This is a genomic window from Moorena sp. SIO3I6 (assembly GCF_010672095.1).
In genome coordinates, this window is record NZ_JAAHHU010000037.1 from 1 (window position 1) to 55,978 (window position 55,978).

At 44.1% G+C, this 55,978-nt stretch carries 51 protein-coding genes and 2 pseudogenes; 30 read left to right on the top strand and 23 right to left on the bottom strand.

Annotation, left to right across the window (positions count from 1 at the left end):
- A pseudogene (locus F6K49_RS13440) lies at nucleotides 1-440 on the top strand (hypothetical protein); the annotation flags it as partial.
- A gap of 17 nt (nucleotides 441-457) precedes the next feature.
- On the opposite strand, the gene F6K49_RS13445 reads toward F6K49_RS13440, so the two are convergent.
- The 3 genes from F6K49_RS13445 to fabG form a co-directional block, all read right to left on the bottom strand.
- Complete coding sequence (locus tag F6K49_RS13445; RefSeq protein WP_293025093.1) at nucleotides 458-1,072, bottom strand: hypothetical protein; 615 nt, start codon at nucleotides 1,070-1,072, stop codon at nucleotides 458-460.
- A gap of 240 nt (nucleotides 1,073-1,312) precedes the next feature.
- Nucleotides 1,313-2,974, bottom strand: a complete 1,662-nt coding sequence (groL, locus tag F6K49_RS13450; protein WP_293025095.1) for a chaperonin GroEL — start codon at nucleotides 2,972-2,974, stop codon at nucleotides 1,313-1,315.
- Nucleotides 2,975-3,094: 120 nt separating this feature from the next.
- Nucleotides 3,095-3,859 (bottom strand): 3-oxoacyl-[acyl-carrier-protein] reductase, encoded by a 765-nt coding sequence (gene fabG, locus F6K49_RS13455; protein ID WP_293025097.1) that lies wholly within the window; start codon nucleotides 3,857-3,859, stop codon nucleotides 3,095-3,097.
- A gap of 163 nt (nucleotides 3,860-4,022) precedes the next feature.
- Between fabG and trxA the strand changes: the two genes are divergently transcribed.
- On the top strand, nucleotides 4,023-4,340 hold the full coding sequence (gene trxA, locus F6K49_RS13460; protein ID WP_293097275.1) for a thioredoxin: 318 nt from the start codon (nucleotides 4,023-4,025) through the stop codon (nucleotides 4,338-4,340).
- A gap of 122 nt (nucleotides 4,341-4,462) precedes the next feature.
- Here trxA and psb29 read toward each other — a convergent pair whose 3' ends face one another.
- From psb29 to hemF, 4 genes are all read right to left on the bottom strand, one after another.
- Complete coding sequence (gene psb29, locus F6K49_RS13465; RefSeq protein ID WP_293041737.1) at nucleotides 4,463-5,269, bottom strand: photosystem II biogenesis protein Psp29; 807 nt, start codon at nucleotides 5,267-5,269, stop codon at nucleotides 4,463-4,465.
- 120 nt (nucleotides 5,270-5,389) lie between these two features.
- Nucleotides 5,390-5,758 (bottom strand): STAS domain-containing protein, encoded by a 369-nt coding sequence (locus F6K49_RS13470; RefSeq protein ID WP_070396558.1) that lies wholly within the window; start codon nucleotides 5,756-5,758, stop codon nucleotides 5,390-5,392.
- A 721-nt stretch (nucleotides 5,759-6,479) separates the two neighbouring features.
- The gene (locus tag F6K49_RS13475; protein ID WP_293065879.1) at nucleotides 6,480-6,671 is read right to left on the bottom strand and encodes a hypothetical protein; all 192 of its coding nucleotides are present in this window, start codon (nucleotides 6,669-6,671) and stop codon (nucleotides 6,480-6,482) included.
- 35 nt (nucleotides 6,672-6,706) lie between these two features.
- Nucleotides 6,707-7,738 carry an oxygen-dependent coproporphyrinogen oxidase gene (gene hemF / locus F6K49_RS13480; protein WP_293065876.1) on the bottom strand — a complete coding sequence of 344 codons (1,032 nt, stop codon included), beginning with the start codon at nucleotides 7,736-7,738 and terminating at the stop codon, nucleotides 6,707-6,709.
- A gap of 266 nt (nucleotides 7,739-8,004) precedes the next feature.
- Here hemF and F6K49_RS13485 point away from each other — a divergent pair, with 266 nt between their 5' ends.
- Together F6K49_RS13485 and F6K49_RS13490 are read left to right on the top strand one after the other, a co-directional pair.
- Nucleotides 8,005-8,487 carry an SRPBCC family protein gene (locus F6K49_RS13485; RefSeq protein WP_293025109.1) on the top strand — a complete coding sequence of 161 codons (483 nt, stop codon included), beginning with the start codon at nucleotides 8,005-8,007 and terminating at the stop codon, nucleotides 8,485-8,487.
- Between the two features lie 1,110 nt (nucleotides 8,488-9,597).
- A complete protein-coding gene (locus tag F6K49_RS13490; protein ID WP_293097279.1) occupies nucleotides 9,598-14,970 on the top strand; it encodes an SDR family oxidoreductase in 5,373 nt (1,790 codons plus the stop codon).
- Nucleotides 14,971-14,988: 18 nt separating this feature from the next.
- Here F6K49_RS13490 and F6K49_RS13495 read toward each other — a convergent pair whose 3' ends face one another.
- Nucleotides 14,989-15,144, bottom strand: coding sequence for a hypothetical protein (locus tag F6K49_RS13495; RefSeq protein ID WP_293097282.1), 156 nt, complete (start codon nucleotides 15,142-15,144; stop codon nucleotides 14,989-14,991).
- Nucleotides 15,144-15,287, bottom strand: coding sequence for a hypothetical protein (locus F6K49_RS13500; protein WP_293097286.1), 144 nt, complete (start codon nucleotides 15,285-15,287; stop codon nucleotides 15,144-15,146). Before F6K49_RS13500 ends, F6K49_RS13495 begins: the two co-directional genes overlap by 1 nt.
- A gap of 361 nt (nucleotides 15,288-15,648) precedes the next feature.
- Between F6K49_RS13500 and F6K49_RS13505 the strand changes: the two genes are divergently transcribed.
- The 3 genes from F6K49_RS13505 to F6K49_RS13515 all read left to right on the top strand — a co-directional run bounded on the left by F6K49_RS13505 (nucleotide 15,649) and on the right by F6K49_RS13515 (nucleotide 18,305).
- The gene (locus tag F6K49_RS13505; protein ID WP_293097289.1) at nucleotides 15,649-16,515 is read left to right on the top strand and encodes a ribonuclease HI family protein; all 867 of its coding nucleotides are present in this window, start codon (nucleotides 15,649-15,651) and stop codon (nucleotides 16,513-16,515) included.
- Nucleotides 16,516-17,040: 525 nt separating this feature from the next.
- On the top strand, nucleotides 17,041-17,550 hold the full coding sequence (locus tag F6K49_RS13510; RefSeq protein ID WP_293028373.1) for a late competence development ComFB family protein: 510 nt from the start codon (nucleotides 17,041-17,043) through the stop codon (nucleotides 17,548-17,550).
- Nucleotides 17,551-17,849: 299 nt separating this feature from the next.
- Nucleotides 17,850-18,305 (top strand): SRPBCC family protein, encoded by a 456-nt coding sequence (locus F6K49_RS13515; protein ID WP_293046102.1) that lies wholly within the window; start codon nucleotides 17,850-17,852, stop codon nucleotides 18,303-18,305.
- Here F6K49_RS13515 and F6K49_RS13520 read toward each other — a convergent pair.
- A complete protein-coding gene (locus F6K49_RS13520; protein ID WP_293083238.1) occupies nucleotides 18,257-18,496 on the bottom strand; it encodes a hypothetical protein in 240 nt (79 codons plus the stop codon). The genes F6K49_RS13515 and F6K49_RS13520 overlap by 49 nt on opposite strands.
- Nucleotides 18,497-18,529: 33 nt before the next feature.
- The gene (locus F6K49_RS13525) at nucleotides 18,530-18,835 is read right to left on the bottom strand and encodes a hypothetical protein (RefSeq protein WP_293097294.1); all 306 of its coding nucleotides are present in this window, start codon (nucleotides 18,833-18,835) and stop codon (nucleotides 18,530-18,532) included.
- A gap of 285 nt (nucleotides 18,836-19,120) precedes the next feature.
- On the opposite strand from F6K49_RS13525, the gene F6K49_RS13530 reads away from it, so the two are divergent.
- The 5 genes from F6K49_RS13530 (at nucleotide 19,121) to F6K49_RS13550 (ending at nucleotide 24,473) form a co-directional block, all read left to right on the top strand.
- Nucleotides 19,121-19,243: a hypothetical protein gene (locus F6K49_RS13530; RefSeq protein ID WP_293097298.1), complete on the top strand. Its 123-nt coding sequence runs from the start codon at nucleotides 19,121-19,123 to the stop codon at nucleotides 19,241-19,243.
- Between the two features lie 7 nt (nucleotides 19,244-19,250).
- On the top strand, nucleotides 19,251-20,627 hold the full coding sequence (locus F6K49_RS13535; RefSeq protein WP_293097301.1) for an AAA family ATPase: 1,377 nt from the start codon (nucleotides 19,251-19,253) through the stop codon (nucleotides 20,625-20,627).
- A gap of 146 nt (nucleotides 20,628-20,773) precedes the next feature.
- The gene (locus F6K49_RS13540) at nucleotides 20,774-23,551 is read left to right on the top strand and encodes a hypothetical protein (protein WP_293097304.1); all 2,778 of its coding nucleotides are present in this window, start codon (nucleotides 20,774-20,776) and stop codon (nucleotides 23,549-23,551) included.
- A gap of 216 nt (nucleotides 23,552-23,767) precedes the next feature.
- A complete protein-coding gene (locus F6K49_RS13545; protein WP_364300724.1) occupies nucleotides 23,768-24,124 on the top strand; it encodes a type II toxin-antitoxin system RelE/ParE family toxin in 357 nt (118 codons plus the stop codon).
- A gap of 19 nt (nucleotides 24,125-24,143) precedes the next feature.
- Nucleotides 24,144-24,473 (top strand): helix-turn-helix transcriptional regulator, encoded by a 330-nt coding sequence (locus F6K49_RS13550; protein ID WP_293028523.1) that lies wholly within the window; start codon nucleotides 24,144-24,146, stop codon nucleotides 24,471-24,473.
- A gap of 149 nt (nucleotides 24,474-24,622) precedes the next feature.
- Here the strand turns inward: F6K49_RS13550 and F6K49_RS13555 are convergent, their stop codons facing one another.
- Both F6K49_RS13555 and F6K49_RS13560 read right to left on the bottom strand, forming a co-directional pair.
- Nucleotides 24,623-24,979 carry a XisI protein gene (locus F6K49_RS13555; protein WP_293028519.1) on the bottom strand — a complete coding sequence of 119 codons (357 nt, stop codon included), beginning with the start codon at nucleotides 24,977-24,979 and terminating at the stop codon, nucleotides 24,623-24,625.
- Nucleotides 24,970-25,380 (bottom strand): element excision factor XisH family protein, encoded by a 411-nt coding sequence (locus F6K49_RS13560; RefSeq protein ID WP_293045226.1) that lies wholly within the window; start codon nucleotides 25,378-25,380, stop codon nucleotides 24,970-24,972. The genes F6K49_RS13555 and F6K49_RS13560 overlap by 10 nt, the downstream gene beginning before the upstream one ends.
- A 137-nt stretch (nucleotides 25,381-25,517) precedes the next feature.
- Between F6K49_RS13560 and F6K49_RS13565 the strand changes: the two genes are divergently transcribed.
- Complete coding sequence (locus tag F6K49_RS13565; protein ID WP_293097307.1) at nucleotides 25,518-25,685, top strand: hypothetical protein; 168 nt, start codon at nucleotides 25,518-25,520, stop codon at nucleotides 25,683-25,685.
- Nucleotides 25,686-25,868: 183 nt separating this feature from the next.
- Here F6K49_RS13565 and F6K49_RS13570 read toward each other — a convergent pair whose 3' ends face one another.
- Together F6K49_RS13570 and F6K49_RS13575 are read right to left on the bottom strand one after the other, a co-directional pair.
- Nucleotides 25,869-26,123 carry a hypothetical protein gene (locus F6K49_RS13570; RefSeq protein ID WP_293045230.1) on the bottom strand — a complete coding sequence of 85 codons (255 nt, stop codon included), beginning with the start codon at nucleotides 26,121-26,123 and terminating at the stop codon, nucleotides 25,869-25,871.
- A 305-nt stretch (nucleotides 26,124-26,428) separates the two neighbouring features.
- On the bottom strand, nucleotides 26,429-27,298 hold the full coding sequence (locus F6K49_RS13575; RefSeq protein WP_293097310.1) for a DMT family transporter: 870 nt from the start codon (nucleotides 27,296-27,298) through the stop codon (nucleotides 26,429-26,431).
- Nucleotides 27,299-28,468: 1,170 nt separating this feature from the next.
- Here F6K49_RS13575 and F6K49_RS13580 point away from each other — a divergent pair.
- From F6K49_RS13580 to F6K49_RS53350, 3 genes and pseudogenes are all read left to right on the top strand, one after another.
- Complete coding sequence (locus F6K49_RS13580; RefSeq protein ID WP_293045234.1) at nucleotides 28,469-28,918, top strand: hypothetical protein; 450 nt, start codon at nucleotides 28,469-28,471, stop codon at nucleotides 28,916-28,918.
- A gap of 323 nt (nucleotides 28,919-29,241) precedes the next feature.
- A pseudogene (gene thiO, locus F6K49_RS53345) lies at nucleotides 29,242-30,279 on the top strand (glycine oxidase ThiO); the annotation flags it as partial.
- A gap of 219 nt (nucleotides 30,280-30,498) precedes the next feature.
- Nucleotides 30,499-31,272 (top strand): thiazole synthase, encoded by a 774-nt coding sequence (locus tag F6K49_RS53350; protein ID WP_365940440.1) that lies wholly within the window; start codon nucleotides 30,499-30,501, stop codon nucleotides 31,270-31,272.
- A 31-nt stretch (nucleotides 31,273-31,303) separates the two neighbouring features.
- On the opposite strand, the gene F6K49_RS13590 is transcribed toward F6K49_RS53350, so the two are convergent.
- Nucleotides 31,304-31,426 carry a hypothetical protein gene (locus tag F6K49_RS13590; protein WP_293028490.1) on the bottom strand — a complete coding sequence of 41 codons (123 nt, stop codon included), beginning with the start codon at nucleotides 31,424-31,426 and terminating at the stop codon, nucleotides 31,304-31,306.
- Between the two features lie 130 nt (nucleotides 31,427-31,556).
- Between F6K49_RS13590 and F6K49_RS13595 the strand changes: the two genes are divergently transcribed.
- Nucleotides 31,557-31,736, top strand: a complete 180-nt coding sequence (locus tag F6K49_RS13595) for a ssl1498 family light-harvesting-like protein (RefSeq protein WP_293028487.1) — start codon at nucleotides 31,557-31,559, stop codon at nucleotides 31,734-31,736.
- 57 nt (nucleotides 31,737-31,793) lie between these two features.
- Here the strand turns inward: F6K49_RS13595 and F6K49_RS13600 are convergent, their stop codons facing one another.
- A complete protein-coding gene (locus tag F6K49_RS13600) occupies nucleotides 31,794-32,792 on the bottom strand; it encodes a tetratricopeptide repeat protein (RefSeq protein ID WP_293028485.1) in 999 nt (332 codons plus the stop codon).
- A gap of 204 nt (nucleotides 32,793-32,996) precedes the next feature.
- On the opposite strand from F6K49_RS13600, the gene psbP reads away from it, so the two are divergent.
- Nucleotides 32,997-33,536 carry a photosystem II reaction center PsbP gene (gene psbP / locus F6K49_RS13605; protein ID WP_293028483.1) on the top strand — a complete coding sequence of 180 codons (540 nt, stop codon included), beginning with the start codon at nucleotides 32,997-32,999 and terminating at the stop codon, nucleotides 33,534-33,536.
- 102 nt (nucleotides 33,537-33,638) lie between these two features.
- On the opposite strand, the gene F6K49_RS13610 is transcribed toward psbP, so the two are convergent.
- Entirely contained in the window at nucleotides 33,639-33,806 is a 168-nt protein-coding gene (locus tag F6K49_RS13610) for a hypothetical protein (RefSeq protein WP_293048285.1), read from the bottom strand.
- A 20-nt stretch (nucleotides 33,807-33,826) separates the two neighbouring features.
- Here F6K49_RS13610 and F6K49_RS13615 point away from each other — a divergent pair, with 20 nt between their 5' ends.
- From F6K49_RS13615 to F6K49_RS13630, 4 genes are all read left to right on the top strand, one after another.
- Nucleotides 33,827-34,432 (top strand): nucleoside triphosphate pyrophosphatase, encoded by a 606-nt coding sequence (locus F6K49_RS13615; protein ID WP_293097316.1) that lies wholly within the window; start codon nucleotides 33,827-33,829, stop codon nucleotides 34,430-34,432.
- 20 nt (nucleotides 34,433-34,452) lie between these two features.
- Nucleotides 34,453-35,094 carry a hypothetical protein gene (locus F6K49_RS13620; protein ID WP_293097319.1) on the top strand — a complete coding sequence of 214 codons (642 nt, stop codon included), beginning with the start codon at nucleotides 34,453-34,455 and terminating at the stop codon, nucleotides 35,092-35,094.
- 358 nt (nucleotides 35,095-35,452) lie between these two features.
- Nucleotides 35,453-37,564, top strand: coding sequence for a hypothetical protein (locus F6K49_RS13625; RefSeq protein ID WP_293097322.1), 2,112 nt, complete (start codon nucleotides 35,453-35,455; stop codon nucleotides 37,562-37,564).
- A gap of 151 nt (nucleotides 37,565-37,715) precedes the next feature.
- Nucleotides 37,716-38,606 (top strand): hypothetical protein, encoded by an 891-nt coding sequence (locus tag F6K49_RS13630; RefSeq protein ID WP_293030154.1) that lies wholly within the window; start codon nucleotides 37,716-37,718, stop codon nucleotides 38,604-38,606.
- A gap of 47 nt (nucleotides 38,607-38,653) precedes the next feature.
- On the opposite strand, the gene F6K49_RS13635 is transcribed toward F6K49_RS13630, so the two are convergent.
- On the bottom strand, nucleotides 38,654-39,805 hold the full coding sequence (locus F6K49_RS13635) for an aspartate carbamoyltransferase catalytic subunit (protein ID WP_293030157.1): 1,152 nt from the start codon (nucleotides 39,803-39,805) through the stop codon (nucleotides 38,654-38,656).
- A gap of 364 nt (nucleotides 39,806-40,169) precedes the next feature.
- Nucleotides 40,170-41,390 (bottom strand): transposase, encoded by a 1,221-nt coding sequence (locus F6K49_RS13640; protein WP_293097327.1) that lies wholly within the window; start codon nucleotides 41,388-41,390, stop codon nucleotides 40,170-40,172.
- Between the two features lie 81 nt (nucleotides 41,391-41,471).
- Between F6K49_RS13640 and F6K49_RS13645 the strand changes: the two genes are divergently transcribed.
- A complete protein-coding gene (locus F6K49_RS13645; RefSeq protein ID WP_293097330.1) occupies nucleotides 41,472-41,612 on the top strand; it encodes a CopG family transcriptional regulator in 141 nt (46 codons plus the stop codon).
- Between the two features lie 241 nt (nucleotides 41,613-41,853).
- Here F6K49_RS13645 and F6K49_RS13650 read toward each other — a convergent pair whose 3' ends face one another.
- A complete protein-coding gene (locus F6K49_RS13650) occupies nucleotides 41,854-43,284 on the bottom strand; it encodes a phospholipase D-like domain-containing protein (protein WP_366514176.1) in 1,431 nt (476 codons plus the stop codon).
- A 254-nt stretch (nucleotides 43,285-43,538) separates the two neighbouring features.
- On the opposite strand from F6K49_RS13650, the gene F6K49_RS13655 reads away from it, so the two are divergent.
- The 5 genes from F6K49_RS13655 to F6K49_RS13675 all read left to right on the top strand — a co-directional run bounded on the left by F6K49_RS13655 (nucleotide 43,539) and on the right by F6K49_RS13675 (nucleotide 51,501).
- Nucleotides 43,539-43,919 carry a hypothetical protein gene (locus F6K49_RS13655; protein WP_293023259.1) on the top strand — a complete coding sequence of 127 codons (381 nt, stop codon included), beginning with the start codon at nucleotides 43,539-43,541 and terminating at the stop codon, nucleotides 43,917-43,919.
- Between the two features lie 132 nt (nucleotides 43,920-44,051).
- A complete protein-coding gene (locus F6K49_RS13660) occupies nucleotides 44,052-45,215 on the top strand; it encodes a cysteine desulfurase family protein (protein ID WP_293097333.1) in 1,164 nt (387 codons plus the stop codon).
- A gap of 139 nt (nucleotides 45,216-45,354) precedes the next feature.
- Nucleotides 45,355-46,110: a DUF1995 family protein gene (locus F6K49_RS13665; RefSeq protein WP_293064005.1), complete on the top strand. Its 756-nt coding sequence runs from the start codon at nucleotides 45,355-45,357 to the stop codon at nucleotides 46,108-46,110.
- 177 nt (nucleotides 46,111-46,287) lie between these two features.
- Nucleotides 46,288-49,593 (top strand): hybrid sensor histidine kinase/response regulator, encoded by a 3,306-nt coding sequence (locus tag F6K49_RS13670; RefSeq protein ID WP_293097336.1) that lies wholly within the window; start codon nucleotides 46,288-46,290, stop codon nucleotides 49,591-49,593.
- Nucleotides 49,594-49,692: 99 nt separating this feature from the next.
- On the top strand, nucleotides 49,693-51,501 hold the full coding sequence (locus tag F6K49_RS13675) for a SpoIID/LytB domain-containing protein (protein ID WP_293043541.1): 1,809 nt from the start codon (nucleotides 49,693-49,695) through the stop codon (nucleotides 51,499-51,501).
- Nucleotides 51,502-51,732: 231 nt separating this feature from the next.
- Here the strand turns inward: F6K49_RS13675 and F6K49_RS13680 are convergent, their stop codons facing one another.
- The gene (locus F6K49_RS13680) at nucleotides 51,733-52,026 is read right to left on the bottom strand and encodes a ferredoxin (RefSeq protein ID WP_293023207.1); all 294 of its coding nucleotides are present in this window, start codon (nucleotides 52,024-52,026) and stop codon (nucleotides 51,733-51,735) included.
- Nucleotides 52,027-52,518: 492 nt separating this feature from the next.
- On the opposite strand from F6K49_RS13680, the gene ilvC reads away from it, so the two are divergent.
- Nucleotides 52,519-53,514: a ketol-acid reductoisomerase gene (gene ilvC / locus F6K49_RS13685; protein ID WP_293097348.1), complete on the top strand. Its 996-nt coding sequence runs from the start codon at nucleotides 52,519-52,521 to the stop codon at nucleotides 53,512-53,514.
- A gap of 239 nt (nucleotides 53,515-53,753) precedes the next feature.
- Here ilvC and F6K49_RS13690 read toward each other — a convergent pair whose 3' ends face one another.
- Nucleotides 53,754-55,166, bottom strand: a complete 1,413-nt coding sequence (locus tag F6K49_RS13690) for an amidase family protein (RefSeq protein WP_293097339.1) — start codon at nucleotides 55,164-55,166, stop codon at nucleotides 53,754-53,756.
- 400 nt (nucleotides 55,167-55,566) lie between these two features.
- Here F6K49_RS13690 and F6K49_RS13695 point away from each other — a divergent pair.
- Nucleotides 55,567-55,978: DUF4058 family protein (locus F6K49_RS13695; protein ID WP_293097342.1), on the top strand; the 412-nt coding region annotated here is incomplete at its 3' end.

Here is a 55,978-nt window from a genome sequence, read left to right on the forward strand (position 1 = left end):
CTAAAGCCATATCTTTTTTAATTGGATTAGTGATTTCCCTAGCCTTGAATATCGATACCATCAATATCAGCAATCAATTCTATAAAAACCACAGTGTAAGAGCTGCTGTCAATCAAGTCACTAATAGGATTGTTAATGAAACCGGTGCCTGTTTACAGCAAGAATCAAACAGTAATGACTGTTATGATAGTATCACCTCAGCTGTAGATGACCTAGCTTTCCTTCCCATTGGCTGGGGAGAAACTAATCTTGTAGAGCAGTTTGAAGAACCCAATCATCTTCCCAGAGAGCTGGGTTTGACTTGGGTTTACTTCAAATTCGTTGTAGGGATTATTTTGAGTGCGATCGCGATCTGTATGGGAGCCCCCTTTTGGTTTGAAGTACTAAATAAGTTGGTCAACGTTCGTAATACTGGAGAAAAACCAAAATCCTCTAAATAGACTCCCAACTGCTAGCCCTATTTAGGCTGCAAGGCAAGAACTATAGCCTCGGTCCAGTCTAACTTGATAGGTTTAAACCTACAGGGTAAGTAGCACGAACTGCTTTTTCCAGTATTTGCTTCCTCTATCTTGAAGTATAATTGGAGATTAAATTTACCACCCTTTTTAATCACATTATTCAAGTCTTTCTCCGGAAATAAGGCATCTTTAATCTTTTCATCGCTCAGCTTAAATTCGCAATTTTGACCAGGACGAATTTTACCAACGTCTTGGCTTTTGGGGGCTTCTTCCATATCATCAGAGTTTACCCAAACCATGGGTCTTCCATTATTTTCTAAGTCAGTTATCAGACTCTTGTCCCAGTCTATTTCAATATAAACAGGATTCTCGTTGGTTTTATTTTTAACAGTCAGTTTAAGATCCTTTAACTCATCCAATTTATAGCTAGGATCGAAGCCAAAGTTGACTTCCATGAAATCATTAAGTTCTTTCTTTTCCAGTTGCTGATTGATAGCATCAGAGTCTACCTCAACGGTTATGAGTTTGTCTATTTCCTGGAAAGCTTTGTACAAAACGTAAGTAACACCGATTATATAAATCGTCAGAATTAGCAAGTTTTGGTCGTTATCCATGGATAGTAAACCTCTTAAAAATAGTAGTTGAAGGTTTTATTCGTAACGGGGGATAAGTACAGTTTGGATAATTATTGGTAAATTATACTCCATAAATAAGTTTACCCAAGATTGACTCACGCCATTACTAATGACGAATCAAAAAGCAGCTTGTCCGTTAGGACAAGCTGCTTCAAGGCTTTATGCTAGCAAAGCAAGAGACTAGCTAATGGCACTAGATCATGGCACTAGATCATGGCACTACATCATGCCCATGCCGCCCATGCCACCCATGCCGCCCATGCCGCCCATGCCGCCCATGTCGGGAGCAGGAGCAGCAGATTTAGGTTCAGGTTTCTCTACCACCAGGGCTTCTGTGGTCAAGACCATACCAGCGATAGACGCAGCATTCTGTAGGGATGAGCGTACTACCTTGGCAGGGTCAATAATACCTGCAACAATCAAGTCTTCAAGGGTGTCAGTAGCAGCATTATAGCCAACGTTACCAGTACTCTCCCGTACTTTCTCCACAATTACGGAACCTTCAACACCAGCATTATCCGCCATCTGACACAGGGGAGCTTCTAATGACTTGGCTACAATACCTGCACCAACTTTCTCTTCCTGCTCTAGGCCATTTGCCACTGCAGGAATTTTTTCTATTAAGCGAATCAGGGTTGTACCACCACCAGGAACAATCCCTTCATCTACCGCAGCTTTAGTAGCATTGAGGGCATCTTCAATCCGCAGCTTGCGGTCTTTGAGTTCTGTTTCAGTTGCCGCACCAACCTTAATCACTGCTACACCACCGGCCAGTTTAGCAATCCGTTCTTGCAGTTTCTCCTTATCGTATTCGGAGTCAGTTTCTGCTAGCTGGCGGCGGATTTGCTCAACTCGCTTTTCTACATCTCCCTTAGTTTGACCACCAGCTACAATGGTGGTGCTGTCTTTGTCAATGCTAACTTTGGTAGCATTTCCCAGCATATCTAGGGAAACAGTATCCAGGCTCAAACCAACGTCTTCGGATATCACCTGACCACCGGTCAAAACTGCAATATCCTGTAACATTTGCTTGCGGCGATCGCCAAATCCTGGTGCCTTGACGGCTGCAGCATTCAATACACCCCTAGCCTTATTCACCACCAGAGTTGCCAAGGCTTCTCCTTCTAGATCTTCGGAAATAATCAGCAACGGTTGACCGGCACGAGCTACTTTTTCCAGAATCGGTACCAAATCCTGGATAACACTAATCTTTTTATCGGTAATCAGGATGCAAGGGTTTTCAAATTCCACTGTCATCCGTTCGTTATCGGTCACGAAGTAAGGGGAAATATAACCCCGATCGATCTGCATCCCTTCCACTACCTCTAATTCGGTGGAGAGGGATTTAGATTCTTCAACGGTGATCACACCATCTTTGGTGACCTTTTCCATGGCTTGGGCAATCATGTCACCCACTTCTTGATCGTTACCGGCGGAGACTGTAGCAACTTGAGCGATCCCAGTTCCCTGAACCGGCTGTGCCATTGCCTCAATCTCTTTGACCAGCTCGGCAACAGTTTTCTCAATTCCTCGGCGCACAGCTACAGGATTTGCCCCAGCTGCCACATTCTTAAGACCTTCCCGAATCATGGCTTGAGCCAGAATGGTAGCTGTGGTAGTGCCATCCCCAGCAACGTCTTTAGTCTTGGATGCGACTTCTTGAATTAGTCTAGCGCCAGTATTTTCTAAGGGGTCTTCCAGTTCAATCTCTTTGGCAACGGTAATACCATCATTGACAATCTGGGGTGCCCCATACTGTTTTTCCAGAAGCACATTACGACCTTTTGGACCAAGGGTAATACGTACAGCATCAGCTAGGGCATTGACCCCCCGCTCCAATGAACGTCTGGATTCTTCGTCAAACGAAACGATTTTTGCCATAGGTTGTTTGAACTTGCTTTGTGTCTCCATTAGCAAATTTAGCACTCTTACACGAAGAGTGCTAATTCGTCTGACAATTTTGAACTTTCAAGAACTTGAAACACCGACGTGCCGGGGGGTTCAAGCCATAACCATACCACCATCGACATTAAACACTTGTCCAGTGATATAGGCAGCAGCTGGATCAGCTGCCAAAAACCTTACCATCCCAGCTACTTCTTCTGGCTGACCGTAACGACCTAGAGGGATCTGCTCGATAATGGCTTCTGACTTAAGGTCACTGGTCATATCAGTGTCAATAAAACCGGGAGCTACGGCATTGACTGTAATGCCACGACTAGCAAACTCTTTGGCAACGGTTCTGGTCAAGGCAATCACACCAGCCTTGGCAGCACTATAATTGGCTTGACCAGGGTTTCCCATCTGTCCTGACACGGAAGCAATATTGATAATCCGACCAGACTTTTGCTTGAGCATCAGTTTGCTCACTGCTTTGATACATAAAAATACCCCAGTCAGGTTCAGATCAATTACTGCCTGCCAATCTGAGGGTTTCATCCGCAATAACAAGTTGTCGCGGGTAATCCCAGCATTATTCACTAGCACGTCTATACGACCAAACTTTTCGAGAGTCCCTTTAACTAGGGCATCGACTTGTTCAGCTTGAGACACATCAGCCTGAAGTGCTAAGGCTTCACCCCCAGCATCCATGATAGCCCCTACGACCTGATCAGCTGCAGTACTGGAACTGGCGTAGTTGACTACAACCTTTGCCCCTGACCCAGCTAAGGCCAGGGCCACAGCTCGACCAATTCCTCGCGAGGCACCGGTCACGATGGCTATGCGATCGCTTAATTGTTGCGCAGATGTCTGTAATGTTTCCATAAACCTTGAACTGTTTTCTATCCTGCCTGATTTTGTCCTGTGGGCAGGAACGGTTTCCTCCAAAGTTAACTTTACCGGAATCTTTGGTTAATCCAGCTATCACACAATCCCAAAGATTTTGGACTAGAATCGAGCAGAAGGACTAGGAAAGGTTTTCTTGCTCATGGCCGTTAAAAAGCAGTTCAAAACATTCCAAGAATTATTATCTGGCTCAGATGTGCCGGTGTTGGTAGATTTCTATGCCACTTGGTGTGGGCCATGTCAGATGATGGCTCCTATCCTAGAACAGGTCAAGGCTGAGCTCAAAGATCGTTTGCAAGTTGTAAAAATTGACACGGACAAATACCCCCAGCTAGCCTCCCAGTATGGCATTGAGGCGTTACCAACCTTGGTACTGTTTAAAAACGGTCAGCCTCTACAACGGATAGAGGGGTTCAGACCAGCAGAAGACCTTATTCCACTATTACAAGCTTTGATTTAAGATAATTAGGGGTGAGATTCTCCTTGCCCTTTGACCTTTTTTCCCAGGGTAATGGGATGAGCCCCCCTGATTTATCTGGGATTTATCCGGGGGATATCAGCGTGCTAGACCAAAAAACCTAGCTAGGAAGATGGGGCTTCATCGGAAGAGGCATCGGAAGAGGCATCGGAAGAAGAATCCGAAGAGGAATCCGAAGAGGAATCCGATTCTTCTTGGGCAGATGGGGTCGCATCGCTGCTAGGTGTCGCTGATTTTTCTTTCTCTTTAGCACGCTCCTCCCGCTTTTTACGATCAGCTTGAATGGCATCTTCTATCACTACCCGAGCCTGTGCCATTTTTTCCAGGTTGCTGCGGTACAACTCCAAGTCTTTTTTTAGCTTTTCGGAAGGAAGGTTTAATCCACTGCTAATTTTGTTAAGTACCTCTTCGAGCTGTTTTTGATCCTGAGCTAACTCCGAGTCCGCCTGCTCTAGTAGTGAAAATAAACCAATGGCAAACAATCTGCTGTACTTAAACTGAGAATTTTGTGCGATCGCAGCTATAGTGGTAGCCAAATCCCCAGTCCCATTCTCAGAGGTTGGGGAACTTAACCAGGAGATCAAATCTTGCCCAGACATAGACTCTACGCTGGTTTTGAGCCTTTGGGCATCTTCCTGGTACTGCTGAGCTTCACCTCCGACTGCTTGACACAGAGCATTAAAAATTGATTCTTTATCATGTTCCGGTTGATAGCTCTGCATAAACCGGTCAAAGCATGTCACCACACCTAAGCCATAGATGGGGTCGTAGTTAAAATCGACATTAACCGACAGCAAATGCATCTCTACCATCAACTCTTCCACTACACGTCGGTAAATAGAGTTGATGGGGCGAGTGTGATAGGTGTAAAAATCCCGTTTAGTATCCGAGACTGTGCGAACAGTATTCACAAGGCAGATCAGAATTGAAGCTTTATATTATTTTTATTATCTCCGATGAAGCGCCTAGCACCAAATCAAAGATGATGGTGGGGGTTGCCAGTTTCATCCGCCGATGCCAGATTGGTTGATTCAGGTGGGGATACTACTGGATAAACCATCTAAGGCTTCTTCCTCCGTTTCAAAAATTTCAAACACCGTGTCCATCATAGTGACTTCAAACACGAGCTTGGCGTCTGGATGAACAGAACAAATGCGAAAGCTGCCCTTAATTTTGTCAGCATCTCGCATGCCAGCCACTAAGGATGTCAAACCCGAACTATCAATAAAGTCAACCTGACTCAGATTAACCACTACATGCCTGCGCAGTTGGGAAATACACTCTTGCAATTTCAGACGAAAAGGCCAAGCTGTAGTGATGTCCAGGCGTCCAATCGGTTTCAAAACAATCACATTTGTACCATCTTCAGTAGTATGAGTTTTCTGATCGATATGAACCATCAGCACCTCCTTGTCGCAGCTACCGCTGATTGAAACCTTACCAAATCTAATCATTAAGAGTTTAGAGTGCGTCCCGAACGATTCAGGTGCGACCCGTGGCGAATTTAATTCTTAATGGGTCAAGGGCACCTGTAGGACTAGCGCCACCTTTAGCCCCTGACTGCTTCCCAGCCAACTGAAAAAGCTCCAAAATGTTTTTTAATTAATACGCCCTGACTAATACGCCCTGACTAACAAATTAAGCGGGGAAGACTTTTCTTAAAGCAAGCCCTCTGTGATTGGGATCATAGAGCTACTCACTGCAAGCTAGTTTAGCTTACAGTGATTGGTGAAATGTCAGGGAGCGTATCCAAATTTTTGCACAAATCTGGCCATAAGACCTGAAGATGAAGGTAATGATGGGGATGAATCTTGGATTTCTATTCTATCTTTACCCAGCTATCAGTCGTCAGGTATCAGTTATCAGCTATCAGCTATCAGTCGTCAGGTATCAGTTATCAGCTATCAGCTATCAGTCGTCAGGTATCACTTATCACTTATCAGTTATCAGTTATCACTTATCAGTTATCACTTATCAGTTATCACTTATCAGTTATCAGCTATCAGCTATCAGCTATCAGCTATCAGTCATTGGCCGTAGGCCATGGTACTTGAGGTGCTATCAGCTTGTGAATAAGCGATGCAGCGCCGCCAAAGGGGGTTTCCCCCATGAGCTACTGCATCAAGACAACAGGTAAGCATTGGAATAATGCTGAGTTACTTCAGCTGACGACTGATAGCTGACGGCTGATACCTGACGGCTGATTAGCTGACGGCTGATAGCTGACGGCTGATAGCTGACGGCTGATAGCTGACGGCTGATAGCTGACGGCTGATAGCTGACGGCTGATAGCTGACGACTGATACCTAACATCGACCTAGTATTGCCATAAGTGATATGACAACAGTTTAAGCTGTCCAGTTTGCCCAGTCTTGAGGCTTGAGAAATGTCTCATACAGTTCAGCTTCGGGTGTATTGGGTTCAGGTTGGTAACCGTATTCCCAACGCACCAAGGGGGGTAAGGACATCAGGATGGATTCAGTACGCCCGTTAGTTTGCAGACCAAAAATTGTGCCTCGGTCATACACCAGGTTAAATTCTACATATCGACCCCGACGATAGAGTTGGAAGTTACGCTCTCTGTCTCCATATTCCATATTGCGACGGCGCTCTACAATGGGTAGATAAGCGGGTAAAAAGGACTCAGAGCAGGTTGTGACAAAGGCAAATAACTCTTCCCAACTCCGAGGCAAAACCCCAAGCTTGTCACTGTAAGCTGCTGCGGGACCATCTGGATGGGGACCACGATAGAGTTTACCCGTGCCATCTTGATAGTCAAAAAATAAGCCCCCAACACCCCGCATTTCTTGACGGTGTTTCAGATAAAAATACTCATCGCACCAAGACTTGAAGACTGGGTAATATTCAGGGTGATGAGTATCACAGGCTTGTTTCAATTGGCGGTGCAAATGGGCAGCATCTTCAGCAAAGGGATAGTAAGGGGTCAAATCGATTCCCCCACCAAACCACCAGACTGGTCCTGCCTCAAAGTAGCGATAATTTAGGTGAACTGTGGGCACATAGGGATTACGAGGATGCAATACTAGGGAGGTACCAGTAGCGAAAAAACCATGTCCAGCTGCCTCGGGGCGCTGCTTCAAAATTGAAGGTGGCAGCTGTTTGCCCCAAACTTCCGAAAAGTTAACCCCACCCTGTTCGATTACTGAACCATCGCGCATCACACGGGAACGACCACCACCCCCTTCTTCTCTTTCCCAAGCATCTTCTGTGAAGGTGCCAATCCCGTCATCTTTTACTAGAGCTTCACAAATCGTATCTTGCAGCTGTTGCATCAACTGCTTGACTCTCTCCCTAGAGTCAGCAGGAGGTAAAGAAGTGGTATTAGTGGTAGTTGTTGTGTCCGTCTGAAAAGCTGTCATAAACAATCCTAGTGAGTATCTAAGCCAAACCTTAAGTTTGCCTTGCCAATGTTATTGGTTGGTAATTATTGGTTGGTAATTATTGGTTGGTAATTATTGGTTGGTAATTATTCGTTGGTACGATCGGGTACCTTCAGGGGAAGCCCTGGGGGTTGGCAAAACTCCCAGGCAGTTGAGATCATATCCTAAATAAAGATGGATTTTTCAACCAAAGCCATTTGGGGAAGATCATAAATCTGCCTGAGCATAGCTGCGGGAGGCGTGTAGTGATTCTTAATTTTTCTTTCAAGTTAATTGCTGGTCACGAGGGGGTTTGGTGTAAGTTTTCCCTCTTCAAGACCTATCGCGCCCTGAGTACTGCCCCAGTGGAAGTTCTCTGGCAAAAACTGATCAACTTAGCAGATGTGTCTTGGAATCCTCTGCTGTCAAGTACCAATGCTCCAAAAGGTTTAATGGCTAAACCTGGTTTAATTTATCAGGTAGTCACTCGCTTGATCCCCATTCCGGTGCGAATTTTTGTAGAGCGTGTCTTACCCGGTGAGCTACTCAGTATAAGATTTCTGGCAATTCCTGGAGTTGAAAATCGCGTCACTTACCAGGTAGAGTCCACCCTTTGTGGTACTTATATTTCCTACTCAGTTACTTTAAAAGGCTGGTTATCACCCTTAATCTGGTGGATGATTCGCCCCTACGTGGCGCGGGTGGTATTTGAATTAGCCCAGGCTGCCGAGCAGGTCGGAGCAATCTAAACTTATAGCCGTTGACCCTTGGGAGAGGTAGACACCAACAATCCACCAGTGCCAAAGCTGGTCTACCCTCCTTACAAGGGTAGGTTTTTTACAAAGGGGCGAGTATTTACTTTTATTAGGTATAAATTCTTAAGAAAATATGTATCAAAATACACAATTATTTCCGGGATAATTCTCCCCATTTCCCGCTCTTCCCCTCCTGGGAGGGGTTAGGGGTGGGTTCCGATTCCCGTTCCCCTCCTGGGAGGGGTTAGGGGTGGGTTCCGATTCCCGTTCCCCTCCTGGGAGGGGTTAGGGGTGGGTTCCGATTCCCGACTCCCGACCCAAATGTAAAAAACCTACCCCTGTGAGGTTCCCCCCACTCGCGCTTTGGATCAAGACAGGGACAAGAGTTTCAGGTTTTTTGTCCTGATTTAATAAAAGGTCGTAATAATACCACTTTAATAGAAGTTTATTGATTACTGACACACCTATCCGGACTTAATCGATAAATATTGAAAATGTTAAAGTACGAGGCTCCTAGCAGAGCCTAACTTTAGGATAGGCTGTAGCCAAATGAGTGACTTTTTTCAGTATACCTGTGGTTACCCTTCGGATACGGCGGTTTGCACCAAGGCAAGAATGTCTTAAAGCCAATCAGCGCCAATAAAGACTGTCCCTCATATATTTTATAAACGCTATATGTTCATTTTTTGATGAAATTACTGTTTACAAAAATCAGAGATATTCAGGTTTTTTTAAACTGTAATTATTTGTTTAACTTAATTACCAATTTACTCACCATTTGTATTCATATAAATAAAATTTTATATGTAATTATTTAGCTATCAGCTATCAGCTATCAGCTCTCAGCTTTGAGCAAGGAGCTTTTAAATAAAACAAGTAAGCATTCGTTTAATCTTTGTTACGTCAGCACCTCAAGTAGCTTGAGCTAAAAGCTCACGGCTGAATCCTGAATGCTGACGGCTGACGGCTGACGGCTGATGGCTGAATGCTTACGTTTATATTTATTTTTATATTAAATTTAAGTTTAAATCAATATATTTAAATACATTATTAATCAGCAATTAAACCCCTCGTCAAAAAAATACTCAACAAAAGTATCGAGAAATGCAGCCAGATATTACCAAGTATATAGGACAAGATAACGATAACATTATAGAAAAGCCAATCCAAGACTATCTGCCACAACTATTGACCAAAATCGAATCGGCTTTGTTAGCAAATTCGTTAGTTGACGACTGTGTTGTCCTGGAGAGTAAAATTACAGAAGAAAAGAAAAAAATAGCCCTCAGAGACAATTGTAGTTTTTTGCCTATTATTGCCTATGTAGTCTCAGCTGGATCATCTTCATCAGAACAACTGCGATCGCTCCTGCAAGGGGTCGTGTCAGACACCATCTCAGACACTCTGCTATCTAGTGGTGAACCAAAATTTGGTGAACCAAAAGTCCCCCCTAATTTCTCCCCTAACATAATTATTGTTCCGGTAACTACCTTGCCCCTAACTCCCACAGGTGAGATAGATCAACAAGCACTAGCTTCTGTAGAAATAATTGATACCGACTTAGTGCAGCAATGGGAAGAGCAGCTACAGTCATATAGTTATGGAGGGGCAGAAATCAAGCAAGTCGCCGTAGTTCTACAAGACTACACCCAGCCCGACACACCCCTACATCTATTAGACCTACTTCCACCCTCCACCGAAACTAGTCCAAAGCAACCTACAGAATTATCACAAGCCAAGCCCCTACCGAGCCCTTACCCCAAGGCATCTTCCGATTGCGTTCCCGTAGCGACTCAGGGGGAGCATCGCTCAAATTCCACCCCATCAAAACCCGCCATCAGTCATGGTGAAGCGCTACAGTTACCAACAGATATCTCAACTCTCTCCCAAGCGCTACTAAAAACTGCAAGGGTTGCGCCGGAGCAAGGGATTATCTATCTCGACTCTGATAGTCAGGGAAATACTCACCAAAACTATCAATCTTACCCAGCTCTCCTCGAAGAAGCACAGCAGATTCTTGGTGGCTTAAGAAAACTAAATCTAAAGCCTCAAGACAAAGTAATCTTCCAATTTGACCAAAATCAAGACTTCATTCCAACCTTCTGGGCTTGTATTTTGGGCGGTTTTGTCCCAGTCCCGATTGCGATCGCACCGACCTATGAGTCATCTAACAGTACTGTCAATAAGCTGTGCAATGCCTGGAAAATGCTAGAGCAACCGGTCATCCTAACCAGTGATACCCTTGCTCCAGCAATCCGTGGTTTATGCTTTCCCGTAGCGGCTCCTACCGAGCATCCCTTGCCCAAAAAAGAAATTTTAATTGAAACCGTAGACAACTTGCGCTCATCTGAGCCTGACCTAAATTACTATCACAGCCAACCGGATGATTTAGCAATATTGTTACTGACCTCTGGAAGTACAGGAATGCCTAAAGGCGTCAGGTTGAGCCATAGCAATTTAATTAATAATGTCGCCGCCAGTGCCCAGAGGAATAATCTGACCCAAGATGATATCTCCTTGAACTGGCTTAACTTAGACCATGTTGGCTCTCTGGTACGCTGTTGTATTCGGGATGTCTATGTCGGTAACCTGCAAATCCATGCTCCCGCTAAAGCTTTCTTGGAAAATCCCCTCAATTGGTTGGATTGGATTGAAAACTATCGGGTTACCTTTGCCTGGGCTCCTAATTTTGCCCTAGGTTTGATAAATCAGAAAATAAATCAGAAATCCGTTGCTAACAGCCACCGGAAATGGGATTTATCTTCCCTCAAATCTGTATTAAGTGTGGCTGAGCCGATTGTACCTCAAACTGCAAAGCGATTCTTGCAGTTGCTTTCTCCCCATGGGTTATCGGTCAATGCCATGCATTCAGCTTGGGGAATGTCTGAAACCTGTGCTGCTGTGGTATTTTCCCATCGGTACTTGTTGAATTTACCGTCGGATAACCAGTCTGTTAACCACTCTGTTGTAGAAGTTGGCAGACCTGTGCCTGGCTTTTCTGTGCGGATTGTGGATGCACTCGGACAAATAGTTGAAGAAGATACAGTGGGTCAGGTACAGATTTCTGGTCCGATGGTTAGTGATGGTTATTACCAGAATCCTGAGCTAAATCGAGAAGCCTTTACACCGGATGGATGGTTAAAAACCGGAGATAATGGTGTACTGCGTGACGGACGTCTCACGATTACCGGTCGAGAAAAAGATGTCATTATTATTAATGGTCTCAATCACTATAGTTATGAAATCGAAGCAGTGGTTGAGCAGGTAGAGGGGGTGATTCCCTCTTACACAGCAGCTTGCGGAATTCGACAACCAAGTAAAGATACTGACCAATTGGTCATTTTCTTCCATACTGATTGGTCTGAGGATGACCAGTTAACCCCATTACTCCAGGACATCTCCACTGAGGTGGTTAGCAAACTAGGGGTGAGTCCGAGTTATCTTATTCCTCTACCAAAACAGGCAATCCCCAAGAGTTCGATTGGGAAAATTTTGCGATCGCAACTCAAGGAGCAGTTTAACGCTGGTGAATTTGACCCGATTCTCAAAAAAGTTGATTGTCTTCTGGGTAATGAGAATACCCTTCCAGACTGGTTTTATCGTAAAGTTTGGCATCGAAAAGAAGCAGTCACCTTAGGTAGGACACCTACAAATGGTCGAACTCTGATATTTCTAGACTCCTTGGGATTAGGAGAAGTATTGTGCTCCAAGCTAGGTAAAGACCAATGTGTAGCAGTGGAACCCGGAGCCCCCGGAGCCGATTTTTTGCGACTTACAGGTGCCCAACTTACAGATGCCCAACTTACAGACAACCGCTATTCTATTGACCCCACCAATCCTGATCACTATCAGCAATTACTGAAGTCGTTGGTGGAAACCGACCAACCCATCGCACAGATTCTCCATTTGTGGACCTATGACGAGTATCCGGGAGAAATTGAGTCATCCGAAGCACTAGAACAAGCTCAGAATCAGGGCACTTACAGTCTACTATTTTTAATTCAGGCTTTGGATGGTTTGAAGTCACAGTTGAATTCACCCTTGAGAATTCTCAATTCAGAAGTCCAGTTGACTGTGGTTTCTAGCTATACACAGCCTACCTCGCCCCAGGATGACATTGCCTATGAGAAAAGTCCGATTCTGGGTCTGATCAAAACCTGTCCGAGAGAACTGCCTTGGCTGAACTGTCGCCATATCGATATACCTGTGGATGACCACCACATTAATGGGTTTCATATCCTGCGGGAAATGGCTGTATGTCAGAAAGAGCGAGAAGTAGCATACCGCAATCGCAACCGTTTGGTACCCTTACTCGAAAAAGCTGACCTACCCCAACTCGAAAAACAGGAATTGCCCTTTAAGCAAAAGGGAATGTATTTGATTAGTGGGGGTTTGGGAGGGATTGGAGTAGAAATTGCTAAATTTCTCCTAAACCACTATCAAGCTCGTCTGCTTTTAGTCGGTCGAACCCCCTTACCAGAGCCGACTACCAAAGGAAACCATTTAAAGGATGGAAATGGGTTAGCACCTGCCGTCAGAGCCTATCAAAACCTAGAGCAACTGGCCGAGCAACTGGGAGGAGAGATACGCTACGAGGCCGTGGATATTTGTGATTTAGCTCAGTTGCAACAGGTGGTTGAACGAGCCCAGTCTGACTGGCAAGCTTTCCTTGAAGGGGTCATTCATTTGGCCGGAATTGCCCCAGAACATTTTTTAGTAGAGGAAACCCGCAACAGTTTTGCTGCTACACTTCGTCCCAAGCTTTTAGGGTCGTGGGTACTGCATCAACTAATTAAAGATCAGCCAGACAGTGTTTTTATCAGCCTTTCTTCCGTGCTAGCCTTCTTTGGGGGAGCGACAATTGGTGCTTATGCTGCCGCTAATAATTTTCTAGAGTGCTTCTGCTACTACCAGCGGCACAAGACCTTGGTGCGCAGCTACTGCTATGGCTCAAGCACATGGGTTGAGACCACCCTCAATCGGAGTAAACAGATTAGGGAGTCCCGTCGTGCCTTAGGTCAGTACGGAATTTTCAACCAACAGGGAATCAATTCTATTCTCGCTGGGCTGCACCACGACCAACACTCCCTGATTTTGGGTTTGGATGGCAGCAATCCCTATGTTAGACGATACACCCAACAGCCACCATACCATCGGCAGCGGGTATCGGTATATTTCACGGCGGTTACAGAACTATCTGTTGCTCAGTTGCAGAGGTTAGAGGCATTCGTTCCTTTTGGAACCTCTATCACCCCTAAGTTTCAGCAACTCCAAGCTATGCCCCTAACTCCCGCAGGTGAAATCGACCGAGAGCAGTTGATTTCACCAAGCAAGGATACTGAAAACGTCTTGCCAGTAACCGATATAGAGCGTCAACTGGCTAGCATTTGGCAGAAGGTGTTGGGAGTTTCCCAGATTGGCATCGATGACAACTTCTTCGGGTTAGGAGGAAATTCCCTCCTAGCTGTGCAGCTATCTAGTGAGATTGAGAAGACCTTCGGCAAACAACTGCCCCTAGCTGCTCTATTCCAAGCACCAACCATCAAGCAACTCGCTCAACTTCTGTGCCAGTCAGAATGGTCATCCTCTTGGTTTTCCCTAGTGCCCATTCAACCTAGTGGTTCCAAGCCAGTTGTGTTTGCGATTCACATCCTTGGGGAAGGGTTTATATACTACCGCGATTTGGTACGTTATCTTGGTTGGGACTATCCAGTTTATGGACTAAGTTATGGACTAGCAGCGGCTACTAAAGCCGACAACATCAATACCAAACCGGGTATAGGTAATGGACTCAAGGAGTTAGCCGCTCACTACATTGAGGAAATGCGACGGTTTCAACCCGAAGGGCCTTATTTTCTACAAGGGGTATCCCTCGGAGGTCAAATCGCCTTTGAAATGGCTAAGCAGCTTGATGCTCAAGGTCAGACTGTAGCAATTGTTGCCTTGTTTGATAGCTATGCTATTGGTTATCAGTGGAAGCCCTACGAAAATACCACCGTCTTACAACGGTACACTTTATTTTGGATACAAAAACTACAAACCTATTGGAATAACCTTTGGAGACTTGAACCTGACAAAAGGCGAGCTTATTTGTCTGAGAGAATCAGAGCGTTTGTCAGACATTATAAATCTGGAGCATACAAACGGCAATTCCAGTGGTTTGCTAAAAAGTCTAACTTATCTACCGAACCTGCTTTACCAAACCCTAATTTGGTTGATGGCATCTCAGATATCCAAAATGCTAACTATGAGACTCAACCATCTGAGCTGTCATCAGTCTACCCAGGGAAAATAACTCTCTTTCGAGCTAAACAGCAACCTCCAGGACATTACCATGACCCTCTTAATGGTTGGGATGGTATGGCAGCTTCTGGCATTGAAGTTCACCATATTCCTGGTGATCATATCTCAATGATGCTAGAACCCAATGTCCGGGTTTTGGCTGAAAAATTGAAAGCTTGTTTAGATAAGCTTTAAGAAACTATTAAGGATGAACTATGAAAAGGGAGTCGGGAGTCGGGAATCGGAACCCACCCCTAACCCCTCCGAGGAGGGGAACGGGAATCGGGAATCGGGAGTGTGGGGAGAGAGGGGAGTGTGGGAAGAATTTTCCACAACAGATGCAGCGCCGACCTGAGACGGTTTCCCCATCAGCAACGGTTGTGGTTTGTCCCATTAGCAACTGCATCTTGAGGGGGGAAGAAAATTGACTGTACCTGATAAATATCAGAAACGCTATAAAAATATTTCCTATCTCCCCATCTCCCCATCTCCCCATCTCCCCATCTCTCCATCTCCCCATCTCCCCATCCTCACAGGGGTAGGTTTTTTACATTTGGGTCGGGAGTCGGGAATCGGGAGTCGGGAATCGGGAGTCGGGAATCGGGAAAAGCGGGAAATGGAGAGAATTATCCCGGAAAATAGTGTATATTTTGATACATATTTTGAGGAATTTCTACGTAATCAAAGTACCTACTCGCCCCTTTGTAAAAAACCTACCCTTATGAGATCTCCCCATCTCCCCATCTCCCCACACCCCATCTCTCCACATACGCTAGTTGAGTCTATTACCTTATATATATATGCTTCCCTTCTTCAGAGGCATTTTGCGATGCTCTGTAGGAGCCGCTGGGTGAACGCAAAAGCGAATATTATATGAACAACCAATCAGTCAACTTAACAGCTAAGAAGACTAACAGCAAGCTTACTATCCTATTTGATGGGGGGTCTCGTGGGAATCCTGGCATAGCTGGTGCTGCTGCTGTTATTAAACAACCGGGAGCTAAAACCATTAGCGTTAGTCAATTTTTTCCTCATGCTACCAACAATGAGGCCGAATATACCGGAGCCATTCTTGGGTTAGAGAAAGCCTTAGAAATCGGTGCTGGGCAGGTAGTGCTAAAAGGAGATTCTCAACTGGTTATCAATCAGCTTAAAGGTACCTGGAGAGTTAAAACACCCCACTTACGACCCTTATGGACCAAGGCTAAGTCATTGCTAAATCAGTTTGACTCTGTTCAATTGGAGTGGATTCCCCGAGCACAGAATTCAGAAGCCGATGCCGTTGCGAATCAGGCTATGGATCAACGCAAAGGGGTTAACGCTGTAAGAAAGAAAGCAACTGAGTTGCCCAAGGTTCAACCTTCTTTACCAAAACTTGCTGATCAGTTCTCTGAGTTGCCCAAGGCTAAACCTGTACCAAAACTTGCTAACCAGATCTCTGAGCTGATTGCCCTCGGAAAAAATGCTAAATTTAAAGATTTCCTTAATTTAAAAAGTGGTCGGGATGAGTTTACTAGCAAGCGATTCCCCACCCTAAAGGAAATGGTACCTAGTCCTGTTCAAGATGCGATCGCATCGGCTATGGCTGATGCCGATGAATCTACCTTAGCCAGGGTATACCGCTGGTATCTCAGAGGATTACCGGTAGACCTAGCAATTAGAAAAGTCCAGGTCGATTTAGAAGTATCTGAAAATATTATCCAGCGTCGTCAAAAAAATCAACAAACCTTTGAATTATAACACATGATTATCCCTCTAGCAATCCTAGGGAATTTGTAACAAGTAAAAACTTTGATCAACCCCTCAGTACTTAGTAATTAGGACTAGATTTATACAAAATGCGACTGGTTCAGAATTAGGATTGCGATCGCAACCGTGGCTTTTGCCTGTGATCTATATCATAGGCGGAAAGCAAAAGATGAGTTACTATTGTGGGTACCAGATTTGGGTAGCAGATGTGGGTACCAGAGTCACCTGGCCAGGTGTAGGGTTAAGCTCAAACCAAAAAAAATACTAAAGAGCTATTGTTGAGAGTTCCTGACAGGATAAATAAAAGCTATCTATAAGTGCTTCACTACAGTAGTAGAAGCTCAGAGCTAATCCAACAGGAGTTCAATAAATTGGTTACTCAGAAACGGTGACCCCAACTAGGGGATTTGACGATCTGGTGCTTGGGTAGGCAGAACAAAATGTCTTTCACCTTGCCATCTTTGATCTTGCCACTCGTCAAAGACTTTTTATTTATTGCAATAAATTGGTTAAGTCATGGAAGCACATCGATTACATCAAGCAATCAACTATCAAAATGTCATGGAAATCTTAGTGGCTCAGGAAATAGAGCTTCAAAAGTCTCGACTTTCCCCAAAGCTAGCTAAGTATATAAACCAGGTAGAAGTGGCTACCTACGCCCTCAATCGTTTACCACCTCTGTATGCTTCCTGTGAAGAGGGGAGGCGTCAGCAGCAGTTAAAGGGACACAAAAAACTAAGGCAGCAGATTACCACTACTGTGCGTCAAGCCTTTGCTGCGGTGCAACGAGACCCGATCAGGCTTTCTACACCAATTAGACCAGAAGAAGAAACTGAATCTCTAGCCGCTAAACTGGCTCTGCAAGAAATCCGGGAATTACTCAAAAATCAGGAAATAACATGGTATAACCTGGTCAGTATTGTCAGGCAAACCCTGATTCGAGCAACTCAGGTCAGAAAAAATCGGCAAAAAGAGCAGTCAAGAGACCCAATTTATGGTTGGAATGACTCTGGTTACCAGCTCTAACTTTGCGATCGCGTAGCGTGACCTACGGTCAATCGCGTAGCGTGACCTACGGTCAATCGCGTTTACAGCTTTACCTATTAATAAGTTAACAGGTTGACCGGTTGATCAGTTGAAGGTTGACAAGTTGAAGGTTGACCGGTTGATAAGTTGAAGGTTGACAGGCTATAGTCTCCAAACCAGCGTTTTATATTTATTGATAACTTGTAGATATAAGGTACACAGGATTTTTTCCCTCTTACCTCCTCCCTGCTCCCTAAAACCCAAGACGAAACTACCTAACCCAATTTAAAACTGCTATAATGCTGCACTTTAACTATTCTACTGTGATCAATGCACCAGTTGACATAGTTTGGAACTTTCATGAGCGAGATGATATTCTCGACCTGCTCACTCCACCCTGGCAACCAATCCAGGTGATCCGTCGTGAGGGAGGTTTAGGGATTGGAGCAGTTTCGGAATTTCGGATTTTTGTTGGTCTAATTCCCTTACAATGGAATGCTGTTCATACCGAGTATGAGCAATACCGACTCTTTAGTGATCAACAAAAAGAAGGACCCTTTGACTATTGGGTTCATCGCCATCAATTTATTCCAGAAGACCAGAAAACTCGGCTAACTGATTCCATTGAATTTGCTTTACCAGGAGGAGCGTTAGTGGAAGAAATGTTTGGTTGGTTAGTAACGCTGCAATTAGAGCAAATGTTTCGCTATCGCCATGAGGTAACCCAACGAGAATGTTCTAAGTTGGTGAATTGAAAGGTAAACATTTTATAAAAGTAGGGAACAGGGAACAGGGAACAGGGAACAGTAAATGTTGCGTAGGGTGCGTTAGTAACGCACCACCGGATCAAACAGCTTTTAGGAGATGCACCCGGCAATAGGCAATAGGCAATAGGCAAGAAAGTATATAGGGATTTTACCACTACCATTAATACAAATCTCCCCATCTCCCCATCTCCCCATCTCCCTATCTCCCCACACTAATCCCCTGTTTCATCTAACAACTTCTCCATCATTTCCTCTAATTCTTCCTGTGAATCCTTGGCGAATTGGACACTAGTAATAGTCCCCAAAACTCCCCCCGATGCGGTCAGGCTTGCTTCCGACACTTTGTTACTATAAAACAATCCGACACCAAATAAAGTCATCAACGCGGATGCAGCAGTTACACCAAGAGCAAGGTTGTAACTATGTCTTACTTGTCGTAATAATTCCCGGATGATTTCTTCTTTGATATTACGGTAGTCATCGTTATTTTGTGGCTTCTTAGAAAAACTAAACGTCATTGTTGCTCTCCTCAATCTTCTATCGTTGGCTGCTGATATTCGTATCCTATTCAGAGGAAACTATCTACAGCAAGGGCAGATGGGTTGAGTTGATGTTAGGCTTTGCCCTATTGCTGTAATCAGACTTACGAAGTTAGTCGGTTTTGCCCCCCTGCCCCCCAATTTTGGGGGGTAATCAAGTCAAAGTCCCCCAGAATTGGGGGATTTAGGGGGCGTTGCGTAAGTCCTGTGTAAAATAGATTAGGGCAAATAGGTTAATCAAGAAAAACCTATCTGCCCTAGTTGGTGAAATTCCCAGTAACCACGAGTTACATAACTCCCGACTCCCGACTCCCTACTCCCGACTCCCTACTCCCGACTCCCTACTCCCGACTCCCGACTCCCGACTCCCGACTCCCGACTCCCTAAAATCAAAATGCTCGAATCTGACAAAGTGCGATCGAGTCAGCAAGGTAAAGCCAGACTCAAACAAGCTTACAAAGACGCTAGACTAACTCAAGAGAAACTAGCACAGCAAGCCCGTGTCTCTGTGGATACCGTTAAGCGCTTGCTTGGCACTAAAGATTGTCCCCATGGAGTGGAACGATGGGCAGTTAGAAATATTTGTAACGTTCTAAAGATTAAACCAACTGATATCGTTGACAAAAAAGACTGGGAGCCTCAACAGCAGTTACCACCAGAGTTTGAACAACTTATTCAAGACAAAACTGACTTATTTTGCGGACGTCAGTTTGTCTTTAAGGCTATTGAAGACTTTTTCAGCAACACTACTCATGGCTACTTTACTGTTATTGGTGATGCTGGGATGGGTAAAAGCGCCATTGCTGCTAAATATGTATTAGATAATCCAGACGCTATTTGTTTTTTTAATAGTCGTGCTGAGGGCATGAATCGTCCAGAATTATTCCTAAGGAAAATCCGTCAACAATTGATCACCCGTTACCAGTTGTCAGATGCTCAAGATGCTGATTTATCAACCTTGTTGGCTAAGGTTAGAGAAAACTTATCTGCCGGTGAACGGTTGGTGATTGTTGTAGATGCTTTAGATGAAGTTGACCAAGAGGGAGCTGGTAATCTTTTATACTTACCGACTATTTTGCCAGACCGTGTTTATTTTATCCTGACCAGAAGACCCTATAATCTGAATCAGAAAAGGCTGCAGCTATCCCCCGCTACACCAAGCCAAGAATTGGATTTAAGGAAAAAGTCTCAACAAAGCCATCGAGATGTAAAAGAGTATATTTCGCAATTGCTGGAACATGGGGAGTATAAACAGGGTTTGAGTCAGTGGATTAAGCAGCAACCTTCCCTCTCTAATCAGGAATTTGTAGAACAAATTGCCGTAAAAAGCGAAAATAACTTTATGTATTTGCGCTGTGTGTTGCCAGCCATAGCCGATGGATTTTATAATGATAAACCTTTGAATGAATTACCCGTAGGCTTACAAGGCTATTATGAAAACCATTGGCAGTTGATGGGGATGACAACCAAGCCTTTACCTAGAGATAAAATTAAAATTGTTTATGTGATGTGTGCCTTAAGTAGTCCGGCTTCTCGTCAAACAATTGCCAACTATTCTAAGCAAGATGAATTCACAGTGCAGGAAGTGCTTGATGGATGGCAGCAATTTTTACAAAAACAAGAAAACTATCAACCACCACGTTATCGATTTTATCACGAAAGTTTCCGAGATTTTTTGCATCGACAGGATATTGTTCAAGTAGCAGGCGTGATGTTACCTAATATTAGTGCTGAAATTGCGGATAATATGACAGAAGGGCTGGAGTTATGAGTTTTGTAGGGTGCGTTAGGGGCGGTCGCTCTAATTTTCCGCCTCTTCGTGCTTGGTTTTGACAGCCAGCCCGAAAATTGTAACGGGCAAGATGCCCATTCCACCTACCGAGTCAAGCAGCAAAAGTGAGATATACCGCTTAAATTATGAGTAATCTTCGCAGTTGTTTAGAAAAAAAGTCACCAGAAGAAATAGAGCATTTCTTGGGTGATCTTCCGCGTTTGTGGTTAGAAAGTGATAAACTTAATGAATTATGTCTTTTGTTGAGTAATTATGAGTTTATCGAAGCCAAAATTACTCATCCTCAATTTGGCGTCAAGGCACTGATTGAAGATTATGATTTGATTGATGATATAGACGTATCTCATCCAGATTACAGCGAGCAAACGATAACATCACTGAAGTTAATTCAGGGAGCCTTGCGACTATCAACACATATCTTAATTCAAGATCCAACCCAATTAGCAGGGCAACTGTCAGGGCGTTTAGTAGATTTTGATACCCCAGACATTCAACGATTATTACAACAGATACCGCAAACTAATACCACTTGTTTGCGTAGCCTGAGAGCTACCTTAAATCCCCCTAATGGACCCTTACTATCTACCCTAAGTGGTCATGGTGACTCCGTAAATGCAGTTGCTGTCACACCAGATGGCACCAAGGTAATTTCTGGTTCATCGGATCACACGGTTAAAGTGTGGGATTTGAATACAGGTGCAGAAATTAGAACATTAACAGGTCATACTTCTCCAGTAAATGCTGTAGCGGTTACTCCTGATGGCACCAGGGTAATTTCTGGTGCCTCTGATAATACGGTTAGGGTCTGGAATTTAGCAACAGGTAAAGAAATACTGAGATTTAATGGTCATAGTCTCCCTGTAGTTGCTGTAGCGGTTACTCCTGATGGCAAGGAAGTGGTTTCAGCATCAATTGCAAACTATGACTCTATCAAAGTCTGGGATTTGGAAACTGGGCAAGAAGAGTTAACCCTAAAAGGTCATAGAGACATAGTGAGAACTGTTGCGATTACCTGTGATAATCGCGTAATTTCTGGTTCAGATGATAGAACTATTAAAATTTGGAATTTAGAAAGCGGTAAAATGCTTTACGAACTTATTTATAAATCTTATTATTCATTATATAAAGTAGATGCAATCGCAGTTAATTCTGATGCTAATATACTGATTGCTGGCTGTGAGCTAATAACTCAAAATTATAATAGTAGGATCTCTACTATTATAATGTGGGATCTAAAAACAAATAAGGTGATCAAAGAATTTGAAAAAAAAAGTGAAAATATTAATTGGTATTATCAACATAGAAATCTGATAGTTTCTCTTGCCTTTACGCCTGATGAGAAACGAATTATTTCTGCTTCATTAGACAAAAATATAAAAGTATGGGATACAAAATCTGGGCAAGAATTTTTCACTTTGAATGGTCATAATGAATCAATCTATGCTATCACAATTACTCCGGATGGTAAAACGTTAATTTCTGCTTCCAAGGACAAAACACTCAAAGTCTGGAATTTAGAATCAGTAGAAAAATATAGTAAAGTTATATATGATAATAAATCCGTAAATGATGTAATAATTACTCCTGATAGTAAGCAAGCTATTTTTAGTTTAACCTCTAACCTTGTTACAGTTTATAATTTAGCAAAAATTAAACCATTTTTTAGATTATCGACTGATAAACGCAAAGCTCAAAACAAATATTTTTTAGATAAAATTAACAATATATTTATATGGACAATAACTATAAATATGATGATATCTGCTATAATAGTCATAATGATACTTTTTCTTTATGTGCCGTTATCTATTATTACAATTAATTTTCATTTTCTTAGCTTTTTTGTTAAACCTTTTAAAGATTATTTTAAAAAATCTAAGTACATCAAAAATTTAAAATATACCAATAAATCAGAGCTCGAATCAGAGCTCGAATCAGATATAAAATCAACTCCGTATTTAAACAATAAAAAAATTATTGCTATAGGTTTTACGCAAACTAAAAAGCTAATTTGTGTGAATAAGAATAATTTGCTACTATATTCTTATCATTTTTTAACTGCCTGGGATTTAAAGAGAAAAACTCATAGTTTTGATTTACGAACTACTTCGCAATGGTTATTTTCAGTTTTAGGCTTCTTAATATTTATTGCTAGTCTATCGTTTTTAGTATTTTCTTGGGAAAGATTTTTTATATATTTATTACCATTACCGTGGTTATGTAAAATATTGATTTACTTGGTATTATCTGTAATTCTAATACTAGTATCATGCTTAGTATTCGTGTTTTATGATTCTCTAACAACTATATCAATCACGCCAGATGGCAACCATGTAATTTCTGGTTCAACTAACAGCAATATTAATGTTTGGCATCTCCAAACCCAAAAATTACGTTTTGTCCTCAAAGGTCATCACCAGGAGATAACTAGTTTAGCTATCACCCCAGATGGTAAGTATTTGGTTTCTGGCTCCAAGGATAAAACAATCAAAATTTGGAATCTAGAAACTAGAAAGCAATGTTTCACCCTGATAGGTCATATCGATTCAGTCAATACTCTCGCCGTAACCCCTGATGGTAAGTACGTCGTGTCTGGCTCCAAGGATAATACTATCAAAATTTGGGATTTGGAAAAGCGAGAGGAAATCTTTACCTTTACAGGTCATACGGATACGATAAATCGGGTCAAGGTAACATCCAACGGTAAGCTAGTGATTTCTGCATCGTCCGATAAAACACTCCAAGTGTGGGATTTCGAGACTAGGGAAGTTATTGCTAAGTTTACTGGAGAAAGTGCTATCAACTGTTGTGCCGTTGCACCGGATGATGTCACCATTGTCGCAGGGGATGAAGGGGGAAATATGCATTTTCTGCGGTTGGAGGGAGTGGGGAGTAGGGAGTAGGGAGTAGGGAGTAGGGAGTAGGGAGTAGTAATAATAGTTGATTCTTTGTTGATGCAGTCGCTCATGAATGTTGCTAGGTACTATAGGGAAAAGTGTTCTGTCAATTTCTTTTGCTTAAGGGAGATCAAGCTAATGCCAGAATCGTCTCTGCCAATAGGGTTTACCCACAAAAAAGTCAACAAGAGCAACTTTACGATCTAGATGCCAAATGTCAACATGGGAGATGAATTACTGAAAAATCTTATTTGGGTGGGACCTTCAAAAAAGGAACTGTTAGGGTTTCCTGAAGATGTCATCGATGAAGTTGGTTACATTCTCTATCGGGTTCAAAAAAACAAAAATCATCCTCATATTAAACCTTTGAAAGGATTAAATGGAGTGTTAGAAATTGTCACCGATTATAAAACAGATACTTACAGAACAGTATATGCTGTCAAACTTGGGAATACTATATATGTTCTCCACGCCTTTAAAAAAAAGTCAAAAACAGGTATTAAAACCCCAAAGCAGACTATGAATTTAATTAAAGAACGCCTAAAACAAGCACAAGATATTGCTAAACAACAAGATTAATAGCACCAAGGATAAAATAATGCCAGATTATACTGTAAGCTCAGGTAACATTTTTGCAGATTTAGGATTTATTAATGCTGAAGAAAAGTTGGCTAAGGTTAAACTAGCTTCACTCATTTACGATCTGATTGATGAAAGACAACTGACTGATTCAGATGTAGCTATGATTTTAAAAATTGAGCCTCCTCAATTCATGGATTTAAAAAATGGTCGCTTGCAAGGGTTTTCCTTGGAAAAGCTATTATTTTTTTTGGTAGCATTAGGTCAAACTATTGAAATTAGCGTCAGTCCAAAACCCGAAACTGTATCTAGTGGGAAGATACAAGTAATCCGTCAATCTTATGCTTGAATGTAACCGTTGAAGGGGTAAGTGACTGTTGGGCTCCCGACTCCCGACTCCCTAAAAAAAATCGGTCAAGCGCGTAGCGCATTAGCTGACAGCTGACAGCTGATAGCACCTCAAGTAGCGTGCGCGTAGCGCATATGCTTACGATTAGATTAATTAACAATCCCTTCACCTATACCAAAACCAGTATACTGGCGTACTTCAGGTTCATGAAAAGCTAAAATAATATCCTGTTTTGGAACTCCCATTTCCACTAATCGGTTGGCAAGTCCTTCTTCGGTGCCGTCATGCTGAATCCAAATTTTTCCACCCTTGATATCAACATGTAAAATACAGCCAAAATCACGTTTATTGCCACGCCAACCAACATAGAGCAGTTGGTAGTGATCCTGCTCTGTATCAAAGACAGTCTGAACCTCGTACTCTGGTGCAATTGTTTGCCGTGAAGCCCGTTGAGCACGTTCGGAAAGAAGATGTCGAATATACTGGCGATATTGCTCTACAGCCATTGAACAATTACCTCCTGTTTCACATCATAAATTAGTAATCTAATCTGATAACGATCAACTGCTGCCATGATGAAGCATCGCTGGAAAAAACTCTCATAAATTGGCTCTCGCACAGCCAAATAAAGCTGGCGATTGGCTTCCATCCTTGCCAGTGCATCTCGGTAGTTGAGGAATTGCCCCAATGCCATATGAAAGTCCGAAACCTTGGATGGGCTGATAAAACTTTTGACTTCAACAGCAATTTTATGATTTTTTCGTTCTGCTGCTAATAGTTTTTCCGCTCCTAAATCAATATCAAAATAGACATCATCGATCCTAATTTCGTAAGGGTCTGCCGTAATCGTCCAGTTGTCTTTTTCTAAAGCAGTTCTAACAACAAAATGAAACCGATCTTTGACCATATCAACCTTCTCAGCATAGATCCTTTAACCCCGTCTACGTTAATTTAATAAACCTAGGGATATTGCAGTCTCTCCCTGCTGATTCGCACTTGTCTTGCACTCCTTCAGACATATCAGACTATTTAGAGGGCACTACATTGTATTGTATATTATACGAATCCCTTTGTACCTCATGGGAAACAGAATTGCTATATTTGGCCTACCGACTCCCGATTCCCGACTTCCTAAAAAAAATCGGTCAAGTTTGGTTAAACCCAATTCTTGACCGCATTCAAGTTTTGAATATGCCACAAGAACAGCTTTAGCTGTACTTATATGATAACAACTCCAAATCGACTATGACATTGTTGTTGAATTACTCAGCAACTACTGGAAACCAACAACATCCCAACTCATACTGCTTCATCCTGCTTCACAAAACAATTTTCGCAACATAACCCTCACGATTCCTGTGGGCCAGGGATTTTCATCCCTGGCAAATTCCTATCCTAGTCTACATAAAAGTATCGAATGAAAAACGTCATCACCTGACCAGGTTTTCCGGTAGGCTCCGGAGTGCTCCATTCGTCCGGGTGTGCATACTTAAGGGCATACACCGCATTAATGGTATTGCGAACCTGTTCAGGAGTACCGACCAAGACGTGCTTGGCTTTTTTGCACTTACGGCATTGGTCACCAGAGTTTTCTGGGGAATTAGGATTGTTGAGATTGTCATCTGAGTTGGGATTAATGTTGTTAGTCATTTGGAGTTCCGTGTTTGAACTAGGTATAATATTAATATATTAATTTATTGACTAATTGTCAAGGGGTTTGGGAATTTTTTTTTATTAATAAATAAGGAATCGGGAATCGGGAATCGGGAATCGGAACCCACCCCTAACCCCTCCCAGGAGGGGAACGGGAATCGGGAATCGGGAATCGGGAATAAATTAATCGTAGGGTGGGCAGTGGTTCAGACGGATAATATCAGGTTGTAATAGATTTAATCGGCACTGCCCACCCTACATCTGCTCCGAAGTCCCTGCTCCCTTTTCCCTAAAACCCAATCCTAATGTCCCGATAAACTAATCAGTAAAACTCCCAATACCATAATTGCTGCTCCAGTTGCTCTTTCCTGAATTCCCGGTTCTTTAAAAATTAGACATCCTAAGATTACACTAATTAAAGCACTCATGCGTTTAACAGCAATCACGTGGCTAACAAAGGTCATTTCGAGAGCTGTCATTTGGCACAAAATTGCTCCAGCCTGAAAGAAACCAATAGGAACTATAGACAGTAAGTATTTTGGAATTTGGTTTAATTTACCTCTTGATTTATACAGCATAATCACTCCCATACCTGTAGCAATAAAGGTATGCAGTGCAATTGCCAAAAATATTGGTGAAGAATTTTGTACCCCCACCTTATCAAGGTTGGACGTAATACTAAAAATTACAGCTGCGGTTAACATTAACTTAGGACCTCGTTGCTTCAGTAGCCCTTTAAAAGGGGCGAGGTAACCGTTTCTTTTTTCTTTCAAATTCAAGCTATAAGACCCAAGTACAATCATCATAATCCCTACCATATCTAAGGGGGTAGGATATTCTCCAACAATGATTGGGGATGTCACTAATAAAAATAACGGGGTGAAGGTCACAAAGGGAACGGTAATGGATAAGTCAGAGCGACTCAATGCTTGGATATACAAGCTCATGGCCACCACATTCAGAGACCCTCCTACCATTAATGCTAAGCCAAAATCTCGGCCTAGTTCGGGAATTTCAATAACAAAAAGGAGGGGGAGTAAAACCGGCAAAGAAAAAAAGAATAACGCCCAAGAAACAATGTAAGCATCAACATTTTTGAGCCCTCTCTTACTGGTCAAATCCTTGCCAGAAGCAAAAAGAGCTGTTAGACTAGCGAATATCAACCAAAGCATAGTAGTGCTAACGTGTAGTTTAGTCAGAATAGAGATAATGAGTGAATGACGGGAGCATGTCAATTTTGTTAATCCCTGATTCAGATCCCCCATTATCCCCCTTAAAAAGGGTTAATTGTGAATCTAATTCCCCCTTAAAAAGGGTTAATTGTGAATCTAATTCCCCCTTAAAAAGGGTTAATTGTGAATCTAATTCCCCCTTAAAAAGGGTTAATTGTGAATCTAATTCCCCCTTAAAAAGGGTTAATTGTGAATCTAATTCCCCCCTTATTTAAGGGGGGCTAGGGGGGATCTATGTACATAATTACAAAGGTGACATGCTACCGAGAATGACAGACTTAACTAGCCTAGCTTAAGACATAAGTTAAGGCATAAGTTAAGCTATAGTTAAATTCCGGGTGGTTAACTGTTGACTGTTGACTGTTGACTGTTGACTGTTACCCGTCACTAAGCAACCCTAGAAAAGTAGATAAGTTAACTAAAACAGTTACTAAAACAGTTAACTGCATATCAGCAGAAGCAGTTAGCGATTAAGCATTCAGCCGTCAGCCGTCAGCCGTCAGCTAAAAGCTCACGCGTGCGCGTTCAGCTTAAAAAAAATTTCAAGTCTGGGGAAAAGCCCTTGGCCGTTGGCCACGCTACGGGAACAGCGTGGCACAGCCTTCGACGCTATGACGTAACTCAGCATTATTCGAATGGTTACCTTTTTTATTCAAAAGCTGTTAGGTTTAGCTTTCCCATAACCCATAACCCATCAGCTGATAGCTGATAGCTGAATGCTTACGTTAGCGATCGCACTGACGCAGTTAGCTTTTAAATCATCATTTGTTAACCCTATATCCCCATCAGTCCTAACAGAATGTAAGCTAAGGCACATTTAGCAATGGTTAACTAGTGCTTAACTAATGGTGGAGGGTTGGAGCAGCTAGATGGGTAAAGGGGATAGGGTCAAAGCGATGTAGTCGGCCAAAGGGGGAAACCCCCACTCGCCCTTTGCATCAAGACAATGAACAATTTTATTTTATAGTGACCTCCGGAGAACTCAACTGGTATATTATGGGCGGGTGTGTTCACCGAAAAGGGCACATCTGTAAATTCCCTACTTCGACACACAGGTATTAAGTCATGCAAACACAATTCTTGATATCGAATCAGAGTATGAACAAATATATGAGGTTAACTACCAAATTATTAGTCCTGGTTGCTCTCCTAGGAGCAGTTAGTGCTTGTAAGGGTCGCCAAATCGAAGAGGCTCCCCAGAGTGCAAATCAAGTAGAACCACTTCCTGAACCTGAGGAACAAAAGGCTTCTCGCTTTAACATTCCCTTCTTTAATCTGGGTAGGAACCAGGATGAGGCAACACCAACTGATCCAGAAGTGTCAGAAGACCCATCAATTACAGAAGGGGAAGCACTGAGTATTCAACCAGAGCAACCGTTCGAACAAGCACAGGCAAATACAACTAATACCTTTGCCGAGCCAGAGGAGGATACTGTTGCTCAAGGAACTACCGTGATCAGTGAGTCTAGTGCTCCAGCGAGTACAGCAAGCTCAGCAACTACAGGAAGTTCTGGTACAGTAGTATACGAAGATAATGACCCCATACCAGCTCTATGGTAAAGGGCAGCACCTGTAGTTGTTTAAAAGGTTGGGGAAGAGATTAGGGATTGGGGATTAGGGGATGGGTGAAAAGGAGAAAGGATGAAAAATAAAGGATGAAAAATAAAGGTTGAAGTAGAAAGCATGAACAATAAAGGTTGAAGGAAGAAATGGGTTTATCGGACTTAAGGTTGACTAAAAACGTTATCCACAACCTACGAGTTACACTTCCCACTTCCCACTTCATACTTAATAGTTCATTGATACTTCCTCCTTAATAGTTCATCCTTGATACTTCATCCTTGATACTTTCCCCAATCCCTAGTCTCCACTCTCCTTAACCTATGAAAGCAGCAAGTGACATTCTGATTATTGGCGGTGGCATTATCGGTTTAGCGATCGCTGTAGAACTGAAGCGGCGTGGGGCAACAGTAACTGTTGTCACCCGCAATTTCCAAGAAGGTGCCACCCTAGCTGCAGCGGGAATGTTGGCACCCTTCTCAGAAGCGCTCCCCATCGGTCCCATGCTAGATTTGGGCCTGTGGTCCCACTCACTGTATCCTCAATGGTGTACCAAACTGGAACAGATGACTGGTGTGGCAACGGGCTATTGGCCCTGTGGCTTTTTAGCACCGGTCTATGAAGGGGCACCAGGAAATCAGCAACAGCAGGTCAGCAACAAAACCGGAGTTGCTGACTGGTTAGATAAAGATACGATTCATTGCTATCAATCAGGTTTAAGCTCAGAAGTGGTTGGTGGTTGGTGGTACCCAGAAGATGCTCAGGTGGTCCCCCAAGCACTCAGTAAAGCCCTGCGACTGGCTGCCCAAGAATGGGGAGTAGACCTACGTGAAGGCATAGCTGTGGAGGCAATTCAGCAACACAATCGCTTAGTCTCTGGGATTAGAACCTCCGCAGGGGAACTCCATGCAGACCATTATGTCCTAGCAACTGGAGCCTGGTCTAATCAACTATTGCCCTTGCCAGTGGCTCCAAAAAAAGGTCAGATGCTGTCAGTAAAAGCCACTAAAAATTATCAACACCCCTTGCCACTACAGCGAGTGTTATTCAGCTCTGAGGTTTATCTAGTCCCCCGTCGAGATGGACGAATTTTGATTGGTGCAACAGTAGAGGATGTAGGTTGGCAGCCTGACAACACTACTGCTGGAATTAACCGTTTGTTAAAATCAGCTATCCGGCTATATCCGGAAATTCAACACTGCTCGATTCATGAGTGTTGGTGGGGATTTCGACCAACCACACCTGACCAATTACCAATTCTTGGCACTAGTCCATGCCAAAACCTGAGCTTGGCTACTGGTCACTATCGCTACGGTATTTTGCTGGCTCCGGTGACCGCTTTGTTGCTGGCTGACCTGATTGAGAAGCAAAAGTCTGACCCATTGTTAGATCAATTTCGATACGACCGACCTTACCATCAACCAGCCTCAAATCAAAGCATTCCTAATCTTAGTCCTAATCTTAGTCATAATCTCAGTGTATCTAGTAACTCCTCCTCAACACCAGTGCTGCACTATAATTCTGCTACGGTCCGGGACTCTCACTCTGACAATGGGACGGAACCACCGGATTTACTAACCATTGCGGGAAAAACCTTTCGGTCTCGTCTGATGACTGGCACAGGTAAGTATGACTCTCAACAGGTAATGGCTAAAAGTATTGCGGCTAGTGGCAGTGAAATTGTAACGGTGGCCGTGCGTCGGGTACAAACTAAAGCACCAGGACACGAAGGGCTAGCGGAATCCCTGGATTGGACGAAACTGTGGATGTTACCCAATACCGCAGGCTGTAAAACGGCGGAAGAAGCGGTGCGAGTGGCACGGCTTGGTCGGGAAATGGCGAAGCTATTGGGTCAAGAAGACAATAATTTTGTGAAACTGGAAGTGATTCCTGATCCTAAGTATTTACTCCCTGACCCCATTGGTACTCTAGAGGCAGCAGAGCAACTGGTAAAAGAAGGGTTTGCCGTTTTGCCCTATATTAATGCGGATCCCTTATTAGCCAAACGCCTAGAAGAGGTAGGATGTGCGACGGTGATGCCTTTGGGTTCACCCATTGGTTCGGGACAGGGCATCAAGAATGCTGCCAATATTGAAATCATCATTGAGGAAGCTGGAGTTCCGGTGGTGGTAGATGCTGGCATAGGTAGCCCCAGTGAAGCCACCTATGCCATGGAGTTAGGGGCAGATGCTTTATTGATTAATAGTGCGATCGCATTAGCAGGTAATCCTGTCATGATGGCAAAAGCGATGGGAATGGCCACCGAAGCTGGTCGTCTGGCTTACCTAGCTGGTCGTATTCCAGTTAAAAACTATGCTAGTGCTAGCTCACCCCTCACTGGTACCATTACCTAGCTGATCTAGCAGTTCTCAATTAGGTGAGGTACTACGCCCTTGGGGTTGCGCGGGAGTAGGGAGTAGGGAGTAGGGAGTAGGGAGTAGTAAAAAAACCTGTGTACCTGATGATTCTGAGAACTGCTATAAATACATATATCAAATAATTTGTCAAGGTCTAGGACTGGATTAACACTTTAACGTAACAAATCAAGCTGATCAGGAAAACTGAAGAGTAGTTATACCAATTTTTGTTACATTCTTTGTTACATTTATATATATAAAGTAAAAAAAGGTTGTAATCAATGCCATATACAGTAGAAGACGGCGGACGTTTGAACAATTTTGCTAAAGAGCCAAAAGTGTACCAGGCAGAGCCACCCACTGCAGCAGAAAAGCGCAACTACCTGATCTTGGGTGTAACAGCTCTGATTTTAGTAAGTGGCTTGATCTTTGTGGCTTTTTCAGCCTCTGGTGTGAGCTAGGTACTGCACAGAAGAAAGCTGTTGAAAAGCCAATTCAGTTCAAGCGTCCGGTCGCCATTAAAGCTTTTTGATGGCTTCCATCGCTTCTTGGTAATTTTCAGTTCTGCCTTGTTCTTGGAATAAATCAGCCGCTTTTTTGAAATCCTGAATCGCTTCCTCAACCTTATTGAGGTCAAGGCTTGCTAGACCCCGTTTATAAAACGCATCGGCAAAAGTGGGTTCAATTTTTAGAGTTTCTGTGTAATCAGCTACAGCAGCTTGATACTGTTTGAGCTTACTACGAGTTAAACCACGCTGGTAGTAAGCCATAGCATTTTTAGGATTAATCGACACAGCTCGATCGTAATCGGCAATTGCTTGGAAATAGTTCTCTATTTCAGAGTAGGCATTACCTCGACTGAGATAAACCGTATCATTATCGGGTGTCAGAGTAATAGCCTTGGAAAAATCAGCGATCGCTTCGATGTACTTCTTTTGCACAAAATAGGCATAGCCACGGTTGCTATAGGCTTCACCATAGTCGGTTTTAATCTTGATAGCAGCAGTGTAGTTATCAATCGCTTCTTGATAATTCCCCTGAATGTGGTGGACGTAGCCAAGATTGTAGTTGATATCAGGGTCATAGGGTTCCAGCTGCAAAGCCTGTTTGAAATCTGCCATTGCCTCTCGATAATTACCATTATCTAGTTGATCCACGCCCCGGTTGTAGAATTCCACAGCACTCATTCGGGGTATAGTCCTCACAGGCAATTCCGTATTAAAAGGGTCTTTCTCAACAGTGGGTTTTTCAGAATTGGCTGGCTGGGAAGGTTTGGCTTCAGAATCAGCCGGTTTTTCTTGGGAAGGTTGGGCTTGAGTATTAGCTGGTGGCTCTTCGGCAGGTTGGGCTTGAGTATTAGTTGGCTCTTTCTCAGAGGTCGGCTCTTGATTATCTGGCTCAGATCGGATAATCACTGGCACTGGAATTGGCGGCTGCTGAGCATAGACAGTTGCGGTAAAGCCAGTCAGTATTGTGGCAATTCCTAGACTAGAGATAGTTCGATAAGTTGGTTTCATGATTTTCCTTACAAAGCCTGATGATTTCCAGAATTGTTACCGTGTGCAGTTGTCTAAAATCGCTCTATTAGCTTGACTTCACTATCTATCACACATCTGGTGAGTGTCCAACCGGTAACAGAAAATACATAGAGGCAAGTACGATTAGTTAAAGATGAGACAATTAAGCAGCTGAGTTGACGTTCAATAGAGATGCTCAAAGAGATGCTCAAGAAAATTGCACCACTACTGCTGCTAGTGTTGAGTCTGGCTATACATGGCTGCACAACTGGTGCCAGTGGTCTACAAAGCTATGTAGACAGCCTTAAAGGTTATCAGTTTTTGTATCCCAACGGTTGGGTCCCTATCCAAGTGACTGATGGACCGGATGTAGTGTTCCACGATCTTATCGAAAGCACCGAAAATGTTAGTATGGTGATTAGCCCAGTGCCGGAAGGCAAGACCCTTGCTGATTTAGGTACACCCTCAGAAGTGGGGTATCAGCTGCAAAAAAATGCCTTTGCTCCTCCCGATTCTGGTCGCACAGCCGAGTTGGTTAATGCTGAAGCTCGTGAGGTAGCAGACAAGACTTATTACCTTTTAGAATACAACGTCCAACTTCCCAGCCAAGAACGGCACAACCTCGCCAGTGTGGTGGTCAACCGTGGCAAGCTCTACACCTTCAATGCTTCCACGACCGAACGACGCTGGGGTAAAATGAAAAATTTGTTGCAGACAGTGGTTAAGTCATTTTCAGTGAACTAGTAAACAGTTGAAGGTTACAGGTTGTTTGGTTGAAGGTTACAGGTTGTTTGGTTGAAGGTTACAGGTTGTTTGGTTGAAGGTTACAGGTTGTTTGGTTGAAGGTTACAGGTTGTTTGGTTGAAGGTTACAGGTTGTTTGGTTGTTTAGTTGTTCGCCAAAGGCGTGCTGATCAGGTACAGTCTTTTTTGACGCTGATTTCCGTGAAACCCTCTTGCCTCTTGCCTCTTGCCTCTTGCCTCTTGCCTTAAAAGCATAAGCAATGTCGCTCAAACGTTTCTGAAAATTGCTATATGGATGTGCCGACTTTTGTATTAGCTTCAGCTTCTAGTGCTCGCAGACGATTGTTGCAAACTGCTGGTATTGAACCGGTGGTCTGCCAAAGCAATTTTGACGAATCTCAAGTGCAGCATCCGGAGCCAGCAACCTTAGTGCAGATTCTAGCTGAACAAAAAGCAAAAACTGTTGCTGATCAATTTAGCGACGCTCTGGTATTAGGCTGTGATTCTGTATTGAGTATGGAGGGTGGGATTTATGGCAAACCTCCTAACCCATCTGAAGCAATCGCTCGTTGGCAACAGATGCGAGGGACTACTGGAGAACTCTATACAGGTCATGCTTTAATTGACTTATCTCGGAACAAAACCATAGTGCGCTGTGGTGTAACGCGAGTTTATTTTGCCAATGTAAGCGATCGCGCTATAAAAGCCTATGTTGCTACTGGCGAACCCCTTAAATGTGCTGGTGCCTTTGCTTTGGAAGGTAGAGGGGGACTCTTCGTTGACAAAATCGAAGGCTGTCATAGTAATGTTATCGGTCTGAGCTTACCCCTGCTCCATCGAATGTTACAGGAACTAGGATATGAAGTTACCGATTTTTGGCTAAGAACTAACAACTAATAACTAAAAACTAATAACGGGTGGATCTCCTAAAAAGCTGTTTGACCCGGTGGTTGGAACCGGCATCTTGGTGGAAGCAGCATCTTGGTGGAACGGGCATCTTGGTGGAACCGGCATATTGGTGGAACCGGCATCTTGGTGGAACCGGCATCTTGCCGGTTATCAATATTCCCAGACGGACTATCCCAACCCTGGCGACCGATAAAATGATTGCGAGCCCGTCTTATCACGCACCGTACCCAACTAAGGCAACAAAATCCATGACCACTAAAGACGACTTTAAACAACAAATCAAGGCAGGTAACATTAGGGATGCTCTGACCCTATCCCTAGGTGAAGCAGTGGAGTTAGAAATTACGACTTGGGTATCCTCATCTAGCCCAGCTCCTCATTCCTCAGCGGAGCTAGACCAGCCAACCTCTGATTGCCAAATGCGTACTAGCATGAATATTGTTGATGGTGAAATCAACAACGAAGTTGGTTCAGAGTTTATGGGCAATGGACCTTACACTGAACTGAAGCAATTTCACCTAGAGCAGGTAAAACAAGGACGCCAGACTATTCAGCAAAATTTGGAAAATTTGCAACAACTGTTTACGGTTCTGAGTACTACCATGGGTCGGCTACCTCAAGGCTCTGCTCTCGGTACTGATAGTGGCTAAGCGTCTATCTTCCAAAAAAGGGAATACTATTTAACACTAAAAAAAATATAAATATTATTGATTTGATCTGCTACTTCCGTGACAGACAAAGTGTTCAGCAGTAATGGGCGCTGCTAAGTTGCTCAACTCGTTATCATCTGATATAAATTTCACCTAAATAATTTAATTAACCGAGTGTTTGTTGACGGTTGACGGTTGGGTGTTCACAGTCACCGAAAAACTCTCAACAACAGCTATATCCTTTAAAGAATCCTACCACTACAACCCAAGGGTGGACGTGGTAATATCAAAAATTCTTCATAATAAGTCAATCTAAACTAAGTTAGAAAACTACCCTAATAAGCGCGAGTGTACTATTATGGCTCCTAGAGATGACTTTAGACAATACCTTAAGACAGGGAACATTAAAGAGGCTCTTGTCCTAGCCCTGAGCGAAGCAGTTGATTTGAAAATTACCACCTGGGTAGCCGACACCAATGCTGATTTAGATGCAGCCCAGGCAAAACCTGGTCATCGTATGTGTACCCGCATTGATACCATTAACGGTGCCATCGACAATGAAGTGGGGGACCAGTTTATCGGCAATGGTCGCTATAGAGAACTGCGGCAATTTCACAATGATCAGGTGGCTCAAGGCAATCAAATTATTCAGAGCAACATCAAGAGTCTGCATAAGCTCTTTGAAGTTCTACTCACTCTAGGTTACCCAACTAGCACTACTGGGGTTATAGAGCCTGAATCCCCTAGGGTTGAAACCCATTTATTGCCAAGCACAGAACCAGTTACTGAAACCCGAGTAGCCATAGAGTCAGTAGAGTCAGTAGAGTCAGTAGAGTCAGTAGAGTCAGTAGAGTCACATACAGAGCATCGTCTCGATACAGTTACTACAGCGGTTTTGGGGACTGGATTGGCAGCAGCAGCCGTTGCCTCTGCCTCGGAGTTAGTAGCAGAACCTCCCCCAGCCGAAGTAGAACCGACTCAGACAGCACCAGAGACACCCCCAACAATCTTTGGTGACCTTGAGTCAGTAACAGCTCCTACCCCAGGGAACATTGATGATTCATTGGTTAATCCCTACACCGTAACTGAGCCGATCATCAAACCTGGATTGGTCGATGAAGTAGTCGATGAAGTAGTTTCTGAGGCTGGCTTGTTTCCAGAGATTACTGAGAGTAATGAATTGCCAGAAACTACTGACTTGGAACAGGAAGAAGCAATAGCAAACTTCCTAGAGGATAGGTGGTCAGAAACTGAGTCAGTTTTGGTACCTCCACCCCCCATTGAAGAGGAAACAGACATTGCTCCTGACTTTCTACCAGATACCGCACCAGAAGTGGAGTCAGTCTTGGTAACTCCACCCCCGATTGAAGAGGAAACAGATGCTAGTATTGACTTGCTACCGGATACGGCACCAGAAGTGGAGTCAATCTTGGTACCTCCACCTCCGGTTCTAGAAGAAATCCAGGCTAGTCCTGACACTTTCCTAGAAACTGAGCCTGAACTACTAGAAGTACCCTCCGCAGAACTGGAATCCTCACTGATGCCATCGACAGATAGCACCCAGGCATTAGAAGCGGAAACTGAACAGGACGATTGGGATGACTCGATGTGGGAATTACTGGAGTCGCCTGATCACGAGCTAACTGACCAAGACGTTTCAGATGCAGAAATTGATCAACAATGGCAAGAATTCGTTGAAGAACAATCGGAATCTCAGTTCAAGCCATCCGATGCAGTGGATAATCAAAATTGGGAACTCCTGACATTAGAAGATTTGGAGTTAACGCCCTCATCACCAGAACCCACAACTGAAGCTTCAAACCAGGAATTAGAAGAGGAATGGGGTGATCTGTTTGAAGAAGATACACAACAGATTGATGCAGATCCTAACCTCTTCAGCCTAGAATCATTGGAGCTAGAAGAAAATGAGGATTGGGATGATTGGATGTTGGAACAACCGGAGCACTCATCACTAGAATTGACAACTCCTGAGATAGATTCATTGGATGTCTCTGAGGATAATGAGTGGGATGAACTAACGAAAAACGCGAATCCGTTCACTGCACCAAGCAATCTCAATGGATCAGCAACAGATTTAGAACTTGATGAAGACTGGGATGATTTCCCAACTGATGAACTGGAATCTTATCCATCTCTAGGAAATAGCTTGGAGCTATCGGCACCTTCGGAAAATCCAGATACTTCAGAACTGACAAATAAGCTAACTGATGACCATAACTTTAATCAGGATCAATCTCAAGAGTTAGATCCGTTTCTAGAAATCTCTGATATCACCGATCAATCACAGCAGGCATCTGAAGAACTCATGGAAGATTTGTTTGACTTTCCTGTGGCACAACAGAATGAATCTGAGCCGATCAAACTTGATGATGATAATTGGTCTAGCCTGGAAGAGTCACTATTTATCAAGAAACCACGTAAAAAAGAGGATTCATCTGGGCGTAATTAGCTTTTTCTGGTGCTAAAGGATAAGCAGTAAGCTTTGCCTGAGACTTCGCCCGTGGCATACACAGATTGCCCTAGGTCGATTTTGATTCCATAGAGGAGTCGAAATCGAGCATTCCTCCACCTATATTTAGGGTAGTTCATATATCATTACCATGGCCGTGACCAAGACCAGAAACCTTAAGCAACCAGCAACTACTGATGCAATATCACCTTTAAAACGAGGTGGGCTTGACCTTGGCGAATTTAATTCGCCACGGGTCGCACCTGATGTTACCTCTAGATTAGGTCAAACCCTTGATGAATTTTATGGCTCTTTGGGGGATGTCTTGATTGACATCACAGCCTTAGAAGTTAACACCATGGTAGTGGAGGAAATTAAGGGAGATAAATTTATCCCCTGGGAAACCTACCGGGATATTTACCCGATCTCAGCAGACTATCTAGAGCAACAGGGAATTCATCAGTCTTTACGCGATCGCTACCTTGAGTTACGTAAAACCTTGGAACTAGAGTACACCGTGCTTTTGAGTGATCCCAATTCACCCTTGTATGATCCCACTGTTCTAGAGCAGGCTAGAGGAGGCCAAGAAATCCTCACCGATCCCACAGTAGAACTGCACCAAATTAACACCCGACTACCAAACCCTACTAAAACCAGCAGTTCTGAGGAAATGCTTCAAGCGCAACAGATTCTTAAGAACAATCGTTTCTTGCGTTGTTTGCGTAAGCTCAGTGAACTGAAAGCAGCACTGGATAGTCGAAATCAGGCATTGCTAAAAACTAATTCACACCAACGGGCAAATGTCAAGTCAATCAATGATTTAATTTGCGCCCAAACTGTGATTCAACTAGATGGTGATGTAATCAACCGCTATGCTCAGGAAATTGTTAACCATCCTGATCGAGATTTGATTCTACACATCCACAAGCAAGGAGTCACTGCTAGTCAACAGCAGTGGAGAGGATTGCTAGAATTTATTTTGGGTTTGGTACAGGCGTCAGTTAGATCGGGTAATGGTCAAGGTTTACCTTGGCGTAATTGATGTATTCTAAGACCAAAGTAAAGATTCTAGTTTGCTGATTCTAACCCTTAGAACTTACCACTACCGATTAAGTAAAGCAACGCCATCCTAACCGCAACTCCACTAGTCACCTGTTGAGGAATTAAGCTAATATCGGGATCATCCATCAGCTCAGAACTAATTTCAACGCCTCTGTTAACTGGACCAGGATGGAGAATGTGAACGTTGGGTTGGCAAAGTTGGAGGCGCTCCCGGGTAATCCCATAACGCTGATGATATTCTCTCAAACTAGGCAACAAATGATTCGTCATACGTTCTTTTTGCAGCCGCAAGGTCATTACAAAGTCAGCATCTTTTAGTGCTGGTTCAATCTCCCAGTGAACATAGAGCTTAGGATGGGTAATTGGTAACTGTTGCGTAGAGGTAAGGGAATGGCTGGCTTGACTTGTGATCGGTACCGTTGCTTCTACAATCACAGGGGTTTCGGTGTACTGCCGCTGTTGACCAAGGCTAGACTTAGCCCATAACTGTTGCTGTTGCTTTTGCCTAGGTTGTTGGAGACGAGTACTACTGTATTCAGCAAATAATTGCGGAAGTAGGGTAGGTGGTCCAGCGAGATGAACCTCTGCCCCTGTCGCAAGCAGACTCCAGATATTGGAACGGGCAACTCGTGAGTGCAAAATATCTCCAACAATGGTAATCTTTTTTCCAGCAAGCAGTTCTATCCGGGGATTATCCCAGTCTAAGCAAGAACAAATTGTAAACAAATCCAGCAATCCTTGAGAAGGATGTTCATGTTGACCATCACCAGCGTTAAGTACACTTACCTGGACACCGAGTCGATTCATCTCAGTAGCAATAATTTGAGGAACTCCCGCCTGCCGATGGCGAATCACCATCATATTAGTTCCCATTGCCAGGTAAGTCTTCGCTGTATCAAGAATCGTTTCGCCCTTGCTTAAGGAAGATGTTCCTGGTGCAAAGTTTAGGATATCAGCAGAAAGACGCTTAGCCGCTAGTTCAAAACTGCTACGAGTACGGGTGGATGGTTCAAAAAACAAATTCGCAACCACGTGACCCTGTAGTGCAGGTACCTTTTTGGTGCGTCGGGAAAGTACCTCCCGAAAGCTAGCGGCAGTTTGTAACACTGTATTGTATTCATCTGGCGTAAAATCAGCCAGGGCAAGAATATGGCGGCGAGTCCAGGTGGCATTTGCCATAGAAGTCGTCAAGCAATTCAATAACTTAGTTTTGCTGCTCCTAACAGCTTTGAGAATTTCTGACACCCAGGAAACCCTAGATATCGATTAAGGTTAGCAGGTCGAGCAGTATTACCTACTTGGTATTATTGAGCCCCAACACCTAAGATAACCTCAGCGCAAACCTGTGTTAAGCAAAAAAGCTGGTTTAATGTTCGGACAACACCGATTTGTGAACAGGCCATGACCGATTGGTGGAAGTTTTACCAATGACTAATTACTAACGACAAAACCCAACAGACCATTTTCAAATTAATTTGAGGGGTATAACCCGTCATGCCAACTATTCAATAGTATGATCTAGTGACATACTCCCGACGCTGCCCTAACGGGACAGCGCGGGCTTCTTACCAAAACCACCTAACAGTTCGGTTACTCGGTAAGCTTTATTGCTGACGGGATGCCCCACCGCCAAATTTAATATATTAATTGCCGCGTTCACATCCCTGTCAGTCACATAACCACAATGAGGACAACAATGAATGCGGTCTTTTAACTTCTTTGGAACCTTTTTCCCGCAATTAGAACAGTTTTGGCTAGTGTTACGAGGATTTACTGCCTTCGTGATCAGTCCAGCATTCTCGGCTTTGACTGATAAGATCGACAGAAATTGACCCCAACCAGCATCCAAAACTGATTTTGCCATTTTAGTTTTGGCTAAACCTTTTATATTAAGCTTCTCGTGAGCGACTAGGTCGTGGTTGTCTAGCAACTCTTTGGCCGCTTTGAAATGAAAATCTTTCCTAGTATCGGCAACCTTTTTATGGGCTTTACCAAGTTTAATGACAGCCTTTTTTCTGTTGTTACTACCTTTCTTAGACCTACTGACAGCTTTCTGGATTTTCTTGAGCTGCTTTTGAGCTTTCCGATAGTACTGGGGAATGGGTACCTCTGTACCATCAGACTTTACCAAGAAAGACTTGAGACCCATATCTATACCGATGGGATTAGTAACTTTGTCTACTGGTATAACATCCGGAACAGAATCGTCCTGGATTGACAATGTAACGTAATAACCATCGGCCTTCCGAGTTATGGTAGCTGTTTTAATCTTGAACCCATCAGGTATAGGTCGGTGATAGATCATCTTAACTTGCCCAAATTTAGGGAGCGTCAAGATCTTGCCATTTATGGGAGTTTTTGATAGAGACGGAAAAGTGAAGGATTTATACCTGTTTTTGCTTTTAAACCTTGGTCTTCCGCTCTTCTTGCCATTGTTGTCACCCTTCAAAAATCGCGCTATCGCCAGGTCTACTCTTTTGACGCAATCTTGCAAAACATGGGCATGAATTTCCTTGTACCAAGGTCTATCTTTCTTTAATTGAGGCAGAGTCCTCTTTTGAGAAAAATAGTCAGGATTATTTCTTAGTTCAGGTAAGTGACAAACCAGAAGACAGGAATTAACAGAACAGCGATTTTGTTCATACCAATTGAATCTATCCGCCAATAGATAGTTGTATTGATGGCGCAGCATGTCCAACCACTTTTCTATCTTAGTAACCTGGGATTTCGTCAACCTTAACCGGTACTGGTATGCTGATCTCATTTTTTTGTCTTCCTGTTTATCGACCTATCATTATGGTAACATGTGGGTATCCATATGACAACCCATAATAGCAAAAAAAATATGAAAGATAAAAAGTTGATAGTCAGAGTAACCGACTTTGAAAAACGACAATTGAAACAGGAAGCCGACAGAAGGGGAATGACTCCCTCCGAATTGGTCAGGAGTTTCATAGCTCGTCTCCCTGTACCTAAGGAGTCCTAGTTGGTGACTCCGTTTCACGCTCGTCACCGGGCTATCCTTCCTAGAGACGAAACCTGATTGTTAGTGGAGCCTTAATCATAAAGTTTTAACCAAAGGTGCGCTTTCCGTAGGCGAATTAAATTCGCCACGGGTCGCACCTCTTTTATGCATAACCGACCAACCATAAAGGCTCCACTATCCTTACGGTAACTTTGAGACGCCCACAATGTCCGCGTAGGGCGCGGGGCTGTCGCCCTAAAGCTCAAGAATATGGGTCAAGAGGCACACATTTTTGTTGCTGTGCTTTAATCTTTTGCTGAACTTTAACTGGTACTCCCTTCACTGCTTTACCATAGAGGCGTTGAAATTCCCGCTCAAAATGGGCAGCAACCATAGGACTATGAATAACTAATACCGTCTCATCGTTCCTGGTATTTGCTGCTTTTGACCAGTTGTGAGAGCCCGTAATCACTGTCTTTCCATCAAGAATGGCAAATTTGTGATGTAAGACATCTCCTTCTGGCAACTGAGGCACACCGACAGTAGCAATCGGTTGACGCCAAGGACGGTTACCAGTCTCATATTTACACTTGTGAGCAACAGCTACTCCCATCATGTCCAAACCCTCACTGTAATAGCGAAAAGCAAAACTTGGCTCAATTAGCGCTTTGACCTTCACACCCTGTTGATGGGATTCCTCTAAAACATTAGTTAGCCGTTGCTCGGAAAAGACAAATAAAGCGATGTTAATGGTTTCCCTAGCCTGAGGAAGGATTTGAGCGATCAGACCATTGCTACTCTGATGCCAAGGTTTGGTAGTGGAGGTTGGGGAGAATTGTATCGCGATAGTTGTATCCCCCACAGTCGTATCCCCCCCAGTTGTATCCCCCACAGTTGTATCCCCCAGTCTCACCTGCTCTACTGGTCGCCATGGCTTCTTGAGACCAAACTTACTGTCTGGTTTACCGCCAGCACCATCCCCCCACATCACGTTAAATTCTTGGGTGAATTGGTTAGCTAACTCTACACTGTCAATCTTGAGTAGATTGTTGGGATTGCCACGACTGTCTCGAAACTGAAAGTCACCATGTAGATCACTAAGAGTGAAGTTGGCTGAGGTAATAATAGAAACTTTCTTATCAATAACTATAAACTTATGATGCATTAAGCCACTGCCTCGAGAACCATCCGCTGTGTCATCAATCATAGGTACACCACCATTTCCTAAGATGATTAAAGCGTCTCCTTCTGAAATTTCCGTTGCACTCAGCTGACCATCTCCGTCACGGTCGATCAATTTTAGAGACTCATTGTAGCGTGAGCGTTCTCTTTGGGGCAGTTTTGCTACTGAATCAGCGGTTAGTTTACTGACCGGAAGGCTGTAGTTATTGTCTAAAATGACTCTGACTTTGACACCAGCTTGCTTACGTTCTACTAAAGCTTGGGCAATTCTGGGCATACGCAACTCCTGAACCGCCACATCTACTGTTGACTTTGCTGATGCGATCGCATCCACAATCACTTGCTCCAAGTTATCTCCCTCCCGAGTTACTCCCCGGTAAGGATCGGTGTATTGGGCTGACCTACTATGATTAAAGTAAGCCTGAACCCAAGGGTCTTGGGGCAGAGGGGGCTCAAGAGACACCTGTGGCTGAGCTTGTTGACAGCCACACAACATCAATAGTATCAGCAAAGGATAATACAAATTCCAGTAAATACACGCTGGTTGGGAACTCAAGGCATCAAAAAACCCGATTGGATAGCTGATTTCCCCATGCTAACAGCACAATCTTCAAATAGATGCAGTTGTTGAATTAACATAAAATACCAGGGGATATCAGTTGCCATCTTGTTCAACTACCCCCCCCTAATTGCCTTTTTCTTATGGAATGCCTTACACCGAAGCCTAATTAGCGGGTTAGGGAGTTTAACCCGAACTACTGTCTTATGCCAAGACGAAAGAAAACATTCCCGTGTGGCCACAAGGGGTATGGTAAAACATGCCACCGATGTGATCAAAAAAACCGAGCACGGGAAGAGAAAAAACAGCAAAAACGGCAGTGGGAGTCTAGTTTTCAAGATGATCCCATTGACTTAAAAAACCTTCCTACCCATGTGGTGGTCAAAGCCCGTGGGATAATCGCTGGTTTGGAAAATCACCAGGATTACAGAGAATTTGGTGGCAAGCGGCTGCGCCACAACCGCTGGATCATCAGTATTCCTGTAACGCGCAACTACCGAATGATTTGTCACGACCAGGGTAGCTTATTAGTTCCTCACGCGGTTTTGTCCCACGAGGACTATAATGTTGGTAAACCAGGTGGTTAGTTATTAGTCACTACTTATTAGTTTTAAGTTATTAGTCACTAATTATTAGTCTTCAGTTATTATTCATCAGTTGGAGAGAGACCTGGAAAGGTTATATGCTGAAGGTAGAGATAGCTGGTTGCCTGAAAACCCATGCAAATTTATCTGGACTATAGCGCCAACACACCACCACGCCCAGAAGTCATTACAACTATTCAAGATATCCTTACCCAGCAGTGGGGTAATCCCTCTAGCTTACACCAGTGGGGTCAGCGAGCGGCTATTGTACTGGAACAAGCTAGAATACAGGTGGCTAGGTTAATCAATGCACCAGCGGAATCGATTATATTTACCTCTGGCGGTACTGAAGCCGATAACTTGGCAGTTATGGGGGTGGCCCAAGGCTACAAAAAACCCCAGCATATGATTATTTCTAGTGTAGAGCATTCTGCGATCGCTCAACCAGTAGCCTGGTTGGAACAGTGGGGTTGGCAAGTGACTAGGCTACCAGTGGATTCACTGGGACGGGTCAATCCCAGTGATTTAAAAGCTGCCCTACAGGCAAATACAGTTTTAGTCTCCGTCATCTACGGTCAAAGTGAAGTAGGTACGCTCCAACCTATTGATGAACTCGGACAAATTGCTCGTCAACAGGGTGTCCTGTTTCATACCGATGCAGTTCAAGTAGCCGGACGGCTATCGATCGATGTTCAACAACTACCGGTGGATTTGCTGTCGATTTCCAGTCACAAAATTTATGGTCCGATGGGAGCAGGGGCACTGTATATCCGCCCTGGTGTGGAGTTAGTTACCCTGATCTCCGGTGGTGGACAAGAATCCCGATTGAGGTCTGGAACCCAGGCGGTGCCAGTAATTGCTGGGTTTGGCATGGCGGCAGAACTAGCAGCAGCGCAAATGCTAACAGAGACACCTCGGTTAATTCGATTACGCGATCGCATGTTTGACCAACTCGCTGATACTCCCAATCTCATTCCCACTGGTTCTCGAGACTATCGCTTACCCCATCACGTTAGTTTCTGTGTGACTTCCCCTGGTGAGGGTGTCACTGGAAAAACTATAGTGCGCCAGTTTAATCAGGCTGGTATTGGGATTAGTGCAGGTTCCGCTTGCCACAGTGGTAAACTGAGTCCGAGTCCGATCTTGTTAGCAATGGGTTACAGTGATACAGCTGCTTTGGCTGGAATTCGGTTGACACTGGGGCGAGATACCACAGAATCTGATGTAGATTGGACGGTGATGGTACTCAAGCAAATTTTAGAACGACTGATGCCACAACCAACATTATCCACGGTCTAAGTTAAAGTCTAACTTTGCTCAAAAAAGGCTCAATTGCTCCTATGGGTAGGGTTGATTGGGTGGGATTAGTGTGGCGAGACATTTATATTTGAAGCCATTAATATTAAAGTCTTTGATAAAGACACATACGGACAGACTCATGAGTGAACTTCCTTTGAGCTTAGAAGACGCGATCGCTCAAGCTAAACAAGCGACCAAAGCCGCCCTAGATGACGGTCAAACCAGGGTACAAGTGGAGTTGGTCTTTCCAGAAATTGCCCTACAAGCCCAGTCAATCGCCCAAGCATTTATTCCGATATTTGAGCAGTATGGCTCCGGACTGAAAATCTTCTTTCCTGATACCGGTGCTTCAGCCCTTGCCCATCGTGACTGGGGAGAGGTACCGTTTAAAATTACTGATGTTGGCACCAGTCGCTCCCCAGAAGAAACTAGAATTGATGATGATGACCAGGTTTTCTTGCTAGTGGGTCCATCTGCTGTGGAAGTAGCCCAAGTGGAAAAGATTTGCAATTTGGCTGGAGATCGCCCTTGTGTGATCCTAAATCCTCAGCTCGAAGATGTCTCGATTGTAGGGATTGGCTATGCCGCACGTCAGTTACGCGATCGCTTCCTGAAAACCCTGGAGTCTTGTTATTATCTGCGACCCTTTCCAGGAGGGGCTCTATGGCGTTGTTACCCTTCTGTGTGGCAAGTATGGCTAGAAATCGATGATGAGTATCAGTTGGTGACTGAAGAACCCAGCAAACCGACAGCAGAGGCTATTGAGCAAATTATACTTAAGGCAAGTCTAGTTAACACAACTAGCCCAGAAGATTCTCAAAGTATACCATCTGCCCAAAAAAAACAGTCGTTATTCTCAGGTATCCAGAAATTCTTAAATGCTCTGAGTCGTTGAACTTACAGTTGAACTGAGATCAGAAAAACGTTATTAGAAATCTAGCTAGCGAGGCCAGAAAACCTCGTATGTATAGATCCGAGAGTGTTAAGCTACCTCTTGGCTAGTTAGTGGGATGAAATTTTAGAACTATCATGGAGGGAACCGGCGAACTGGCCAAGGCAAAAGGTCAAAAATGTGCGCGTATGTGGAATTAATGCTTTCCGAATGTCTAACAACCTAGATGCTCAGCCACCAGAAGTAATCAAAGACGAATTTAACCTAGATAACTTCCTAGAAGATATACCTGATATAGAGGAAGTGGAAAAACCAACTACTGATATCATCCCATACCAGACCGATGATGCTGGAGAACCGAAAGTTGGCATGGAAGAACTAAATAGCTTAGCTGATATCTTTGAAGGTCAGACCCCTGATTTGGATCAAACCTGGCAAGAAGAAGAAATTATCGCTCCAGATAACCAGCAGTTGTCTAGCCAATCAGACAATTCTATCACTACAGACGAACCACAGGATTTATCTGACCTGATTAAAGAACTTGATGAGTTGGACATTCCGGAGGCAGCAGAGTCTACCGAGGAAGATTTACTCAGTTTGTTCGATGAGGAATTTCCAGAAGAAGCAGCCTTTGAGTTACTACAGTCAAGGGAGTCAACTCGAAAGGATAGTCAACCTAACCTTACTCCAAGCCTGACAGATAAAGACCTTGAAGAATTACTTTCTTTTGGGAGTAGTGAGGGAAGCCTAACTCAAAAAACTAACCCAGCCGACGAATTAAGTAGTTTATTTGATGATACCTTTTTTGAAGAAAATAGCTCAAGCTCGGAAAGTACTCCTCCCACCAAATTAGATAGTTATGGGATGGGCAAACAGCAGCCTATCCCACCAAGCACCCCACACCCGGACCCCACCCACACCGACCTGAATGAAGATTTCAATCTGGTCAATGACTTGGAGCTGATTCCAAATCACCCCCCTGCAAACCATGAACAGCCAGCAATTAATTCCCCATCAACCACAGGGTCTCCAAAGCCCACCTCGACTTCAGATCGACCCGGTGAGGCGTCTACACCCACTCGTAGTCCAACTGTCAAAGGAAAAAATAGAAAATCCCATCCCATAAAATCAAACAAATTACCAGATTCATCACCAAAACCATTACCAACAACCCAAGATCAATGGCAGCAATTAGAGCAGCTGTTGGCAGAAGCTACCGCACATTACCAAAACGTTGATTTTGACAGTATAAAACCTCTGGATGTGACCTTACCCACTGCTGAGGTGGGATCAGAGCAGAAAAGAATATTTGATGAACTAGAACTCCTATTAAATGAAACTAGTAGCCCTGAACCTAACCACTCCCTAGACCAAGAAACCCCGAAAACCAATCAGGTGGATTCAGTAGAGGATGACTTTAAAGACATCGAGCACTTGCTAGAGCAGGCAAATCAAAGCATCTCTGCTATCCCAGGAGGGATGAACCAGGATCTGTCTCGCCAAACAAGGCGTCCGAGGTCTAAGCTATTTGAACAAACCATGCGGGTACCGGTTAAACAACTGGACACCCTGAGCAATTTAGTGGGAGAACTGGTGGTTGGTCGCAATAGCTTAGAGCAAGATCAAGAACGGCTGCGGCAATTCTTAGATAATTTATCCCATCAGGTATCGAGCCTCAACGATGTGGGTTTGAAAATGCGGGACTTGTATGAGCGAACCCTGCTGGAAAATTCCCTATTGTCTAGTAGTAGGATTTACCGCACTACAAGCATCCAAGAACGGGAACAAGGAAACCAGAATTGCACCAGCAAAGAAGACTATCACCCCCTGGAAATGGACCGCTTTACAGGCTTCCATTTGCTATCCCAAGAGATCATTGAGCTGATTGTCCGGGTTAAGGAGTCGGCATCTGACATTGAGTTTTTGGTGGATGAAACCGACCAAGTAACTCGTACCCTCAGACAGGTAACTAATCAACTCCAAGAAGGACTGACGCGATCGCGTATGGTGCCCTTTGCCCAGGCAGCAGACCGAATGCCCCGTGCAGTTAGGGAAATTTCCTTGCAGGAAGGCAAGGAAGCCGAGCTACAGGTTGAGGGGCGGGAAACCTTGATTGATAAAATGATCTTGGAACACCTCTATGATCCTATGACCCACCTGGTCAACAATGCCATTACCCACGGGATTGAGCTACCAGAGGAACGGCTGGCTGCGGGCAAGCCTAGGGCGGGTAAAATCACCCTCGGGGCATTCTACCAGGGAAATCAGACGGTGATTTCCATCTCGGATAATGGGGGGGGCATTGATCCAGATCGAATTAGAGCTAAAGCCCTTGAAAAGAATCTCATTTCCCCAACTGAGGCAAAAACCCTGAGCGACTTGGAGTTGTTCAATTTTATCTTCCACCCTGGGTTCACCACTGCTGAGAAAGTGACTGATACCAAAGGTCGAGGAGTAGGTATGGATGTGGTGCGCACCTGCTTAAGTGAAATTCGGGGAACCATTACTATCGACTCTACTCTCGGGCAAGGAACCACCTTTACCATTCGCTTACCCCTGACCCTGAGTATTTGTAAAGCCCTCTGCTGTGTAAGCGATCGCGCCAGAATTGCTTTTCCCATGGATGGGGTGGAAGACATGCAGGATGTCTCCCCTGACTGCATTCAGACCAATTCCCAAGGTCAAGCCTTTCTTCAATGGCGGGACACCCAGATCCCATTCAAGCCCCTCTCAGAGTTGCTGACCTACCATAGCCAACTCAGCCGGGCTAGTGTCTATGGCAGCCAACGGGAAGACAACCTGATTTCTGTGGTGGTACTGCGCAGTACAGGTAACATGCTCGCCGTAGAGGTTGATCAGGTATTAGGGGAGCAAGAAATTGTTATTAAGCAAATCGAAGGCCCTGCACCCAAGCCAGTAGGCATTACCGGGGCGACCGTCTTAGGGGATGGTCGAGTAATGCCCATTGCTGACGTTCTAGAACTGATTGACCTTGCTATGGGTCGGATTCGTAAAGATGGTGGTGTTGCGATCTGGCAAAGGATGGAAACTCCAACCGCCAGCGGAGCCGAGGTCAATCTGATCAAATCTGATCCCATGGTGTTGATTGTGGATGATTCAATCACAGTCCGTGAACTCCTTTCTATGACCTTCAGTAAAGCTGGTTATCGGGTAGAACAAGCCCGTGATGGTCAAGAAGCCTGGGATAAACTCCGGTCTGGTTTGCCTTGCGAGATCGTATTCTGTGACATTGAAATGCCCAGAATGGATGGTCTAGAACTGCTATCTCGCCTTCAAAAAGACCCAGATTTGTGCGAAATCCCCCTGGCCATGCTCACCTCTCGTGGTGCTGATCGACACCGGAAAGTAGCTGCTGATCTCGGTGCTAGAGGCTATTTTACCAAACCCTATCTAGAAGACGTGTTACTAGATGCTGCCCAACGAATCAGGCAAGGGGAAGTATTGTTAGCTCGAAGTAATCAATAGAGGTAATCCCAACAGGTAACTGCGGGCAGCATCTTCAACCAAATCATCCCAATGCCAAAGCAAAGACCATGACCAGACCTGGTTAGGGTAACAATACCTGTGGAGGATCGTACTTTTCGGGATCTAGAATCGGGGAATGGGAATTATGGATTGGGTACTTTAAAAACTAAGCTAATGACAATAAAAGCGTTTGACTTGAATTCGCATCAAAATACGGCATCGGGTAAGACAGGTCGGTTTCGCAATTGGATAGTGGGGTTCACGAAAAAACCGATCTCTCTCAATTCCCCAGCTTCCAATCCCCATTTCCTCATACCGTTGATGACACTATCGTTGTGGGGACTACCTATCCTATCAGGGTTAGCTGCCAAAGCCTCAGATATCCCACTAAAAGTGGGAGTTGTGCAGCGCTTTGGAGATGAACCAACTGACAAGCTCACCCTGAAAGCTGCCCCGGACGATCAGCTAACCGTCAAATTTTTAGGCGGTGATATGCAACCGAAAACCAAGCAGCTTAGCAGCCTTAAGCTGGAAATAGTCAATAAACCGTTACAGCAGCCCCAGATCGAAGAGTACGTGGTCTTGAGTAACCATGGGACCTTTGAAACTGCAGAAGATAGTGCCAATAAATGGCGGGAAAAGGGGATTGAGGTGGAAGTTGCCAAGCCTGACCGCTGGCAGGTGTGGGCAAAACGGAGTGTTTATCAAACGCCTTTATTGCGACGTCTACTGCTAGCAAGTATCAAAGCCAAAGGTGATACTACTGCCTATATTGATACTAATGTTGTCACCGAGGTGCCCCATGCTTCCTTTGTGATTGGTAACTATCGCTACCATCGACGGGAAATCGATATTACTGCTGGTAAAAATCTGATCTGGGTTAGCAAAGGAGAAAATAACCGTAGGACAAGACTTTATCCTGGTAGTCTACGCATCCAGCCCAATGCCTATGGTGACTATACTTTAGTAAATCAGGTACCTCTAGAAAGCTACTTGCGGGGTGTGGTACCTCATGAAATTGGAGCTGGAGCACGCTATTCAACCGTAGCTGCTCAGAGCATTATTGCTCGCACCTACGCCTTGCGGAACCGACGCCGATTTAATGTTGACGGTTACGAACTCTGTGCGGATACTCACTGCCAGGTTTATTTCGGAATAAATCAAACCAATCCAGTGGCTGACCGTGCGATCGCAGCCACTAAAGGTCTAGTGCTGACCTACAACAATGAGTTAGTAGATGCCCTGTATTCCGCTGCAACTGGTGGAATCAGTGCGCCTTTCAGTGATGTTTGGAATGGGTCAGAACGTCCTTACTTAAAAGCAGTGGTAGACTCCCCATACTCCCTCTGGAATTTGTCACAAAAATCCTTAGCAGACGAACAAAATTTCCGTGAGTTCATGAACTTGAAGCAAGGATTTAATGAGACTGACAATAGTTACTTATTCCGCTGGAAGTACAACAATAGCTTAAAACAAGTCACCAGCCATTTACAACGCTATCTCAAAAAAACCAAACATCCCCTTGCCAACTTCACTACCATTGAGCATATGGAAGTGGTAGAGCGTTCACCAGCAGGACGAGTGCTGAAAATGGCGGTAACAACGGATCGGGGTATCCTGGAGCTGAGTAAAAATGAAGCCCGCAGCGCCTTTGGTCCTCCCCGCAGCACCCTCTTCTACGTAGACCCGATTTATGACAAAGCCAACCAAACCCTCAAAGGCTTCGTGTTCGTAGGTGGCGGCTTTGGACATGGGGTTGGCTTCAGCCAACACGGTTCCCAAAATTTAGCTAAACTCGGTTGGTCCGCAGAAAAAATTCTCAGCTTCTATTATCCTGGTACTCAAATTCAGCCTTTGAACAATTCTATTATCTTCTGGCAAAATGCCAGCGCACTAGTAACACCCTAGTCTAATCAAGGGTAAAAGGGGGGAGAAGGGGAAGATACGGAATAATTTCAGGAAAATTACCTCCTTCTCCTCCTTGATTTAGCAATAAGCGCGTGATTTCTCCATCACCCTATTACCTAATCATCTCATCACCCGATTTTCGGCGATGGGGAAGTAAAGAGCTCAAAGAGTAAAACACCCAACTTGTAAGCTCTGTTACTTCCCCTCTGTTATTAGTACTTATAGTAGTACTTAGTACAGTGCTTCCTCTTGATGAGTAGTGATCGTGCAATCAGAAGTGGGGTAGGCCACACAGGTCAGAACGTAGCCAGCCGCAATTTGCTCATCATCCAGGAAAGATTGGTCTGACTGATCAATAGTACCACTCTCTATTTTGCCAGCACAGGTAGAGCAGGCACCCGCACGGCAGGAATAAGGCAGATCTACACCTTGCTCCTCGGCAACGTCGAGAATGTAATCGTCCTCAGGAACGTCAAGGGTTGACTCGCCATCTGGTGTTTTCAAGGTGACTTTGTAAGTTGCCATGTTTTAGTAATCCTCTCGATTTAAAACAATAGTAGAGACGTTGTGAGTATACGGCAAAAGCCTATCCTTTGGTTCAAGGAGCTTGGCATGCTTATTTTTACTCCATCTCTGATACTACGGGAAAACTCTCAGTAGATTAAGACCGATTAAGAATGAAAGGCTTAATCCCCAATTCGATAAGTTTTACTTATATATTTTTCACAAGTATCTACACCAGAGAGTTAGCTGTAAAACCGATCCATGAAAATGCTCTAATATCTAGGTTTAACAGGTTTTTTAAAGATCCTATCTCCCTCAGATAACTTTGGCAAAATCCTTAGGAATTTATAATTAGAAATACTTATCATTACCATCCAAGACCTGTATCCACACATGGGGTAATGTGGTGATGGATTGATCGATAAAAAGGTATCTCACCTGCCAGGCTTGAGATCAGTTTTGCGGTATCATGGTAAGTTTGCAATGACCAGCAAAAAAGGAACAGAAACTGCAATGGCTCAGATGTATTACGATACCGACGCTAACCTAGACCTACTGGCGGATAAAACTATAGCTATTATCGGCTACGGTTCTCAAGGTCACGCTCACGCCCTTAATCTTAAAGAAAGTGGTATGAATGTGATCGTGGGACTCTATCCAGGTAGTAAGTCTAAGGCCAAAGCTGAAGAAGCAGGCTTAACCGTCCACACAGTGGCTGATGCTGCTAAAGCGGCTGACTTGGTGATGATCCTGCTGCCCGATGAAGTGCAAAAAACCATTTATCAGGCAGAAATTGAGCCAAATCTGACCGAGGGTAATGTTATTGCCTTTGCCCACGGCTTCAATATTCATTTTGGTCAAATTGTTCCCCCAGAGTTCGTAGATGTGATCATGGTTGCTCCCAAAGGTCCAGGACATTTGGTGCGGCGCACCTATGAACAGGGAGAAGGGGTACCTTGTCTATTTGCTGTTTACCAGGATGCCACAGGTCAAGCACGCGATCGCGCCATGGCTTACGCCAAAGGAATTGGTGGTACCCGTGCCGGGATTCTTGAAACTACCTTCCGGGAAGAAACAGAAACTGACCTATTTGGTGAGCAAGTCGTATTGTGTGGCGGCTTGAGTGAATTGATTAAATCCGGATTTGAGACCCTAGTTGCTGCTGGTTATCAACCAGAATTGGCCTATTTTGAATGCCTTCATGAAGTCAAACTGATTGTTGACCTAGTGGTGGAAGGTGGTTTAGCTAACATGCGGGATAGCATCTCCAACACTGCTGAATATGGTGACTATACCCGTGGCCCAAGGATTGTTACTGATGAAACTCGCGCCGAGATGCGTAAAATCCTCAAAGAAATTCAATCAGGTCAATTCGCCCGTGAATTTGTCTTGGAAAATCAGGGAGGTAAACCGGTCTTCACTGCTATGCGCCGTCAGAATAAAGAACATCCCGTCGAGGAAGTTGGTAAAGACTTACGCGCTATGTTTAGCTGGTTGAAAAAAGTCTAAGCATTCTTGACCGTTGACGGTTTACTATTAACCTTTTAAATCAAGACCTCTTAAATCAGGACTTACTTATAATCAGGACTTACGCTATGACTCTACTTGTCGGATGGAGAAATAACTCATATGTGGCGTAAGTCCTGTAAATTCTAGATTTTATAGCAGTCGAAGTCAAGGTTCAGACATATTTCTGTTCCCTGTTCCCTGTTCCCTGTTCCCTTTAAAGCCAAATATTATGTCCTAAACTATACTTCCGTTGCTATTGTGGGACGATTATGAATCCAGAGGTTTGCAGCTTCTAACTGAGCCGCTAATGCCAATAGTGTTGCTTCTGATGCTGGAGGTCCCACTAACTGAATTCCTACAGGTAAGCCCTTGTCATCAAAACCAACAGGAATTGCGATCGCAGGAAGTCCAGTAGCATTAAATGGTGGACACGGTCCAATCCAATTAATAATATTCTCCAAGGTTTCTTCATAACTCAAATCGTCCCACTCTCCTACCCGAATCGGTGGATGTAAATAAGTCGGTAACACTAGCACATCATAGTTGTTAAAGAATCCCACAATTTGACGGGCTATAATTTGTAGCTTAGTCACCGCTTGTAAGTATTCCCCAGCAGTACCGGATTGTTCAGCAATCCAGCGATTAATCGGACTTAAGGCTTCTAGGGGAATTCCTGCTGAGGTTACCCCAGCTTGCCATACTGTCTTAAACGGTTCTACTATGTCACTGAAATCTGGACAACCCCGTTCAACCAGATGTCCCATCCCTTCCAGTCGCTGCACCGTTTCCACTACAATCTTTTCACATACAGCTGACGCTTCTCCCATTGGTTTAATCGATGTGGCAAAACTAATCCGCAAATTATCCAGTTGTTGATGGGTAGCCTCTAGAAACGATATCTCTGGGTCAGGTAACCAGTAAGGGTCTCCAGTAATATAGCCAGACATCACATCCAGTAAAGCAGCTGCATCAGCTACCGTCCGTGCCATCGGACCAATACTAGCAATACCACTTTGAAAGTCTCCTACTGGAGCGGAAGAAATACGACCTCGTGTCGGTTTAATGGCGACCAAACCACAGCAAAAGGCTGGACCGCGTAGGGAACCGCCACCATCGGAACCTTGGGCAATGGGAGATAAGCCAGCTGCTACTGCTGCAGCTGAACCGCCACTAGACCCCCCTGGTGTGTAGTCCAGATTCCAGGGATTGCGAGCCGGTGGAAATCCTGGGGGTTCGGTATAGGGTAAGGAACCCAGTTCAGAGGTAGCGGTTTTACCTAAAATAATGAATCCAGCTTGCTTGATGCGGGTGATTACCCCATCATCATAGTTAGCAATATTGTCTTTGAGGGCAGCAACACCAAAGCTACAAGGGAGTCCTTCTACAGCCCTGAGGTCTTTAATGGCAATCGGGACACCAAAAAATGGAGGGAGTTTAGAGGTATCGGTAGTTTGGGCAAGTTGTTCGGTTTTGGCTTTAGCATCCGCAAGTGCCATCTCAGACGCCACAGTGAAGTAACTCCCTAGTTGGGGATTTAATGCTTCGATCCGTTCAAGGTAGAGTTGGACTAATTCCAGGGGTGATATCTCACCCTTGCGGATCAGTTGGGCTTGGTCTAGAGCTGGAGTAAAGGCTAGGTCAACTTGATTCATAATGGTTCTTTGCTATCAAGGGATGCTAATTTCTCAAAAAAAATGCCTAAGAGTATTGCTAGGCAAAACTTTTAGGCATTCAGATGCTAGTTAGTAAAAACTGAATTATTAAAATCTCAAAGCTATACGGAGTAAGACTTTGAGAGACTTTTTGTTAAACGTTGCTTAAATCCTAAGGATATAGCAGCTTAGGGGGTTAACCCAAACCCTAGCTGTCTTAAGATTAATTTTATTTAGACGCTATTATACCACTTAATTTTATAAATTGGTATAACACATCGTCAAATCCTGGTGATTTTCCGGAAGTTTCCGAAAAATACTGGCCAGGTTGCAGCTACCAAAGAGCCAGACTTCTTCGTTAATCTAATCATTATACCACTTCACCGCCTCAATACACAATATGCCTTCACCCTTTCCTGGGATGAATCCCTACCTGGAAAAACCTGAATATTGGTCACAAGTCCACAAGTGGCTAATTGTCCTGATTGCCCAAAGCCTTAACCCCCAACTACGTCCGAAGTATCGGGTAGCAATTGAGGAAAGAGTCTACAACGCTACTGGTGATGATTCGATGCTAGGTAGAGTGGGCATCCTGCCCGCCCGAAAAGATCATGTAGTCGTTCAAAGTTCTCAAAGCAACCACCAAGAACCCTCAGCTCTGGTTACCGTTGCTGCTCCTAGGGTCAAACCAATGAAGATTGCTCTACCGATGACTGAAACGGTTAGGGAGTGGTATTTAGAAGTGCGAAAGGTAGAAACTGGCAAAGTAATTACTGTTATCGAAATTCTTTCTCCCAAAAACAAACGGTCTG

Bases quoted from the DNA above. Each gene is read 5' to 3' on its own strand.
- F6K49_RS13600 (WP_293028485.1), bottom strand. From the start codon at position 32,792: ATGAAACCAACTTATCGAACTATCTCTAGTCTAGGAATTGCCACAATA.
- F6K49_RS13535 (WP_293097301.1), top strand. From the start codon at position 19,251: ATGCTCGAATCTGACAAAGTGCGATCGAGTCAGCAAGGTAAAGCCAGA.
- F6K49_RS13660 (WP_293097333.1), top strand. From the start codon at position 44,052: ATGCAAATTTATCTGGACTATAGCGCCAACACACCACCACGCCCAGAA.
- F6K49_RS13575 (WP_293097310.1), bottom strand. From the start codon at position 27,298: ATGCTTTGGTTGATATTCGCTAGTCTAACAGCTCTTTTTGCTTCTGGC.
- F6K49_RS13470 (WP_070396558.1), bottom strand. From the start codon at position 5,758: ATGGTTCATATCGATCAGAAAACTCATACTACTGAAGATGGTACAAAT.
- F6K49_RS13500 (WP_293097286.1), bottom strand. From the start codon at position 15,287: ATGGAGAGATGGGGAGATGGGGAGATGGGGAGATGGGGAGATAGGAAA.
- F6K49_RS13570 (WP_293045230.1), bottom strand. From the start codon at position 26,123: ATGACTAACAACATTAATCCCAACTCAGATGACAATCTCAACAATCCT.
- F6K49_RS13550 (WP_293028523.1), top strand. From the start codon at position 24,144: ATGCCAGATTATACTGTAAGCTCAGGTAACATTTTTGCAGATTTAGGA.
- F6K49_RS13580 (WP_293045234.1), top strand. From the start codon at position 28,469: ATGAGGTTAACTACCAAATTATTAGTCCTGGTTGCTCTCCTAGGAGCA.
- F6K49_RS13525 (WP_293097294.1), bottom strand. From the start codon at position 18,835: ATGACGTTTAGTTTTTCTAAGAAGCCACAAAATAACGATGACTACCGT.
- F6K49_RS13560 (WP_293045226.1), bottom strand. From the start codon at position 25,380: ATGGTCAAAGATCGGTTTCATTTTGTTGTTAGAACTGCTTTAGAAAAA.
- F6K49_RS13495 (WP_293097282.1), bottom strand. From the start codon at position 15,144: ATGGGGAAACCGTCTCAGGTCGGCGCTGCATCTGTTGTGGAAAATTCT.
- F6K49_RS13515 (WP_293046102.1), top strand. From the start codon at position 17,850: ATGCTGCACTTTAACTATTCTACTGTGATCAATGCACCAGTTGACATA.
- F6K49_RS13680 (WP_293023207.1), bottom strand. From the start codon at position 52,026: ATGGCAACTTACAAAGTCACCTTGAAAACACCAGATGGCGAGTCAACC.
- F6K49_RS13615 (WP_293097316.1), top strand. From the start codon at position 33,827: ATGGATGTGCCGACTTTTGTATTAGCTTCAGCTTCTAGTGCTCGCAGA.
- F6K49_RS13640 (WP_293097327.1), bottom strand. From the start codon at position 41,390: ATGAGATCAGCATACCAGTACCGGTTAAGGTTGACGAAATCCCAGGTT.
- F6K49_RS13545 (WP_364300724.1), top strand. From the start codon at position 23,768: ATGGGAGATGAATTACTGAAAAATCTTATTTGGGTGGGACCTTCAAAA.
- F6K49_RS13520 (WP_293083238.1), bottom strand. From the start codon at position 18,496: ATGGGGAGATTTGTATTAATGGTAGTGGTAAAATCCCTATATACTTTC.
- F6K49_RS13490 (WP_293097279.1), top strand. From the start codon at position 9,598: ATGCAGCCAGATATTACCAAGTATATAGGACAAGATAACGATAACATT.
- F6K49_RS13655 (WP_293023259.1), top strand. From the start codon at position 43,539: ATGCCAAGACGAAAGAAAACATTCCCGTGTGGCCACAAGGGGTATGGT.
- F6K49_RS13665 (WP_293064005.1), top strand. From the start codon at position 45,355: ATGAGTGAACTTCCTTTGAGCTTAGAAGACGCGATCGCTCAAGCTAAA.
- ilvC (WP_293097348.1), top strand. From the start codon at position 52,519: ATGGCTCAGATGTATTACGATACCGACGCTAACCTAGACCTACTGGCG.
- F6K49_RS13445 (WP_293025093.1), bottom strand. From the start codon at position 1,072: ATGGATAACGACCAAAACTTGCTAATTCTGACGATTTATATAATCGGT.
- groL (WP_293025095.1), bottom strand. From the start codon at position 2,974: ATGGCAAAAATCGTTTCGTTTGACGAAGAATCCAGACGTTCATTGGAG.
- F6K49_RS13540 (WP_293097304.1), top strand. From the start codon at position 20,774: ATGAGTAATCTTCGCAGTTGTTTAGAAAAAAAGTCACCAGAAGAAATA.
- trxA (WP_293097275.1), top strand. From the start codon at position 4,023: ATGGCCGTTAAAAAGCAGTTCAAAACATTCCAAGAATTATTATCTGGC.
- F6K49_RS13625 (WP_293097322.1), top strand. From the start codon at position 35,453: ATGGCTCCTAGAGATGACTTTAGACAATACCTTAAGACAGGGAACATT.
- F6K49_RS13505 (WP_293097289.1), top strand. From the start codon at position 15,649: ATGAACAACCAATCAGTCAACTTAACAGCTAAGAAGACTAACAGCAAG.
- hemF (WP_293065876.1), bottom strand. From the start codon at position 7,738: ATGACAGCTTTTCAGACGGACACAACAACTACCACTAATACCACTTCT.
- F6K49_RS13690 (WP_293097339.1), bottom strand. From the start codon at position 55,166: ATGAATCAAGTTGACCTAGCCTTTACTCCAGCTCTAGACCAAGCCCAA.
- fabG (WP_293025097.1), bottom strand. From the start codon at position 3,859: ATGGAAACATTACAGACATCTGCGCAACAATTAAGCGATCGCATAGCC.
- F6K49_RS13635 (WP_293030157.1), bottom strand. From the start codon at position 39,805: ATGGCAAATGCCACCTGGACTCGCCGCCATATTCTTGCCCTGGCTGAT.
- psbP (WP_293028483.1), top strand. From the start codon at position 32,997: ATGCTCAAGAAAATTGCACCACTACTGCTGCTAGTGTTGAGTCTGGCT.
- F6K49_RS13645 (WP_293097330.1), top strand. From the start codon at position 41,472: ATGAAAGATAAAAAGTTGATAGTCAGAGTAACCGACTTTGAAAAACGA.
- F6K49_RS13510 (WP_293028373.1), top strand. From the start codon at position 17,041: ATGGAAGCACATCGATTACATCAAGCAATCAACTATCAAAATGTCATG.
- F6K49_RS13475 (WP_293065879.1), bottom strand. From the start codon at position 6,671: ATGTTAGGTATCAGTCGTCAGCTATCAGCCGTCAGCTATCAGCCGTCA.
- F6K49_RS13595 (WP_293028487.1), top strand. From the start codon at position 31,557: ATGCCATATACAGTAGAAGACGGCGGACGTTTGAACAATTTTGCTAAA.
- F6K49_RS13555 (WP_293028519.1), bottom strand. From the start codon at position 24,979: ATGGCTGTAGAGCAATATCGCCAGTATATTCGACATCTTCTTTCCGAA.
- F6K49_RS13630 (WP_293030154.1), top strand. From the start codon at position 37,716: ATGGCCGTGACCAAGACCAGAAACCTTAAGCAACCAGCAACTACTGAT.